The sequence below is a fragment of the Wenjunlia vitaminophila DSM 41686 genome, from assembly GCF_000380165.1.
GTDB lineage: Bacteria > Actinomycetota > Actinomycetes > Streptomycetales > Streptomycetaceae > Wenjunlia > Wenjunlia vitaminophila.
The window spans coordinates 1-56,509 of sequence record NZ_KB904651.1 but is presented as its reverse complement, the minus strand read 5'-3'; the positions used below and the strand labels follow the sequence as shown (position 1 = coordinate 56,509).

Below are 56,509 nucleotides of genomic sequence, written 5' to 3'. Positions count from 1 at the left end.
GGTCCTCGTCGTCGACTTCGGGGCCCAGTACGCCCAGCTCATCGCCCGCCGGGTGCGGGAGGCCCGCGTCTACAGCGAGATCGTTCCGCACTCCATGCCGGTGTCCGAGATGCTGGCCAGGAACCCGAAGGCCATCATCCTGTCCGGCGGACCGGCCTCGGTCTACGCGGACGACGCCCCCGCCATGGGCCCCGAACTGTTCCAGGCCGGCGTCCCCGTCCTCGGGATCTGCTACGGCTTCCAGGCCATGGCGCTGGCCCTCGGCGGCACCGTCGCCAACACCGGTCAGCGCGAGTACGGGCGCACCGCGCTGACCGTGACCCGGGGCGGTTCGACGCTGTTCCAGGGCACCCCCGAGGAGCAGTCGGTGTGGATGTCGCACGGCGACGCCTGCACCGTCGCGCCCGAGGGCTTCGTGGTGACCGCCACCTCCGAGCGCGCGCCGGTGGCGGCGTTCGAGAACGACGAGGCCCGGCTCTACGGCACCCAGCACCACCCCGAGGTGATGCACTCCAGCCACGGACAGCAGCTCCTGGAGCACTTCCTGTACCGGGGCGCCGGCCTCACGCCGTCCTGGACCACGCAGAACGTGGTGGAGGAGTCGGTGCGGGCCGTCCGTGCCCAGGTGGGCGACAAGCGGGTGATCTGCGGACTGTCCGGCGGAGTGGACTCCGCGGTGGCCGCCGCCCTGGTGCAGCGGGCCGTGGGGGACCAACTCACCTGCGTCTTCGTCGACCACGGGCTGCTGCGCGAGGGCGAGCCCCAGCAGGTGGAGAAGGACTTCGTGGCCGCCACCGGCGTCCAGTTGAAGGTCGTGGACGCACAGCAGCGGTTCCTCACCGCGCTGGCCGGCGTCAGCGACCCGGAGCAGAAGCGCAAGATCATCGGCCGGGAGTTCATCCGGGTCTTCGAGCAGGCCGCCGCCGAGGTGGTCGCGGAGGCCGGGGCGCACGGGGCGCAGGTCGAGTACCTGGTCCAGGGCACCCTCTACCCCGACGTGGTGGAGTCCGGGGGCGGCACCGGCACCGCCAACATCAAGTCACACCACAACGTGGGCGGACTCCCCGACGACCTCCAGTTCCAGCTCGTCGAGCCGCTGCGCCGGCTGTTCAAGGACGAGGTGCGCAAGGTCGGCGAGGAGCTCGGCCTGCCCGCGGAGATCGTCTGGCGGCAGCCGTTCCCCGGTCCGGGACTGGGCATCCGGATCGTCGGCGAGGTCACGGCGGAGCGGTTGGAACTGCTGCGCAAGGCCGACGCCATCGCCCGGGAGGAACTGACCCGGGCCGGCCTCGACCGGGACATCTGGCAGTGCCCGGTGGTGCTGCTCGCCGACGTCCGGTCGGTCGGGGTCCAGGGGGACGCCCGCACCTACGGGCACCCGGTGGTGCTGCGCCCGGTCTCCTCCGAGGACGCCATGACCGCCGACTGGTCCCGGCTGCCGTACGACGTGCTGGCCCGGATCTCCACCCGGATCACCAACGAGGTGCCGCAGGTGAACCGCGTGGTGCTGGACGTCACCAGCAAGCCGCCGGGCACCATCGAGTGGGAGTGACCCGCACCGAACACCCCTGACGGACGCGCGCCCCCGGGACCTCCCGGGGGCGCGCGTCCGTCCCCGGGCCGGTCCCGGGGCGCCGGTCAGTCAGCGTCCCGCGCACGGCGCCGCAGCGAGCGGTGCACCGTGCCGGTGACGGCCGCCGCCACCATGCCGAGCAGGAAGACGTTGCCGCCGACCACCGTCGGCACCTGCCAGAGCCCCGAGGCGTCCAACAGGTACGTCACCGCCACCGCGAGGCACACCACCCCGGCCACCAGGTGGGACGGCCGGAACTCGTGGGACTTCACCGGATGACCTCCAGGTAACCGACGTCGATCCTCAACCAGAGCCGCAGGGTGCCGTCCTTCCGCTCCCCGACCGGGGCGGTCGGCACGAGCACCGTGTTCCGCCGGTCGTTGACCACGACGTCCACGTCCTCGTGGGAACCCCGGCCGGCAGGGAGCCGGACCACTCCCACGTCGGTGCGGGTGCTGACCTCCACCCGCACGGTGTCCGGCACCCGGACCCGCAGCCGGCCCGCACTGACCTCGGCGTCCACCCGCACGGTCCTGCCGCCCGGGTCCACCCCGGTCAGGTCCAGGGTGGCGGCACCGGTGCCGAGCTCGTACCTCGGCTGGAGCTGGGCCACCCCGGCGGGACGCCACACCTGGGTGTGCCACTCGGTCCCGATGCTCTTGGGCAGCGCCGACGCGCACACCAGCAGCCCGCCGACGACGAGAGCGAGGACCATGGTGCCCCACCGCACCCTGCCGTACCGGGCGCTCACCACGAGGCCCACACCGATCACCGCGAGGGCGCAGGCCAGCCCGATCTGGAGCGCCGTGCCCAGCGGGCGGGACCAGGACAGGGACGTCGCGACCGTGCCCACCACCAACGCGACCGGCCCGATGAGCCAGGGCAGCGGCGAACGGGGCTCGCGCGGCGGTCGCGGGGGCGACGCCGGGCCGGCGGTGTCGGTTCCGCCGTCGTCGGGCCCCCACAGGTAGCCGCTCTCCTCGGTGCCGCCCCTCCACCACGAGGGGCCGCCGGGTGCCGGCGGGGGGCCGGCGGCGGGCGGGGCGTCGGTCACGGTGGCGGCGCCCCCCGGGTCGGCCGCCATCGCCTGGGCGACCTCCCGCCGGCGCCGCCGGGACCAGTACGTCCCGCCCAGCACCGCGGCGGTGACCAGGAGGGGGAAGGGGTCCTCGCTGTCCCGGCCGATGGTGGTCAGGAAGACCGCGCAGCCGCTCAGCGCGGTGAGCACCGCCGCCATGCCCTGCCCGCCGACCTGGCCGGAGAGCATGCGGTGGCCCTCGTTGTGCTCCTCCCCGTGCTCCGGGGAGAACAACCACACCACGCCGTACACCAGCAGCCCCAGGCCACCGGTCACGGCGAGCACCCCGAGCACGATCCGGAACAGCACCGGGTCCACGTCGAAGTAACGGCCGAGGCCGCCGCACACCCCACCGATCACCCGGTGCTGCCGGCTGCGCCGCAGCGGCCCCGGCCGCCGGGGTGCCTCGTCCTGGCCCCCCGGCCCGCCCTCCGGCGGGGTGGAGTGTTCCGACGCGGCACCGGCGGAGCCGGTGCCCGTCGTGTCGTCCTGGCTCATGGCTCCATGGTGGCGGTCGGCCCTGGCCGGGTCCCACCGGGTCCCACCCTGAACCCTCCCGGTACGCACCCCTAGGGCCTGTCCCCCGGTCGGCCCCCCGGCGCCGGGGGTTCGCCGGCGGGCGGACTGGGGGGAGACCCTGATGTCCGGGCGCGCCCGCACGTGTGAGGATCGACGGTATGCCCACCAGCCCTCCGCCGGCCGACTCCGCGGTCCCGCCGTGGTCCTCCGCGGCCCAGTCGGGTCCCAAGGAGTCGCCGCCGCGCAAGCTGTACCGCAGCGCCGAGGGTCGAATATGCGGCGGGGTCGCCCGTGGGCTCGCCGGACACCTGGGGCTGCCGGTGCTCTGGGTGCGGCTGGCCTTCCTCGTGCTGATGTTCCCCCGGGGGATGGGGGTGCTGCTCTACGCCGTCTTCTGGTTCGTGGTGCCGCTCGGCGTCGGCGGCGTACAGCCGCAGGACGCGACCGACAAGCGCCACCGGCGACGGCTGGACGGCCGGAACGAGCGGATGGGCGTGGTCGCCGCGCTGACCCTGGTGGTCGCCTTCGGCGTGCTGGCCGGCAACCTGGAGTTCGGCCTCTTCAGCCCGTACGTCTGGCCGTTCGCGCTGGTCGGCACGGGCGTCGTCCTGGTGTGGCGGCAGGCCGACGACACCCGCAGGGCCCGCTGGGTGCGGATGGGCAGGTCCAACAAACGGTTGCTGCCGGTCGCCCGCAGTGCCGCGGGCGTGGTCCTGGTCGGTTTCGGGGTCGCCGGGTTCATCGTGATCCAGGGGTCGGTCGAACACCTCGGTGCCGTGTTCCAGGCCGTGGTGGCCGTCCTGGCCGGCATCGCCCTGATCGCCGGCCCCTACCTGGTGCGGATGGCCCAGGACCTGTCCTCGGAGCGGCTGATGCGCATCCGGGCCCAGGAGCGGGCCGAGGTCGCCGCCCACGTCCACGACTCGGTCCTGCACACGCTCACCCTGATCCAGCGCCACGCCGAGGACCCGCGGGAGGTGGCCAGGCTGGCCCGGGCCCAGGAGCGTGAGCTGCGGCGCTGGCTGTACCAGCCGGACGCCGACCGGGAGGACGAGCCCAGCACGCTCGCCGAGGCGGTGCGCCGGGTCGCGGGCGAGGTCGAAGACGCCCACGGGGTGCCGGTCGAGGTCGTCTGCGTCGGCGACTGCCCGCTCGACGAGCGGCTGGCCGCACAACTGCAGGCCGCGCGGGAAGCCATGGTGAACGCCGCCAAGTACGGTGGCGGTGCGCCGGTGCAGGTCTACGCCGAGGTCGAGGAGGCCACGGTGCTCGTCTTCGTCCGGGACCGCGGGCCGGGCTTCGACCCGGAGCAGGTGCCCGCGGACCGGATGGGCGTGCGCGAGTCGATCATCGGCAGGATGCGGCGGAACGGGGGCCGGGCGGTGCTGCGCGGTGTCCCGGGCGGTGGGACCGAGGTGGAGCTGGAGATGGAGAGGGTGCGGTCATGACGGACACGGGGACGAGTACGGAAACCACGCCGGGTCGGCAGGTGCGCGTCGTGTTGGTGGACGACCACCGGATGTTCCGCACCGGGGTGCAGGCGGAGATCGGCGACACCCCGAGCACCGGGGTGGACGTGGTCGGCGAGGCCGCCGACGTGGACCAGGCGGTGTCGGTGGTGTCCGCCACCCGTCCCGACGTGGTGCTGCTGGACGTGCACCTGCCGGGCGGCGGCGGGGTGGAGGTGCTGCGCCGCTGCTCCTCGCTGATGACCGACGAGCGACCGGTGCGGTTCCTGGCGCTGTCGGTGTCGGACGCGGCGGAGGACGTCATCGGGGTCATCCGCGGCGGGGCCCGCGGCTACGTCACCAAGACCATAACCGGGCCCGACCTGGTGGCCGCGGTGTTCCGGGTCGCCGACGGCGACGCGGTCTTCTCGCCCCGGCTCGCCGGTTTCGTGCTGGACGCGTTCGCCGCCACCGACACCCCGCCGGTGGACGAGGACCTGGACCGGCTCACCCAACGGGAACGGGAGGTCCTGCGGCTGATCGCCCGTGGCTACGCCTACAAGGAGATCGCCAGGCAGTTGTTCATCTCGGTGAAGACCGTGGAGAGCCATGTCTCCGCCGTGCTGCGCAAGCTCCAGCTCAGCAACCGCCACGAGCTGACCCGCTGGGCGACCGCGCGCCGCCTGGTCTGAACCGGAGCCGGGCGGCGGCCCGCGGACCGGTGGCCGTCCCGGTCAGGTCCACATCACCGCGATGAAGATGTTGGTCATGGTGAGCAGGCCCACGGCGCCGAACGCCGCCTTGCCCGCCCTGGCCTCGTCCCGCTTGACGTAGACCAGGATCAGCACGGCGGTCAGCACGGCCAGCTTGATCCCGATCTTGACGTTGTTGACGTCGCGGTCGTCGGCCTGGTCGAGACCGACCAGGGTCAGCCCGGTGACCAGCATGGTCAGCGCCCCGTGCAGCATGGCCGGCGTCATCCGGGCCTCGTCCGAGGCCATGGCCTTCGTCTGGGTCAGGAAGCCGCCGAGCAGGGCGGCGATCCCGATGATGTGCAGACCGACGAAGGCGTTGATGGTGGCGTCCATGGCCGGAGCATAACTTCGGGTACCGGACCGGCTCCGGGGTGGGTGGGGGCAGGGCGCCGAAGGCCGGTGGCCGAATCCCGGGGATCGATCACGTTGACGATCGGCAGGACCGGTATAGGGGGAGCATTTGTCCCGCTTCCATCGGATTGCGGGCGATTACGCTCATCTTCGGTCTGAGCCCCCTCCGCTGCCTCGACAGCGGATAACGTCGCTGCCAGGTAGCCGACCCCGCGCCGTCAACCCGACGGTTCCAGGCTACCGGCACGCCGGTGCGGCCCGTTCCCCCGTCGGGCCGCGCCGGCCCGCCGCCACCAGCAGCCGGCCGGAGAGTCCGCACTCGGTCAGGCAGGGCGCACGTTGCCGTAGATCGGCATCTCGGTGATCGGTGCGATCTTCACGACGTCTCCCGGCTTGGGGGCGTGGATCATCTGGCCCTCGCCGATGTACAGCCCCACATGACTGATGTCGTCGTAGAAGAAGACGAGGTCACCGGGGAGCAGGTCGGCGGTCGCCACGCGCTGGCCGGCGTTGACCTGGTCCCAGGTGGTCCGTGGCAGGTCCACCCCGGCGGCCTTCCAGGCGGCCTGGGTCAGTCCGGAGCAGTCGTAGGAGTTGGGGCCGGTCGCTCCCCACACGTACGGCTTGCCGAGCTGTGCCCGGGCGAAGTCCACCGCCTGTTGTGCCCTGGTGGCGTACCCGCCGTCGGTCGAGGTGGAGGTGTCCTCCTGCTCCGCGGTGGAATCCTGCTGCTCCTGCTGCTGTTCCTGTTGTTGTTGCTGCTGTGCCTGCTGTTCCTGCTGTTGCCGCTCGGCCGCCGCGTCCCGCTCCCGCTCCTTGCGCGCCAGCTCCTCGGCCCTGCGCTGGGCCTCCTCCCGGCGCTGGCGTTCCAGCTCCGCCAGGCGCTCGCGTTCCTTCTCGGTGAGGTCCGCGAGCAGGGTCCTGGCCTCCGACAGCTTGCTCTGCACGGCCTTCTTCTCGGTGGCGAGCTGGCGCTGCGACTCGGAGAGGTCGGTCAGGCTCCGGGATGCCTCCTCCCGCTTCTCGGTGGTGCGGGTCCGCTTGGTGCGGAACTCCGAAACCGCCTCGGCCTGGTCGTCGGCGATCCGGTCCAGCAGCCGCTCCTGGTCGAACAGCTCCTGGGGGTCGTCGGTGAGCAGCAGGGTGGCGGTGGTGCTGGCGCCGCCCGCGCGGTACTGGGCGGCGGCGTACCGGCCCAGGGTGCTGCGCGCGTCGTTCAGCTCGTCGGTCTGGGCGGCGACCTGGTCCAGCAGCCGGTCCACCTGGCGGCGCTGCTTGTCCGTCTTCTCCTTGGCCTGGTTGTAGCGCTGGGTGGCGACCTCGGCCTGTCGGTACAGCGCGTCGACCTGTGCCTTGACCTCCGTGATGGAGGGTTCCGGCTCGGCCGGCGCCGCGGCGGCGGTCTCGCTGAGCAGGGTGAGGGTGGCCAACGCGGCGGAGCTGAGTCCGATCGCGGTCCGGGCGCCGGGGGCGGCCAGGGGACCGCGGGCGGGTCCGGGCTTGCGGTGGGAAGCCAAGGCCGGCGGCTCCTTCCATGGGGGGCGCCGTGGGGGACGGCCTGTCTTGGACGGGCACGTTACTCATGTGGTGCGACCACTGGGAAGGCAGATCTGACATGTGAACGAAATATGTTCGAGACCTTTCAGCTCACCAGAGGAGAACCCGGACAGGAATCCGCACACGTCGCTCTGCGTGGTCACCGCCGAAGGTGGTGGCGCGGGATCACGGTCGCGGCGGTGGCGGAGGCTCGGGTGTCGGCGCCACGCCCTAGACTCGGGAGCGATGAGCAGCCTCTTCGACGACATCCCGCTCCCCGGCCTCGATCCGCAGTCGGCAGACGAGCCGTTGCCGCCTCCGGAGGACGACGAGGGGGCCCCCGAGGAGCTCCCCGCCGACTTCTTCGGGGACCCCTTCGCGGTGCCCCCGGGGCGTGACGCGTACCACCGCAACGGGGCCGAGCGGACCGTCACCGATCCCGCGCAGCTCCTCGAGGGACTCAACCCCCAGCAGCGACAGGCCGTGGTGCACACCGGTTCGCCGCTGCTCATCGTCGCCGGGGCCGGTTCGGGCAAGACCCGGGTGCTCACCCACCGCATCGCCCACCTGCTGGCCGCCCGCGGCGCCCACCCCGGGCAGATCCTGGCGATCACCTTCACCAACAAGGCCGCCGGGGAGATGAAGGAACGCGTGGAGCACCTGGTGGGCTCCCGGGCGCGGGCCATGTGGGTGATGACCTTCCACAGCGCCTGCGTGCGGATACTGCGCCGGGAGAGCAAGCTGCTCGGCTTCACCTCCAGCTTCTCCATCTACGACGCCGCCGACGCGCTGCGGCTGATGGGGTTGGTCTGCCGGGACCTCGACCTGGACCCCAAGCGGTTCCCGCCGAAGGCGTACACGGCGAAGATCTCCAACCTCAAGAACGAACTCATCGACGCCGAGGACTACGCCGCGCAGGCGGACAACCCCGCCGAGCGCCAGCTCGCCCAGGTGTACGCGCTCTACCAGCAGCGGTTGCGCGAGGCGAACGCCCTCGACTTCGACGACATCATCATGACCACCGTCCACCTGCTCCAGGCGTTCCCGGACGTGGCCGAGCACTACCGGCGGCGCTTCAGGCACGTGCTGGTGGACGAGTACCAGGACACCAACCACGCCCAGTACACCCTGGTGCGGGAGCTGGTCGGCGGCGCGGCCGGCCAGCAGCCCAGGCGCACCGTGGACGGCGACCTGGTGAACCCCGCCCTCGCGGGGGTGGCCGAGGTGGAGCCCGCGGAGCTGTGCGTGGTGGGCGACGCGGACCAGTCGATCTACGCGTTCCGCGGCGCGACCATCCGCAACATCCTCCAGTTCGAGGAGGACTACCCGAACGCCACCACCATCCTCCTCGAGCAGAACTACCGCTCCACGCAGACCATCCTCAGCGCCGCCAACGCCGTGATCGAGAAGAACGCGAACCGGCGCCCGAAGAACCTGTGGACCGACGCCGGGGCCGGCTCGGTGATCACCGGGTACGTCGCGGACAGCGAGCACGACGAGGCCCAGTTCGTGGCCGAGGAGATCGACCGGCTCACCGACGCCGGGGACGCCCGGCCCGGTGACGTCGCCGTCTTCTACCGCACCAACGCCCAGTCCCGGGTCTTCGAAGAGGTGTTCATCCGGGTCGGGCTGCCCTACAAGGTCGTCGGCGGGGTGCGCTTCTACGAGCGCAGGGAGGTCCGGGACATCCTGGCCTACCTCCGGCTGCTGGCCAACCCCGAGGACATGGTGCCGTTGCGGCGGGTCCTCAACGTGCCCAAGCGGGGCATCGGCGACCGCGCCGAGGCCATGATCGAGGCGCTGGCCCAACGGGAACGGATCACCTTCGCCCAGGCGCTGCGCCGGGTGGACGAGGCCTACGGCATGGCGTCGCGCTCGGCCAACGCGGTCAAACGCTTCAACGAACTGCTCGACAAGCTGCGCACGGTCGTCGAGTCCGGGACCGGACCGGCGGCGGTGCTCGAGGCGGTGCTCGAGGAGACGGGGTACCTCGCCGAACTCCAGGCGTCCACCGACCCCCAGGACGAGACCAGGATCGAGAACCTCCAGGAGCTGGCCGCGGTCGCCCTGGAGTTCGAGCAGGAGAACCCCGGGGGTTCGCTCGCGGACTTCCTCGAGCAGGTGGCGTTGGTCGCCGACTCCGACCAGATCCCCGACGACGAGGGCGGGAACGGCGTCATCACCCTGATGACCCTGCACACCGCCAAGGGTCTGGAGTTCCCCGTGGTCTTCCTCACCGGCATGGAGGACGGGGTGTTCCCGCACATGCGCGCGCTGGGGCAGGCCAAGGAGCTGGAGGAGGAACGGCGGCTGGCCTACGTGGGCATCACCCGGGCCCAGCAGCGGCTGTACCTGTCCCGGGCCACCCTGCGCAGCGCCTGGGGACAGCCCGCCTACAACCCGCCGTCACGGTTCCTCGAGGAGATCCCCAGCACGCTGATCGACTGGAAGCGCACCGGCGGCAAGGTCGGTGCGCCGGTGGCCGGGACGCTGTCCTCGTCACGGGCGAGGACGGGACCGTCCGGATACGCCGCCCGCCGGGTCGCGGAGCGGGAGGTGGTGTCGCTCGCGGTGGGCGACCGGGTCACCCACGACACCTTCGGGCTCGGCACCGTGGTGGCCGTCGAGGGGGCGGGCAAGGACGCGAAGGCGACCATCGACTTCGGTGACGGGCGGCCCAAGCGGCTGGTGCTACTGTACGCGCCGGTGCAGAAGCTCTGACGGCCCGGCCCCATCGTCCCCGGTGACCGGTGTGGCGGGCCGTCGGCTTGTTCGCGCTGGTCAGCGGGGGTCGAGGCCCTTGCTCAGCAGCCACTGGACGGGGTCGATCGGGCTGCCGCCGGCCGGTCGGACCTCGAAGTGCAGGTGCGGCCCGGTGGACTTCCCGGTGTTCCCCGAGTAGGCGATCACGTCGCCGGCCTTGACGCTGCCCGAGCGGATCCGCGTGCTGCTCAGGTGGCAGTACCAGGTCTCCGTCCCGTCGGGCGCGGTGACGATGGCCATGTTGCCGTAGGCGTCGTTCCACTGGGTGCGCACCGTGCCGTCGGTGGCGGCCATCACGGAGGTGCCCATGCCCACCGGGAAGTCGATGCCGGTGTGGAGCGACATCCAGTTGATCCCGGACTGTCCGTAGCTTGCGCTCAGCCCCCTGGCGGCGACCGGGAGGACGAACTTGGGACGCATCGCTTCCTTGCGGGCGGCCTCGGCCTCCTTGCGCTTGCGCTCCAGGGCCTGACGTTCCTTGAGGTCGATGCGCTCCTGGGTCCGGCTGGCGCGTCCGGCGAAGTCCTCGGCGCCGGCGGAGAGGTTGGTGAGCTGGCTGTCCAGCTTGGACGGCGGGGTCTTGGCCATGGGTTTGGCCGCCGTGTCCTGCTGGGTGGAGCTGCCCTTGTCCGAGGAGGTGGTGACGACGGTCGCCGCGGCCACCCCGGCCACGCCCACCACGCAGACTGACGGGACCGCCACGGTCAGCAGGGCGGAGCGCCTGACGCCTCGGCGTCGGCGGCTGCGCGCGGTGGTGCCGTCACGGTCGCGGAGGGCAGCGATCCTCTCCTCGTCACGACCGCCGGCCGGGGGGGCGTCCTCTTCCGGGTGGCCGGATTCGCGCGTCGCCGGCTCGGTGCGGCGGCTCCTGGGCCGGTCGGTGCCGGGGCTTGGCTCCGCGCCGGGCAGGCCGTCCTGCTCCGGGACCGATGAGGACGGATCGCCGGCGCCCGGGTCGGGCCCGAAGTCGGTGTCCAGGTCCGGGGCCCCGCGCCGACCGCTGTCGGGGACCTGGGCGTAGGCGGCGTAGGGCGGCTGGGGGTCGGCGGCGAAGTGATGTGCCGTCACCTCGTTCGACGTGGCGAGGTCGTCGGCACCCCAACCCCCGTGGACCAGGGGATCGGTCGGGAGACCGCCCGGGTACGGGTACTCCGTGGGGAACGCGTCCACCTGGCCCGTCGGGAAGTCCTGCCCGTAACCGTGGCCCACGGCGGTGTACCCGCCGTCGTGTCCCTGGGCTCCGAGTCCATGGGCGTCGGCGGGGTAGCCGCCGGCCCCGTACCCGAAGGCTTCCTGTTCTGACCGGCTGTGTCCCGGCGCGTCCTGGCCGAAGGCGTCGGCGGGAAACGAACCGTGACCCAGGGCGTTCCCACCGAAGGTGCCCTGACCGAACTGGTCCTGGCCGAAGTGGCTCTGCCCCAGGGCGTCGTACCCCAGGGGGTCCTGATCGAACGGGCCTTGGCCGAAGGGGTCCTGACCGAAGGGGTCCTGACCGGGGAGGGCCTGGCCGGTGTGGCCGAAGTCCGCGTACCCCGAGGGGTCGTGGTCGGCGGTGGGGTACCCCAGGTGGGCGCCGGTGTCGTAACCGGGCGTCTGGTCCGGGTGGACCGCGTAGCCGTGGCCGAAGTCCGCGCCCTGATGGAAAGCCGTGCCGAAGGACGAGAGGTCCTGGGCGTAGCCGGTGGTGGTGGACCCATCACCGGGCACGGGCCCGAACAGCGGATCGTCGAAGCCGGCCTGGCCGTCCCACGCGGGAGACGAACCCTCCTCGCCGTATCCGGCAACGTAATAGCCGCTCGAAGCGTCTACTGAGGCAGTGGTCGGGGAGTGCATCCCTGACGAGAGAGGGTCGTTCACCACCACTTCTCTTTCGCCTCGGCAGCAGGAGAATTAGCCGCGACTGTATCCCCCATGAAGTGGCGCGGACAATCTCCGTCTGGAGTTCGGCCCGTGAGGGCGGGGCATTTGGTGGCCTTTGGCGGGCAGATCCTTACGCGCCGTCCATATTCGTTCGATTCAAGTTCGAATTTCTTGGGGTGGAAAACGCGTTTGACGCCGCGGAGTGCAAGTGATTCACCCCGGTATGGTCAAGAATGGCCCGATGCGGGGTGTTCCTGTGTCGGCGGTCAGTGGCGGTCCGCAGGGGAGGGGGTCAGGCGGCCTCGAACGTGCCCGGCGTCCGCTCCGCGGCCAGCAGCGCGCGGCGGACCCCGGCGGTCACGGCGCCGTGCACCGGCATGGTGAGGTGTCCGATCCCGGGGACCAGGACGTTCCGGGCGTCCAGGTCGGGGTGGTGCAGGCGGGCGGCCTCCACCGGGCTGATCACCTGGTCCATGTCACTCCAGATCGCCACGAAGCGGGTGCGGCACCCCGGGGCCGGGGCGGCGAGCTCCCTCATCAGGTCCGAGTCGGGGCGCATCTGGCGCACCATCGGGTGGGCGTCGAGCAGGGGGCCCGCGGTGGTACCGGTGTGCGGAGTGCCCAGGGTGACCAGGGTCCGGACCCGCTGGTCGCCATCGAGCCGCTGGACGTAGTACCGGGCGACCAACCCGCCCAGGCTGTGACCGATGACGTCCACCCGGGAGGTGTCGGACCGCTCGGTCAGCTCCCGGACCCGCTCGCCCAGCACGGCGGCGGCCCGGCGCACGTCGAGGGTGAGCGGCGAGTAGTTCAACGCGCACACCTGTGGCCAGCCGTGCCGGAGCAGTGAGCGCCGCAGCACCGTGAACACCGAACGGTTGTCCACCAGGCCGTGGACCAGCAGCACGGGGGGACGGGGGGAGGGGTCGGTGGACGGGTTCGGGGAGGATCGTTCCGGCTCGCGTGCGGCCTCCGCGGCCATCCCCGTCGGGTACAGCAGCACGTGTCCCGCGATCATCGCCAGTTCCATCCCCACACTGCGGACCCTGGCGACCCGGTGGAGAAACGGGACGGTCATCGAACACACCTCCCGACCAGCACGCGTCGGGGAACGCTCCGGACCCCGCACGCCCGTCGCCCGGCGGCCATGCTGCCTTTCGGGCTGGACCCGTCCGGTGTCGCGGCTGCCCCTCACGGGGAACCGGGCGACGCCGGCGCCGGGTGACGTTGCCGCACATCACCGGCTCCTTCGCGGTACCCCGCCGGAGGCCGCGGGAAACGCGCAGGTGGGCCCGGGTGCACCCGGTGCGCCGAGGTCCGCGGGGTCCGGCGTCCGACCGTCCCCCCGGCACCGTCGCCCCGCCGCCGCGGAACCGCCGCCGAACGTTCCCCGGCGACCGGCCGGGGACCCACCGGTGGATCGCTGCTGGTTTCCCGGTGGTTCCGGTGTGTGATTTCCCCCTCCCTTGCCTCACGGGGAGGGCGCCATGCGCGATGCTGTGCAGATAACGTTCGTTCACGCCGGCGAGTTGGGCGGCGATCATTCTCCATGGAGGCAGTGATGGGAGTGTCCGGTCCGATCCGTGTGGTGGTGGCCAAGCCCGGCCTGGACGGGCACGACCGCGGGGCGAAGGTCATCGCGAGGGCGCTGCGGGACGCCGGGATGGAGGTCATCTACACCGGCCTCCACCAGACCCCGGAGCAGATCGTGGACACCGCCATCCAGGAGGACGCCGACGCGGTCGGCCTCTCCGTCCTGTCCGGTGCCCACATGACGTTGTTCGCGAAGGTGCTCGAGCTGCTGCGGGAGCGGGACGCCTCCGACATCAAGGTCTTCGGCGGCGGCATCATCCCGGACGCCGACATCCCCCCGCTCAAGGAGCTCGGTGTGGCCGAGATCTTCACCCCCGGCACCACCACCAACGCCGTGGTGACCTGGGTGCGCGACAACGTCGGCGCCCCCGCCGACGTCTGATCCCACCACCTGCTGCCCACCCGCCGCGACGGCCCCCGCGGGTCCCCTCCACACCCGCTCGGACCGCCGCGGCGTTCTGCACGGCCCCCGCTCGGTGGGCGTCCCCTCAGCCCCCGCTCCCGCCGTCGGCGTCCGGCGGCGCTCCGTCCGCGGCCAGCTCCGCCAGCATGGTGGCGCGCAGCCGCAGCGTGTTGATCAGCCGTTGGAACGCCTCCGACCAGTGGCTCCGCGCCCCGGCGGCATGTGCCGCCTTCGCAGGGGTGGCCAGCGCGTCCACCCAGGGGGCCAACTCCGGGTCGAGACAGCGCTCGGCCAGACCGATCACCGTGCTGTAACTCCACGGGTAGTGGCCGCCGTCCCGCGCGGCGGCCAGGGCGTTGACCACCGCCCGGCCCAGCGGCTCCGCCCAGGGCACCGCACACACCCCGAGCATCTGGAACGCCTCCGGGAGGCCGTACCTCCTGATGAAGCCAGCCACCCAGCGTGCCCGCTCAGCGGCCGGCAACACCGACAGCAGCTTCGCCGGGTCGCCGGCCATGCCCGCCGTACCGGCCCGGTACGCGTTCGGTCCGTTCCCGCGGGCGCCCCTCCCGATCCAGTGCCGGTCGGGCGGGCGGCGAATCGTGCGGGTCTTCTTCGGGGCCTCCGCCGGGACCTCCTCCGAGGCGAGGTCGCCGAACGGCGCGCCCAACAGCGCCCGGGCCCAGGTGGCGTCCCGCTGCCGGACCGCGGCCCGACTCCACGCCGCGTGCAGGTCGTTCCGCCAGTCGTCGGCGACCGGCAGTGCCACGATCTTCTCCGGGGGCAACCCGAACAGCTCCGTCCACAGCGAAAGCGGCGCCGACTCGACCAACTGCCCGAGCCACCAGGCGCGCTTCCCCCGGTTGGTGGGCGGCTTGGGCGAGATCCCGTCCCGTTGCATCGCCGCGTCGCACTCCTGGGGCGCCCGCACCAGGACGCGGACGGCTCCGTCCACCGTCTCCGGACCCACACAGACCCGGGCCCGCTCGGCCATCCTGGCGGCGAGCGCGGACCCCGGCAGGCTGGACAACAGCTCGGCGGCGGTGACCCGCACGTTCTTGCTGCGGTCGGCCAGCGCGCCCTCGAGGAACGGTTCGTCGTCCAGACAGAGCCCCGTCCGCAACGCGTCCAGGAACAGCAGCCGGTCCTCGGCCCGCTCGGTGCTCCAGGTGGAGCGCAGCAGGGAGAGCGCGGCGCCCGCGTCCCGGGCGCGGAGCTGGCTGAGCATCGCCATCCGCTCCGCGAAGAGCCCTTCCTCCCACAGCTTCTGGTCCGCCTCGTCCTCACCGGAGGCCACCGGGGCGATGCCCGCCCGCAGCGCGTACTTCCAGGAGGGGTTGGCCGCGGCCAGCCACAGCCCTCGGGGGCCGGCCAGGGCCAGGGCGTCCCGGCGCAGGTCGCTGCGGGTGCGGGCGATCTCGAGCAGATCGGGCAGCAACGCCTCGGGGGCCCGGTACCCGTGCTCGCGGGCCGCGAACAGCCACTGCGGCAGGAGCTCCGACAGGTTCGGGGCGACACCGCCCCCGGGAGAGGAACGGTCGGCGAGCAGCGTGGCCAGCCGGTGCCGCGCGGCGCGGGGCAACGGCGGCCGGGGATCGACAGGCGCCGGCTCGGGCCGGGGGCGGGCCGCGGCCGGACGCAGCCCGGCGCGCTGGTGGACGGTGTGCAGGGCCGCCAGGTCCAGCACGGCGAGCGCCGGATCGGCGTCGTCCAGCAGGGCGGCGGTCTCGGCCAGCGCCGTACCGGCCGCTGAGGGGCGCCGCGGCGCCCCCCTGCGGTCCAGGCCCAGCAGCGCCGTGGTGACCAGCTCCTCCCAGTCGGAGTCGGTCCCCGTCCCCCCGGTCGCCAGGGCTGCTCCGCCGGCCTGCCCCATCTCCTGGTCGTTCACAGCGCCACTCCCCTCGTGTCCTGTGCCTCGCCCCACACCGTGTGCGGGGTGAAGCCGCGGTGACCGCACTCGCCGAAGACGGTGACCGGGCGCCCGCCGGAGACGGCGGCCAGCCGCCACAGCCCCTGCGCACCACCGAAGCGGGCGGTCACGGGAAGCGCCTCGTCGCCGCTGGCGTCGGCCAACTGCCAACCCTCCGGGCCGGGTATCGGGACCACGTCCGCGAGAACGGTCGGCCAGGAGTCCAGCCAGGGATCTTCGACGAGCGCCTCCGCGTAACGGTCCAGTGCCTGCCCCACCGGCACCCCGTGGGGCACGGGCGAGGCCACTGGCGGACCGTGCCGCTCGCCGATCGCGGCCCGCAGCGGGCGCGCCCCCGGGAAGTAGGTGAGGTCCGCGTCGATCGAGAGACCGGTGGGCAGCGTCAACTCGGGGGCCCTGCCAGCGGCGCCGAACGACAACACCATCGCCGCCCGCCCCGTCGTCGTGCCCTGGAGCCACAGCCGGCGGGTGGTCAGCTTGCTGTCCTGGGCGTCCTCCTGGCCCAGCACCACCCACAGGTCCCGCACCGACTCGCCGACCCGCAGCACGTCGGCGGTGTCCATCGGGACACCCGCGCGGCTGCGCACCGTCGCCGCGAGCGGCTCGGGGAGCCCGTCCACCGCGAGGAGCCCCTTGACCAGCAGGTGCAGCAGGCCGAACTCCTGGAGCGTGCGGGACGGCCAGCCGGCACCGGTGGACGGGACGACGGCGAGGTTCCTGGCCCGCGACGCGAGCCCTGGTGCCTTGGCGTCCACCATCCGGGCGGCGACCTCGTCCCAGACCCCGTACCCCTCCCGGTCAGCCCCGGCCAGCCCGGCCCTGAGCTGGTCGGCGAGGCGCCGCTCGAGTTCGCCGGCCCCCTCGGCCATCTGCCGTGCCCGCCGCTCGGCCCTACGTCGCGCACCGGCCTCGTCCGCCGGGCCGGTGGCGGCCCGCACTGCCTTCTGCTCGGCCCGGCTCCGCCGGCCGTCCGCCCACTGGGCCACCCACTCCGGCGGCTCGGCCGGGGCCACCCCCGCGTCGGCCCCCGCCGACCAGAGCACCAGCAGCCCCAGGGCGTGCTTGCACGGGAACTTCCGGCTCGGGCAACTGCACTTGTACGCGGGGGCGTCGAGATCGACCACCGTCTGGTAGGGCTTGCTCCCGCTCCCCCTGCACAGCCCCCACACCGCCGTCCCCGCGCCGTCGGCCAGCACCGCGGTCCCCGTCCCGGACCACGGGCCCGGCGCCGAGAGTTTCCCCGCGGCCTTGCGTGATGCGGCATCAGGAGCAAGCGCCAACACCTGCTCCGCCGTCCAGCGTTCCTCCATGCCCACGACGCTAGGCGCCGACACTGACACTGACGCCCGGCCGCGGCGGGCGCGGCTCAGTTGAGGATCGGTGACCAGCCGTGGTCCTCGAGGAACTGGACGAACGTCCACATGGAGGTCCAGGGGTTCCGCTTCTGGTGGTCCAGGTGCTCGGGGTACCACCTGTCCAGCCGCCGGGCCCGTTCCTTAGCCGTTCACGTACAGGCGTTCGGTGACCTTCCCCTCGTAGCACACCAGGACCTTCTTCTTCGGGTCCCGAGCGGTCGTGCGGGGGCGACGGCACAGGCTTCTGTCCTTGATACGCATGGGTTCTCAGCAGCTCACTTCCACGGCGATGGCGCTCAGTAACTCCTCGTCGAAGAACGGGACAGCGCCATAGCGTCCCGACAGGTACCTCTTCTCGACGTTCTCGACGGAGCGCACCTTGTAGTCAGTCAGGGGGAAGCAGCGGGTGGCTCCGTCTTCCTTCTCGGTGAACCACACCTGGTCACGGCGCAAGCGCGCCGTGTCGTGCCCCAGCAGGGAGTGGTCGTGGGAGTTGAAGACGAGCTGGGCACCGTTCGGATTGGTCTCGGGCTCCTGGAAGAGACGGACCAACTGACTGGCCAGGTGGTGGTGGAGCCGGGCGTCCAGTTCATCCACGACCAGCACGTCCCCCGTGGCCAGCGCGTTGATGACCGGACCCGCGAGGGCCAGCCAGGTCTGGGTTCCGCTGGACTCGAGTTCCATGGGCAACTCGAACTCCCGGTCCCCCACCAGGTGGGTCACCTCCACGTCCACGCCCATGGAGATCTCGCTTGGGGAGATCTTCTCCCCCTCTATGACGCTGAGCAGATCGGCGAGTTTCGCGGCGTGCTCCGGCTGGAGCTTCCGGTCGGAGAACCGGACGTTCCCCACTCCCAGGTCCGCATACCGCAACAGGTGCAGTACCGCCTGCGCGTCGTGTTCTTCCAGGAGGTGGCGGGTTTCCTGGAGTCGGCTGTGTGCGTTCCCCTCGACCGCCACCCTCAGGTGCTTGGCGAACCAGTCGTACACCGGGAGGAGCTGGGCATGGCCATTGGCCGCGGCGGCGGAGAGGTAGAGGCTGTTGGGGCGCAGCAACCGTTCGATGAGCTTGCGTTCACCCTGGAGTCCCTGACCGAAGCGGATCGAGGTACCGCGCTTCCGCTCGAAAAGGCGGCGCTGCCGGCCTTCGGGGTAGCCGTAGAGCCATTCCTCGTGGAACTCCACGGAGTCGCACACGAAGCCGTACTGGTACCTGATCCCCTCGGCGACGAACTCGATGCCGAACTCGCTCGGCTCCTTCTCCCGGACCGGATCGAGCTGGAACGGTCGGCGGGGGATGGGGTCGTTCGGCCGCCACCGCTGGTGGGAGTTGACCACCGCCGACCTGGCGAACGCCAGCGCGTCCACGATGTTGCTCTTCCCCGAGGCGTTGGGTCCGAAGATCCCCAGGGCGGGCAGCACGTGGTGCTGGGTTCGTGGGACCGCGCGGACGGCGATGTCGTCGTGGCGGTCGGCGGCGATCGCGCTGAGCTCCTGCTCGTCACGGACCGACGCGAAGTTGGCGACGGTGAACCGGAGTAGCATTTCGTCTCCTGCCACAGTCATGGTGCGTGTCTACTGCCGCTCTGGGGCAAATTTTGCCCTGAGGCGGCCTCAGATGTGATGGCAATCAGTGAATACCCGGGCACCGGAAAGTTCGAACCACACGGACTTCCCGGGCGTGCCGGACCCGGGCCGCCAGGCGGTGACCACTCCCCATCGGTCGGCGCAGGCGTCCAGCAGGGTCAGGCCCCGTCCGTCGGTGCTGTCCGGAAGGGCCGCCGTGCGACGGGGGAGCCCGGGGCCGCGGTCCCAGACGCTGATCCGCACGGTGTCGCCGTGTCCGCGCATCCTTACGAGGGACCGCCCGTTGGAGTGGCGCAGGACGTTCCCGACCAGCTCGGAGGCGAGCAGGGTGGCGGTGTCCACCAGGTGCGGCTGCTCGTTGACGGTGAGCGCGCTGCGCAGGGTGTCGCGCACCACGCGCGCCGCGCGGGGGTCATGGGGGAGGGAAAGGGCATAGGACCAGAACGTCATGGGTTCTCCCAACGGGTAAACGTCTGGTTGCTGAGAGTAGGCTCAGTGAGGAGCACTTTGCTACCTAAAGTCGCAAACAGTGCTCCTACGATCCCTGTGTGAGTGACGCATGCGCACGGACTGTCGAAGAGAGGACGGATGGCACCAAGAAGTACGCCCACGGCTCGTCAACGGCGACTCGGCGCCGAATTGCGCACTCTGCGCGAAGACGCGGGACTCTCCCTGCTCCAGGCCGCAACGCTCCTGGGGACTGATCGGACGATGATTTCCAACATCGAGGCGGGGCGGGTCGGCGTCAGTGAGGACAGGTTCCGTCGGCTCGTGTCTCACTACCGGGTGCGAGACGCCGCCCTCGTCGAGGTGTTGGCCAGGATGGCGCGTGAACGCAAAGGGCAGTGGTGGGAGGACTATCGTGCCGCACTGCCGTCGGGTTTCGCTGATCTCGCCGAGATGGAGCACCATGCTGTTCGGCTGCGGACCGCCCAGATGGTGCACATGCCCGGACTTCTCCAGACGGAGGACCATGCCAGGGCGGTTTTCGAACTGGCGGTGCCGCCGCTTTCCCGTCTGGAGGTCGAACTGCGGGTGGCCCATCGGATGCGGCGGCAGGCGATCCTTCAGCGTGAGGCCCCGCCCCAGTACCTGGCGATCGTCCACGAGGCCGTGTTGCGCATCGGGTTCGGCGGTAGACGGATCGCGCGGGCGCAACTCAGCCACATCCTCGAGGCAACTGAGCAGGAGCACGTCACCATATTGGTCATTCCGTTCGGCCCTGATGGCTTTCCTGGGGACGGGCACACAATCGGCTACGCCGAGGGGCCGGTTCCGCAGCTCGACGTGGTGCAGGTCGATACCGAGCACGGAATGGTGTTCCTCGGCTCACCGGGTCAACTGGCGAACTACCGGGACTTGTTGGACCGGATGGAGGGCGTTGCTCTCGGTCCGGCTGAGTCACGAGAGCTGATCCACAAGGTGAAGGAGGACTGGTAATGACTCAGATCGTGTGGCAGAAATCGTCGTTCTCCGCCCAGGGCAGCAACTGCATCGAGCTGGGCCGGCCCGCCGACGGCATCGTCATGCTTCGGGAGAGTGCGGAGCCCGACACTGTGATAGCGACCTCCGCAGCCAGGGTCGGTGCGCTGGTGCGCGCGGTCAAGGCGGGGAAGCTGGCTGTCTGAAGTCGGCTTGGCCGTTATGCGGGACAGGCCGTCCACGTCATTGACCACATCCAATGGCCTGGAAGTTGAGGGGATGGCTAGTGTCGCGGCCCATGCCGCGGCGCAAGGTCATCCCGTACCTCGAAAGCGTGAAGGTGGTGGGGAGCATGGCGCCGAGGAGCACGCCGACAGCGCGACATCGGCGACTGGGCGCGGAGCTGCGGAAGCTCAGGGAGCACGCGGGGATGAGCGTCCTGGAGGCCGCCGGAGTGTTGGGCGGTGAGCGACCGTTGATCTCCAACATCGAGTCGGGTCGAGTCGGTGTCAGCGAGGAACGACTGCGCAGACTGACGACTGCCTACGGCTGCTCGGACGAGGCGCTGGTGGGGGCCCTGGCCCAGATGACGGGGTTGCGGCGGCGCCACTGGTGGGAGGAGTACCGGGGGAAGCTCCCTGCGGGGTTGTTGGACATGGCGGAGCTGGAGCACCACGCCGCCCGCATGCGTGCTGCTCAGACGGTGCACATCCCCGGCTTGTTGCAGACCGAGGACCATGCGCGGGCTGTCTTCTCCCTCGCCGTACCGCCGCTGTCCCGGCTGGAGGTGGAACTGCGGGTGGCGCATCGGATGGAGCGGAAGAGGGTTCTTGCCCAACCGGGGGCCGAGTTCTCGGCGGTACTCCATGAGGCGGCTCTGCATATGGGGTTCGGCGGTGCGGAAGTGGCGCGCGCACAGTGCCAGCACCTGCTTGACATGGGCGAACGCGAAGGGATCGACATCCAGGTCATTCCCTTCGGGACGGAGGGTTTTCCGGGAGCCGGGCAGTCGATCCTCTATGCCTGTGGCCCGGTCCCCGAGCTCGACACCGTGCAGCTCGATACGGCACACGGCGTCGTCTTCATCGACTCACCGGCGGAACTGGCCAACTACCGGAGTCTGCTCGATCTCATGGAACAGCGGTCCCTCGATCCCGAAGCATCGAGAGCAGTCATCCACAAGGCGAAGGAGCAGTGGAAATGACCGAGGTCCAGTGGCAGAAGTCGTCGTACTGCGCTCAGGGCAACAGTTGTGTGGAGCTGGCCCGTCCCTCCGACGGCACCGTCCTCCTCCGGGAGAGCGCGGAGCCCGGCACCGTGATAGCGACCTCCCCCGCCCGGGTCGGTGCGCTGGTGCGCGCGGTGAAGGCGGGGGAGGTCAGGGTCTGACGGCCGGGGAGGTCACGGCAGGGCGTGGACGTGCGGCCCCACGGTGTTGGAGAAGGCGTTGCCGTTGGTCTGGTCCCAGTTGGTGGACCAGGTCATGGCGCCGCGGATGCCGGGATAGGTGCGGCTGGGCTTGAAGGTGCCGCAGTTGGTGCCGCGGGCCAGGCAGTCCAGGGCGTTGTTGACCACGCTCGGGGCGACCTGGCCACCACCGGCCGCCCGGCTGGAGGCGGGGACGCCGAGGCCGACCTGGGACGGGTCGAGGCCGCCCTCGAGCTGGATGCAGGCCAGCGCGGTCAGGAAGTCCAGGGTGCCCTGTGAGTAGACCTTGCCGTCGCAGCCCAGCATGGAACCCGAGTTGTAGTACTGCATGTTGACGACGGTGAGGATGTCCTTGGTCTTCAGCGCGAGCTGGAAGTAGCCGCCCTGGGTGGACTGCATGTCGATGGTCTGCGGGGCCATGGTCAGCACGAAGCCGGCGCCCATCTTGCTCGCCAGGGAGTGCAGGGCCTGGCTCATGTAGGTGGGGTTGACGCCGTTCTCGAGGTCGATGTCCACGCCGTCGAAGCCGTACTCCTGGGCCAGCGCGTACGCGCTGTTGGCGAAGTTGGTGGCGGCCTCCGTGCTGCCCACGCTGATCGTGCCCTTCTCCCCGCCGACGGACAGGATGACCTTCTTCCCCTGGGCCTGCTTGGCCTGGATGTCGGCGATGAAGTCGGCCTTGGTGTAGCCGCCGAGCTTGCTGGCCAGGGTCGGGTCCAGGTTGAACGTGATGGCGCCGGGCTGGGTGGTGGCGTCGGCGAACGCGACGGCGATGATGTCGTACTGGCTCTGCACGTCGCCAAGGCGCTGGAGCGCGGCGCCGTTGTCGAAGTTCTGCCAGTAGCCGGTGAGGGCGTGCTTGGGCACGTCGCCGCCGCCGCTCGACTCCTTGGTGGTGACGGTGACCGCGGCGGACCGGGCCGACTCGCCTGCCGCGTTGACGGCGCTGACCTGGAACGAGTACGCGGTCGAGGCGGAGAGTCCGGTGACCGTGGTGGAGGTCGAGGTGGCGGTGCTGACGCGGTTGCCGTCCCGGTAGACCTGGTAGGACGTCGCGCCGGAGACCGGGTTCCAGGACAGCGGGACGGAGGACGAGGTGGGGGTGCCCGCGGTGAGCCCGGTGGGTGCGGTCGGGAGTTGTGGCGGCTCCGGGTCCTCGCCGGGGCCGGACAACACGAGGTCGTCGGCGAAGTAGGCGGCCTGGCCGTACCAGCCGTGGACGTAGACCGTCACTTTTGTTGTGTTCGCGCCAGTAGTGAAGGAGGTGTTGAGTTGGGTCCAGGTTGAGGAGCTGGTCCAGGTGCTGGGATCGGTTCCTCCGGTGCCGGTCGCGCCGAGGTAGACGTAGGGGCCCTGGACCCATCCGGAGAGCTTGTACTCGGAGTTGGGCTGGACGGTCACCTGCTGGGAGCACTGTGCGTAGTCCAGGCCGGCGGGGGCTCCAGTCAGCGCGTGGCTGCCCGTGTGTACGGTGCTGGACTGGGCGTTCGTGCCCTCCGTGCAGGTCCAGCTCCCGGTGCTGCCGGCCTCGAAGCCCGCGTTGAGTAGCAGGTTGTCGGCGGCGGCCGCGGTTCCCGTGGAGATGGCGCCGAGGCCGAACACGGTGAGGGCGGCGGTCAGGGCTCCGGTGATCAGCCGGCTGGCCCGGCGGCGACGTCTGGGTTGGGCGTGGGTCACAACGGCCTCCAACGCTGGGGGTATTGGTCCAGACCTGTCGCCAAGATGGGCTAGACCAATGAACATGTCAAGTCATTGGAAGGTCGAGTCACCGAGGATTCGCGGCTCGCTGGGTGAGCGGTTGTCAGTGCCGTGCGGCATCGTTGGTTCTGCAGTCGAGAAGACCGCGCAGACGGCCCGCGGAGTATGCGCCATCGGGGGCCGATCGGGCCGTCTGCGCCCCAACCGGTCCCGCCCGTCCCTCGGGCGCCGGCCACGCACCCACACACGCCACCGGTGCGGTTCGTCACGCCCGGAGGCTGACCGATCGCCGATCATGGGGGGTTACCCAACGATGACCACCGCGACGACCACCCGGCCGGGCGAGACGCTCCGGCCGCACGCCGAGGACGCGTTCGCCGAGGAGCTGAAGGCGCTGGCCGCCGCGGACGACCGGCCCCGCCCCGCCCGGTGGAACCTGTCGCCGTGGGCGGTCGCCACCTACCTGCTCGGCGGGACGCTGGGCGACGGCACGGTGATCACGCCCAAGTACGTCGGCCCGCGCCGGATCGTTGAGGTGGCGGTCACCACCCTGGCCACCGACCGGGCGTTGCTGCTGCTCGGAGTACCCGGTACCGCGAAGACCTGGGTCTCCGAGCACCTCGCCGCCGCGGTCAGCGGCGACTCCACGCTGCTGGTCCAGGGCACCGCGGGCACCGCGGAGGAGGCCATTCGGTACGGCTGGAACTACGCCCAACTGCTGGCGCACGGCCCCAGCCGCGACGCCCTGGTCCCCAGCCCGGTGATGCGGGCCATGCAGGACGGCAAGATCGCCCGTCTCGAGGAGCTCACCCGCATCCCCGCCGACGTCCAGGACACGCTGATCACCATCCTGTCCGAGAAGACGCTGCCGGTGCCCGAGCTCGGCGAGGAGACCCAGGCGGTGCGCGGGTTCAACCTGATCGCCACCGCCAACGACCGCGACCGCGGCGTCAACGACCTGTCCAGCGCGCTGCGCCGCCGGTTCAACACCGTGGTGCTGCCCCTGCCGGCCACGGTCGAGGACGAGGTGGACATCGTCTCCCGTCGGGTGGAGCAGATCGGCCGCTCCCTTGAGCTGCCCGAGGCGCCGGCCGGAGCGGACGAGATACGGCGGGTGGTCACCGTCTTCCGCGAGCTGCGCAACGGCCTGACCAACGACGGCCGCACCAAGGTCAAGTCACCGTCCGGGACGCTGTCCACCGCGGAGGCCATCTCCGTGGTGACCAACGGCCTCGCGCTCGCCGCCCACTTCGGCGACGGCGTCCTGCGCGCCAGTGACGTCGCCGCCGGCATCCAGGGCGCGGTGGTCCGCGACCCGTCGTCCGACAAGGTCGTCTGGCGGGAGTACCTGGAGACCGTGGTGCGCGAGCGGGACGGCTGGAAGGACTTCTACCGTGCCTGCCGGGAGATCTCCTGATGGCGGGCACCCGCGCGTCCGACCGCGGCGAGCTGGCGCTGCTCGGCGTCCGCCACCACGGGCCCGGGTCGGCGAGGGCGGTGCGGGCCGCCCTCGAGCAGTTCGAGCCGGACGTGGTTCTCGTGGAGGGCCCGCCGGAGGCGGACGGGGTGCTCCACCTCGCCGCGGACGAGCAGATGCGTCCACCGGTGGCGCTCCTCGCCCACGTGGTGGACGACCCCGCCAAGATGGCCTTCTGGCCGGTGGCGGAGTTCTCCCCGGAGTGGGTGGCCATCCGGCACGCGCAGCACCGCGGCGTTCCGGTCCGCTTCATCGACCTGCCGGCCTCGCACGGCCTCGCCATGGCCGCGGCCCGGGCGGAGCGTGAGCTCGCCGAGCGCCTCGCCGCCGAGGAGGAGGCCGCACGGGGGGAGACCGCGGAGGGGCAGGCCACGCCGGGCTCCGAGCAGGGCGGCTCCACCGACCGTGCGGGCGCGTCGGCGGACGAGGGCGCGGCGGGGGACGGGGGCTCGGAGAGGGACGGCTCGGGGGAGGACGAGGTGCGGGTCGACCCCATTCGCACCCTCGCCGAGGCGGCCGGGTACGACGACGCCGAACGCTGGTGGGAGGACGCCGTCGAACACCGCGTCGAGCAGTGCGACGGCGACGCGCTGGCCCCGTTCGAGGCACTGGCCGAGGCGATGGCGGCACTGCGTGAGGAGTACGGGGACGGCGGCCACCGGAACGACCCGGTGCGCGAGGCCCACATGCGGCTGCGGATACGGGAGGCCAGGCGCGAGTTCGACCGCGTCGCCGTGGTGTGCGGCGCCTGGCACGTGCCGGCGCTGACCGCCAGGACGACCGTGACCGCCGACCGCCAGGAGCTCAAGGGGCTGCCCAAGGCCAAGGTGGAGGTCACCTGGGTGCCGTGGACCCACCGCCGGCTAGGGCTGAGCAGCGGCTACGGCGCCGGGATCACCTCGCCCGGCTGGTACCACCACCTGTTCACCGCGCCCGACCGTCCGGTCACCCGGTGGATGACCAGGGTGGCCGGGCTGCTGCGGGAGGAGGACTTCCCGGTGTCCTCAGCCCACGTCATCGAGTCGGTGCGGCTCGCCGAGAGCCTGGCGGTCATGCGCGGCCGTCCGCTCGCCGGGCTCACCGAGGCCACCGACGCGGTGCGGGCGGTGATGTGCGACGGATCGGACGTCCCGCTGGCCCTGGTCGCCGAACGGCTCGTCATCGGCGACGACCTCGGGGAGGTGCCCGACGCCGCACCGGCCGTTCCCCTGCAACGGGACCTGACCCGCACCCAGCGCACCCTGCGGCTGAAGCCGGAGGCGCTGGAGAAGGAGTACGAGCTGGACCTGCGCGAGCCGACCGGGCTCGCCCGGAGCCAGTTGCTGCACCGGCTGAGCCTGCTGCGCATCGGGTGGGGCGAGCCGGTCAGGGGCCGGAACAACACCGGCACGTTCCGGGAGACCTGGCGGCTGCGCTGGGAGCCCGAGCTCGCCGTCTCGGTGGCCGAGGCAGGGGCCTGGGGCACCACGGTGGTCGCCGCGGCCACCGCCAAGGCGGAGGACCAGGCGGTCAAGGCCACGGCGCTCGCCGAGGTCACCGCGCTCGCCGAACGCTGTCTGCGCGCCCAGCTCCCCGACGCGCTGCCGACCGTGATGCGGGCGCTGTCCGACCTGGCCGCACTCGACGCCGACGTCGGCCACCTGGCGCAGGCACTGCCCGCCCTGGTGCGGTCCGCCAGGTACGGGGACGTGCGCGGTACCGACGCGGCGGCGCTGCGGGAGGTCGCCGACGGCCTGGCCTTCCGGATCTGTGTGGGGCTGCCCCCGGCGTGCCTCGGGCTCGACCAGGACGGCGCGCAGGAGATGCGCCAGCACCTGGACGGCGCCCACCAGGCCATCGGGCTGCTGGACAACGCCGACCTGCGCCGCCAGTGGCTGGGCATGCTCGGCTCGCTGGCCCGCCGGGAGGCCGGGACGGACACGGTCCCGGGCGTCTCCGGGCTGCTGCGCGGCCGGGCCGCCCGGCTGCTCATGGACGACGGCGAACTGGAGGCGACCGAGGCCGCTCGGCTGATGGGGCTCGCCCTGTCGCCGGGGACCGCGCCGGCCGACGCCGCGGCCTGGGTCGAGGGCTTCCTGTCCGGCGGCGGGATGCTGCTGGTGCACGACGAGCGGCTGCTCGGCCTCATCGACACCTGGCTGACCGGGGTGTCCCCCGAGGCGTTCCACGACGTGTTGCCGCTGCTGCGGCGCACCTTCGCGGAGTTCGAGCCCGGGGTGCGGCGGACCGTTGGGGAGTTGGTGCGCCGCGGCGGCGCCGGGAGGTCGGCGACCACCGCCGTGGTGGTGGGGTACAGCGGGTTCGGGGAGGTTCCGGACACGGCGCGGGCGGACAGGGTCCTGCCGGTGGTCGGTCTGCTGCTCGGGGCGTCCCCGCGGGACAGGGATCGGCAGGCAGTGCGGGGAGGCACACGGTGACCAGCGGTACGGCAGAGCGGGACGAGCGGCTGCGCCGCTGGCGGATGGTCCTCGGCGGCGGGGAGGCCGACGGCACCGGCTGCTCGCTGAGCGGCCGGGACGTCGGGATGGACCGCACCCTGGCCGCGCTGTACGGCGGCGGGGACACCGGCCGGAACGGGCAGCGTGGCGCCGGCCTCGGGGGTTCCGCCCCCCAGGTCGCCCGCTGGCTGGGGGACATCAGGGAGTACTTCCCCAGCAGCGTGGTGCAGCTCATGCAGCGGGACGCGATCGACCGGCTGGGGCTGTCCTCGTTGCTGCTCGAGCCGGAGATGCTGGAGTCCGTCGAGGCCGACGTGCACCTGGTGGGCACCCTGCTCTCGCTGAACAAGGCGATGCCGGAGACCACCAAGGAGTCGGCGCGGGTGGTGGTCCGCAAGGTGGTCGAGGACCTGGAGAAGCGGCTGGCCACCAAGACCCGCGCCACCCTCACCGGGGCGCTGGACCGCTCGGCGAGGATCAACCGGCCCCGGCACCGGGACATCGACTGGGACCGGACCATCCGGGCCAACCTCAAGAACTACCTCCCCGAGTACGGCACGGTGGTCCCCGAGCGGCTGATCGGGTACGGCCGGGCGTCGCAGGCGGTGAAGAAGGACGTGGTCCTCTGCATCGACCAGTCCGGTTCGATGGCCGCATCCGTGGTCTACGCCTCGGTGTTCGGGGCGGTGCTCGCCTCGATGCGCAGCATCAACACCAAGCTGGTGGTCTTCGACACCGCGGTGGTGGACCTCACCGAGGAGCTCGACGACCCGGTGGACGTCCTGTTCGGCACCCAGCTCGGCGGGGGTACCGACATCAACCGGGCGCTGGCCTACTGCCAGTCCCTGATCACCCGTCCGGCGGAGACCGTCGTGGTGCTGATCAGTGACCTGTACGAGGGCGGGATACGCAACGAGATGCTCAAACGGGTGGCCGCGATGAAGGGCGCGGGCGTGCAGTTCGTCGCCCTGCTCGCGCTCTCCGACGAGGGCGCCCCGGCGTACGACCGGGAGCACGCCGCGGCGCTGGCCGCACTGGGCGCGCCGGCGTTCGCCTGCACCCCGGACCTGTTCCCCGAGGTGATGGCGGCGGCCCTGGAGAAGCGTCCGGTTCCGGTGCCGGAGGGCTGACCCCACCACGGGTCCGGGGGCGGTGGCCCCCGGACCGCCGTCCGGGCAGATCGACTCCACCCACCGACTCGCCAAGCCGCGGGCCGCCGGGAAACGCCCCGGACCGCCGCCGGGCGACCCCCGGCGCGGGCGCCGCTCCTCGGCTTCGCGCCGTCGTGCGGGGCCGGGCGGGTTCCGCGCGTCCGGGCGGTTGTGACCGTTCTCACCGCCGTGGGTGTGACCCGTAATTTAGGCAGGCCCGAGGGGCGGGGATAACCTGCGAGGCGGACATGCCGCGTGCTCGGCCGACGTGTGCGCCCTGAAGACGTCTCGATTCGTCACGTACGACCGTGGCGGCACGCCCACGCAAGCAACGGATCGCGATTCACCACACAAGGGGACGGACGCGCGTGGACCTGTTCGAGTACCAGGCGAGGGATCTCTTCGCCAAGCATGGCGTACCAGTACTGGCCGGTGAAGTCGTCGACACGCCGGAGGCCGCACGCGGGGCCGCCGAGCGGCTGGGCGGCCGGGCCGTGGTCAAGGCCCAGGTCAAGATCGGCGGTCGGGGCAAGGCCGGCGGCGTGAAGCTGGCCGCCGACCCCGACGACGCCGTGGCCAAGGCGGGGCAGATCCTGGGCATGGACATCAAGGGGCACGAGGTCCGCAAGGTGATGCTGGCGCAGACCGCCGACATCGCCGAGGAGTACTACGTCTCCTACCTGCTGGACCGTGCCAACCGCACCTTCCTCGCCATGGCCTCGGTCGAGGGCGGCATGGACATCGAGCAGGTGGCGGCCACCAAGCCGGAGGCACTGGCCAAGATCCCGGTGGACGCCATCCAGGGCGTGGACAAGGACAAGGCGCGGGAGATCGTGGCCGCGGCCGAGTTCCCGCAGGACGTGGCCGACCAGATCGCCGACGTGCTGGTGACGCTCTGGAAGGCCTTCGTGGCCGAGGACGCGCTGCTGGTCGAGGTGAACCCGCTGATCAAGTCCGGCGACGGCAGGGTCATCGCGCTGGACGCCAAGGTGTCCCTGGACGCCAACGCCGATTTCCGCCAGCCGGACCACGCGGCGCTCGAGGACAAGGCCGCGGCAGACCCGCTGGAGGCGGCGGCCAAGGCCAAGGGGCTGAACTACGTCAAGCTCGACGGCGAGGTCGGCATCATCGGCAACGGCGCCGGCCTGGTGATGAGCACCCTGGACGTCGTCGCCTACGCCGGGGAGCGGCACGGGTCGGTCAAGCCCGCCAACTTCCTGGACATCGGTGGCGGCGCGTCCGCCGAGGTGATGGCCAACGGCCTGGAGATCATCCTCGGCGACCCCTCGGTGAAGTCGGTCTTCGTCAACGTCTTCGGCGGGATCACCGCCTGCGACGCCGTCGCCAACGGCATCGTCAAGGCCCTGGAGCTGCTGAAGTCCAAGGGCGAGGACGTGACCAAGCCGCTGGTCGTGCGGCTGGACGGGAACAACGCCGAGGAGGGCCGGCGAATCCTCACCGAGGCGAACCACCCGCTGGTGGAGCAGGTGGACACGATGGACGGCGCGGCCGAGCGGGCCGCCGAGCTCGCGGCTGCGAAGTAGGGACGGGCGTCACAACATGGCTATCTTCCTCACCAAGGAGAGCAAGGTCATCGTCCAGGGGATGACCGGCTCCGAGGGGACCAAGCACACCCGCCGGATGCTCGCCTCCGGCACCAACGTCGTCGGCGGTGTGAACCCGCGCAAGGCCGGCACCACCGTGGACTTCGACGGCACCGAGGTACCGGTGTTCGGCTCCGTCAAGGAGGCCATGGAGGCCACCGGCGCCGACACCACCGTGATCTTCGTTCCGCCGAAGTTCGCCAGGGACGCGGTGATCGAGGCCATCGACGCCGAGATCGGCCTCGCGGTGGTGATCACCGAGGGCATCGCGGTGCACGACACCGCGGCGTTCTGGGCGCACGCCGGCGCCAAGGGCAACCGGACGCGGATCATCGGTCCCAACTGCCCGGGCCTGATCAGCCCCGGCCAGTCCAACGCCGGCATCATCCCCGCCGACATCACCAGCTCCGGCCGGATCGGCCTGGTCTCCAAGTCGGGCACCCTCACCTACCAGCTCATGTACGAGCTGCGGGACCTCGGCTTCTCCACCGCCGTGGGCATCGGTGGCGACCCGGTGATCGGGACGACCCACATCGACTGCCTGAAGGCGTTCGAGGAGGACCCGGATACCGACCTCATCGTGATGATCGGTGAGATCGGTGGCGACGCCGAGGAGCGGGCCGCGGCCTTCATCAAGGAGAACGTGACCAAGCCGGTCGTCGGCTACGTCGCGGGCTTCACCGCCCCGGAGGGCAAGACGATGGGCCACGCCGGCGCGATCGTGTCCGGTTCCTCCGGCACCGCGCAGGCGAAGAAGGAGGCCCTGGAGGCGGCCGGCGTGCAGGTCGGCAAGACGCCTTCGGAGACCGCGCGGCTGGCGCGGGCCAAGCTCGCTGGGGGAGCGGGGGCGTAACCCGCGTCCCGGGACAGCAGCAGCCGAGGGGGCGCCGAGCCGACGGGCACGGCGCCCCCTCGGCGTTCGCGTAAGTGACGTGTGGCCCACGTCAGGCAGCGGTCGGAGGGGTGCGGTCAGCCACCGGCGGGTTGAGGCGGGCGAAGCCCTCCTGGCGCTGGTAGGGGAAGTACGGGTAGGGCGCTGGCCTGTTGCTCGCCGCGTTGAGCTTGGCCATCTGGTCGGGCGTGAGCGCCCAGCCGACGGCACCGAGGTTCTGGCGGAGCTGCTCCTCGTTGCGGGCGCCGATGATGACCGAGGAGACGGTGGGCCGTTGCAGGAGCCAGTTGATGGCGATCTGCGGAATGGTCCTGCCGGTCTCCTGCGCGACCTCGTCGAGGGCGTCCACCACGCGGTAGAGGTGCTCGTCCTCGACCGGTGGACCGTAGTCGGCGGTGCGGTGCAGCCGGCTGCCGGCGGGTAGCGGTTGGCCGCGGCGGACTCCGCCGGTGAGCCGTCCCCAGCCGAGCGGGCTCCAGACGAGTGCCCCGAGGCCCTGGTCGAGCCCGAGGGGCATCAGTTCCCACTCGTAGTCGCGGCCGATGAGGGAGTAGTAGACCTGGTGGGCGACGTAGCGGGGGTGGCCGTGCCCGTCCGCGATCGCGAGGGACTTCATCGCCTGCCAGCCGGAGAAGTTGGAGACCCCCAGGTAGCGGACCTTTCCCGCGCGGACGAGGTCGTCGAGGGCGGACAGGACCTCCTCGATCGGCGTGCCGGCGTCGAAGGCGTGCAACTGGAACAGGTCGATGTGGTCAACGCCCAGCCGGCGCAGCGCGTCCTCGCACGCGGTGATCAGGCGTGACCGGGAGGAGCCCGCGTCACCCGGGCCGTCACCCATCGGCAGGCTGGTCTTGGTGGACACGAGAACCCGGTCCCTGCGGCCCTTGATGGCCTCGCCCAGCACCTCCTCGGACGCGCCGCCGGAGTAGACGTCGGCGGTGTCGAACATCGTGACCCCGGCGTCCAGGCAGATGTCCACGAGGCGGCGTGCCTCTCGAGCACCCGTGTTGCCCCAGGCGCCGAAGAGCGGTCCCCGGCCTCCGAAGGTGCCGGCGCCGAAACTCAACGCGGGGACCCTGAGCCCGGATGCACCCAGCCGTCGGTATTCCATGGTCACTCCTCGATCCCCTCAGCTACCGCGACTAACGGTGCTGTAGTTCCGTTAATATGGTCCTCAAGGTAGCAGATGTCGACGGTTAACGAAACTGGAGTCCCGTTATGGCTGCTGAGGGTGCGGAAGGCGCGGAGCCGGGAACCGTCCGGCCGGGGGGGCGCACGGCGCGGGTTCGGGCGGCGGTGCTCCGGGCGGCCGGGGACACCCTGGCCGAGCGGGGGTTCGCCCACTTGGACCTCGCCGACATCGCGCGCCGCGCCGAGGTGGGCAAGACGACCGTCTACCGTCGCTGGGGGACGGTGACCGGCCTGGTGGCCGACCTGCTGACGGACATGGCCGAGCAGTCGCTGCCGCGCACCGAGACCGGCTCGTTGCTCGGCGACCTCAGGGCCAACGCCCGGCTCGTGCAGCGCACCCTGGCCGACCCGCGGCAGGGGGCGCTGTTCAAGGCGGTGATCGCGGCCGCCACCTGTGAGACCAAGACCGCCGAGGCCCTGCGGCACTTCTACGACGTCCGCGTCGAGGAGTGGGCCCCCTGCGTTCAGCAGGCCGTCGACCGGGGCGAGGTGCCCGGGGGCACCGACACCCACGAGGTGGTCCGCGCCGTCTCCGCCCCCCTCTACTACCGCCTGCTCACCAGCGGCGAACACCCTGACGAAGCCGCCGCGGACCGGGCCGCAGAAGCCGCCGCGGCCGCGGCACGCGCGGGGGCGTACCTGCGGAACGAGGGGCGCGTGTGATCGACCCGCCCGCGGGGGCGGCCTCGGCGTGGCCGGGGAACGGGCCGACCGTGCCGCGGCCCGCGGCGGCGTCGCCCGTGGCTCCGGCGTCCGCCGGGGCAGGGCGTGAACGGCGTGAAACGATGCGGAACGCCGGGTCCGGCCGGTCCCCGGTGGGGCGGCGCAGCCGCGCCGCGACACCCGGCCGGGGCCCACCACTTCCGAGGAGCGATCCATGCAGGCCGAACAGGACGGAGAGGCGCGGACACGGGGGATCTGGGAGCGGGCGGCGCCGCACTACGACCGGCGGATCCGCCTCTACGACCGGTACCTGGTCCGCGACGGCCGCGCCTGGGTCTGTGGCCAGGCGCGGGGACGCGTGCTCGAGGTGGCCGTCGGCACCGGGCTGAACTTCCCCTGCTACGCGCGGGACACGGAGCTGACCGGCGTGGACCTGTCCCCGGCGATGCTCGGGCGCGCCCGCCGACGGGCCGGCGAACTCGGGGTGCGCGTCACGCTCACCGAGGCGTCCGCCACCGAACTCCCCTTCCCCGACGGCGCCTTCGACACGGTGGTGTGCACCCTGGCCCTGTGCTGCATCCCCGACGACCGCACGGCGGTGGCGGAGATGCGCCGGGTGCTGCGAACGGGCGGCACCCTGCTGCTCATCGACCACGTCGTCAGTCACCACCCCGTGGTCCGGGCGGTACAGCGCCTGATCGACCCGCTGTCGGTGCGGGTGGCCGGCGACCACCAGCTACGTCGGCCGTTGCACCTGGTCCGGGAGGCCGGGCTGGTGGTCGTCCACCGGGACCGGTACTCCCTCGGCACGGTCGAGCGGCTCGCCGCCGTCAAGCCCGCCACACCCACACCCGCGCCCGCTTCCGGGCCGGTCACGGCCACGGGGAACCCCTGACGGCGGCCCGGCGCCCGGGCGCGACCGGGCGCGGGGCCGTCGCGGCACGCCCGGGTCACCGCGGCGGGGAGGGCGGGGGGTTCGCCGGCACCGGCACGGGTGGTGACTGCTGCGCGGGGGCGTGGACGGGGGTGGGGGAGTGGGTGAGGTGGTTCACCACCGAGACGACGGCCACCACCAGGGCCACGACGGCGAGCAGGGCGAGCACGGCCAGCACCGTCCGCCGGGCCTGCTGTTCCTCCGCGGCGCGCACCTGGGCGGGGGGCCGGGGGGAGACGTCCATCGCCGAGGCCGCCTCGGCCAGCAGCCGACCCACCCGGGCCGGGAACTCGGGGTGTTCGGGGTCGGCTCCCGCGAGGGCGGGCACGGTGGAGCACAGCGCGTGGTGGGCGTGGACGAGGCGCCACCCGGCGGCCGCGGTGCTGGCCTCCAGTTCGGCGGCGGCCTCCGGAAGGTCGAGGCCAAGGCCGTCGTAGAGCAGGACCGCCCGCCGCTGGGCCGGGGGGAGGGCGAGCAGGGCGGCGGCGACCTCGGGACCGCCCGGCGGGTCACCCGGCTCGGGGGCGGTGCTCTCCGCCGGGGCAGTCGAGGGGGGAGCATCCGGCGCGGCGGCTGGGGCGGCGGCGGGGGCGGCGGGGGCGGCTGGGGCGGTGGCGCCGGTTCGTGGGGGGTCCGCCACGGCGGCCTCCGAGGTGCCCGGGGGTCCCGACGGGGCGGCTGACGGTGCCTCCACGGCGACGGCGGGCGGCCCGTCTCCGACGTGGTCCGGCCGGGGCCGCGGCCTGGCACGCCGGCGCGGCTTCCTCCGGCCGGTGCGCCGCGCCCCGGCCCCGCCGCCGGGTGACATCTCGTCAGGGGGAGGCGTCCCCGGGGCGGCCGTGGTGCCGACCGGGGAGTCGGGGGCGGGGGAGTCGGGGGCCGGGGGGTCCGTGTCGGCGGGGCGGTCCGCGGCGTGGCCCGCGGCGGTTCCGTTGTCCTCGGCGGGGTCGCCCGTGGTTCCGCCGTCCGCCGCGGCGAGGGTCTGCGCCGTGGCGGGGAAGGCCGCGGAGACGGGAGCGTTCCCCGACACCGCGGAGGGGCCGGAGCCGGTGGCGGCGGGTGTTCCGTCGGGGGGCGGCGCGGTGCGGGGTGCGCCGGCAGGGGGCGTGGCCGTCGTGGGGGCGGCTGCGGGCGGGTTGCCGGCGTCCGGATCGGGAGGGGGTGGGGGCCGCCCCGTCCCGGCGTCCTGGTGCGGCCGGTTGGCCGTGGCCCGTCGCCCGCACCGGACGCCCCGCCAGGGGTCGAGGAGGACACGGCGCTGCCACGGGGAGAGGGCGTAGTCGTACCCGGCCGTCCGCAGCCAGCCCTCCGGCTGTGGGTCAACGGCGATCTCGGACCAGTGCCGCCACGCCCGGCCGTAGGCGTGGTCCACGGCCTGCTCGGTCAGCTCCCGGTCCCCGGTGAGCAGGAGCAACTGCCGGGTGAGCGGCTCCACCGTTCGCGCGTAGAGGTCATCGAACGCGCGGGCGATGGGATCGGCCTGGTTCACGACGCTGGCCCGACGAGCCGGTCGGCGTGCCCGACCATCGCGGCATATCGGATGAAAATGCACATAGCCCTATCTTCTGCGACACGACTGTCATGTGCCTACTAACCAGGCGGATAGGGTGCCGTGTCCGGCAGCATGGGGCGACGTGAGCCAACTGATCGGTCCTCCGACGCCCCGGTCCCCGACCCGTCGGCCGGGGACCACCCGGCCTCCGGCCGACCACCCCCTCCCGGCGGCTCTCTCCGGGCTGCTCGGCGGGGTCCTCGCGGCCGGACTCGGTCTGGGCGTCATCGCCGTGGTGGTGCTGTTCCTGTGGGTCACCTCCCCGTCCTCCGGGGGCGATCCCGGCGCGGCCCTGCGCGTCGCCGCGAACCTGTGGCTGCTCGCCCACGGCGCGGACCTCCTGCGCACGGTCACGGTCAGCGGCGATCCCGCCCCGGTGGGCCTGACGCCGCTCCTGCTGTCCGCCCTGCCGCTCTGGCTGCTCTACCGTTTCGGTGGCCTCGCCGTGGAGGGGCACCTCCCCGCCCCGGCCGCCCGCGGGGCCGTTGACGACCCGGACGCGCGTGAGCCCCGACAGCCTCCCGCCGAGCCCCAGCCCCAGCCCCAGCCCGAGCCCCAGCCCCAGCCCGAGTCCGAGTCCGAGCCCGAGCCAGGGGCCGAGCCAGGGGCCGAGCCAGAGCCAGAGCCCCAGCCCCCGCTCCCGGGCCGTTCCGGACCCGCCGGCGCGGTGGCCTGGCTGGTTGCCGGCTACTGCCTGGTCGGCCTGGCGGCAGTGCTCTACACCTCGACCGGCCCCCTGCGCAGCCGTCCACTGAGCGCACTGGTCGTGATGCCGCTGGTCGCCGGGTTCTGGGCCGGTGCCGGTGCCTGGTCGGTGCTGGGCTGTCCCCCGGTGTCCCCGTCCGCCGTGCGCCCGTTGCTGGTCCGCCTGGCCGGGACACGCCGGTCCGTCGTCGGCTCCGGGGTTCCGACGCCCACCTCCGTGGCGCGCCGGGCGGTGCTACGGCTGCCCACGGGCCGCCTCCCGCGGACGCCCCGGAAGGACGGGGACCGCGGCGGAGCGGCCGGTCGGGTGGGGGCGTGCGCCGGCGGGGCGCTCCCCGGCGACGGGCTCGTCCCCGGCGCCCGGCTGACCGTGGCCCTCCGGGCGGCGGCAGCCGGGACGTTGACGCTGGTCGCGGGGGGAGCGCTGCTCACCGCGGGCTCCCTGGCCGGGCACGCGTCGGCGGCCAGCGCGGCGTTCTCCGACCTGAGCGGGTCGTTCTCCGACCGGCTCGGGGTACTGGCGCTCGCCCTCGTCCTGCTGCCCAACGCGGCGGTCTGGGCCGCCTGCTACGCACTGACCCCGGGGTTCGCCGTGGGAACGGACACGGTGGTGGCGCCGGCCGGGGCGCGGTACTCCGAGCTCCCCCGGTTCCCGCTGTTCGCCGCTCTCCCGGGGCAGGGGGACGGCGGCACCGCCGGCTGGCTGACGCTGATGGTGCCGATCACCGCGGCCGTGGTGGTCGTCGCCGTGGTCGCCCGGGGGATGCGCGCGTTGCCGCCGGCGCGGTGCGGCGTTCCCGGGGCGGCGGCGGTGGCGGGTCTGTCGTCGGTGGGCGTCGGAGTCGCCACCGCCCTCCTCGCCGCCTGGGCGTCCGGGCCGCTGGGGGAGCACCGCCTGGCCGAGTTGGGACCCCTGTGGTGGGCCACGGGCACCGCGGCGTGCTGCTGGACCCTCGCGCTCAGCGTCCCGCTGGTCCCGGTGGTCCGCTGGTGGCAACTGCGCGGTGCCCCGGCCCCGGCCGCGGCGGAACCGACCGCGTCGCCTCCCGTCCGCGGCGCTCCGCCCCCGACGGGACCGCTGCCCACCCCACCGGCCGCCGCCGGGCCGGCGGCGGCGGCCGGCCCGCCTGGTGGGGAGGAGGTCGGGGTGGCGACCGGTGCGGTCGAGCGGCGCGCGCACCCGTTGCTGGTGCGGTTCACCAAGGCGCTGCCGGGCCCGTGGGGCAGCCCCCACGGGCGCGCACCGGTCCCGCCCCGACGCGGGAGCGCCCCGCCGGAGCGGCCCGACCGGGCGGCCCGCTGGGAGCGGCTGCGGGTGGCCTCCGGAGGACTGGTGCCGCCGTTCCCGGCCGCCCACCCCGAGGACGGCCCGCGGGAGGACGCCCCGCGGGAGGACGGCCCGCGAACGGAGCGGGACGACACCGGCGGGGCGGCCGGCTCGGACCGCGACCCGCCGTTGGGTCAGCCGTTCTCGCCGGCCACGCGCTCCACCCAGGACGGGATCTTGTCGTCGCAGGAGGCGCGGGCCGCGGAGGTCAGCGAGTCAGAGACGCACTCGTAGTAGTCGCGGTAGACGATCTGCAGGCCGAACAGGCCGAACACCATGGCCAGGGCCACGCCACCGGAGACCAGGCCGCTGATCGCGGTGGCGAACTGCGGCCTCGAGGTGGTCCGTCCGCTCCGCCCGGCTCCGGCGGGGCCGGCGTCGGGCTGGCTGCGGTTGAACGCGGAAGCCGGAGCCGTCTGGTTGTTCCTGGACGGACCCCGACCGCGCAGCGAGCTGATGCCCCAGTGGACGGCGAGCGCTCCGAGCAGCAGCGCCAGGTACGGGATGCTGAAGATGACGAAGAAGAACGCCCACATGCCGCTGAGCAGCGCGTAGCGGGCGCGGCGCTGGGTGGGGTCGGTGACGTCGAACCGGGTCCCGCCGGAGCCGCCGTTGCGGGAGCCGTCACCGCTGTCCCGCTGCTCCGGCCGGCGGGCGCCCCAGGGCACGGGCCGCCGCTGGTCCGGCTGGTCCCCGCCGGCGGGGGGCCGCTGGCGCTGGTCCGGAGGGGTGCGGGGCTCCCAGGGGCGGTCCGGGGCCCCCTCGGGAGGCGGGGCGAACGGGTTGTCCTGGTCGCCGTGGTCGGTGGTCGTGCCACCGGTCTGGCCCTGCTGGTCGTTCGACGCCAGGGGCTGGTCGTTCGACGCCAGGGGCGGACGGGAGCCGTGCGCCATCACCACCACGCGGACGCCCCCGGGGCCACCGGCCGCCGCGGGCCGGAACCCCACCGGGCTCCCCGGTCGGCTGGTGGACCGTGCCGGGGAGGCAGCCACGACGGACGCGGCGGTCGCGGTGGGCGCGGCGGTCGCCGGACCGCCGGAAGGCCCCGCGGCCCAGGGGCCGCTGAGGCAGAAAGTGCGGCCGTTGCTCATGGTGGTGGCGCCAACCCCTCGTTGCTGCATCGGTGAATACGTCCTCTTTCGTTCCGCCCTCGCCTCAGACGCTACCCCGGCGAGCCGGTCACCACCGGAGGGGGGCGGCACGGTGTGCCAGTATCGTTGCTGACGGCCGCGCGGCGCCTGAGGTTCCCCGATCCCGTCCGCCCCGGCCCAGGCCGTCAGCAGTCCGTGAGAGAAGAGCCCAGCCGTGGGTGCGTCCAGCCCGTCCATCTCGCCCCCCGCCCGTCTCGTCGTCCTGGTGTCCGGCTCGGGCACCAACCTGCAGGCCCTGCTCGACGCGACCGCCGACCCCGAGTACGGGGCGGTGGTCGTCGCCGTCGGCGCGGACCGGGACGGCACCGTCGGGCTCGACCGGGCCGCGAAGGCCGGCCTGCCGACGTTCGTCCGCCGGGTCGGTGACTTCGCCGACCGGGCCGACTGGGACCTGGCCCTGGCCGAAGCGATCAGTGAACACCGCCCCGACCTGGTGGTCTGTGCCGGGTTCATGAAGATCCTGGGGACCGGGACGCTGGCCAGGTTCGGCGGCCGGCTGATCAACACCCACCCGGCCCTGCTGCCCAGTTTCCCCGGCGCGCACGGCGTGCGCGACGCGCTCGCCTACGGCGCGAAGGTCACCGGATGTACCGTCCACCTCGTGGACCACGGGGTGGACACCGGTCCGATCATCGCCCAGCGGGCGGTGGAGATCCACCAGGACGACACCGAGGAAACGCTCCACGAGCGTATCAAGACCGTCGAGCGCACCGCGCTCGTCGAGGTCGTGGGCCGCATGGCCCGCGAAGGCTACCGCATCGAAGGAAGAAAGGTCCTGGTCCCGTGAGTACCGGAACGACGAAGCGGCCGATCCGCCGTGCGCTGGTCAGCGTCTATGACAAGACCGGCCTGGAGGAACTGGCCCAGGGCCTGCACGAGGCCGGGGTGGAGTTGGTCTCCACCGGCTCCACCGCCGCACGGATCGCCGCGGCCGGGGTCCCGGTGACCCCGGTGGAGGAGCTGACCGGGTTCCCCGAGTGCCTGGACGGCCGGGTGAAGACCCTGCACCCCCGGGTGCACGCGGGCATCCTCGCCGACCAGCGCCTGGAGTCCCACCGGGCGCAGCTCGCCGAGCTGGGCGTGGAACCGTTCGAACTGGTGGTGGTGAACCTCTACCCGTTCCGGGAGACGGTGGCGTCCGGCGCCGGCGCCGACGAGTGCGTGGAGCAGATCGACATCGGCGGCCCCTCGATGGTGCGGGCCGCGGCGAAGAACCACCCGTCGGTGGCGGTCGTGGTCAACCCGGCCCGCTACCCGGACGTCCTGGCCGCCGTCGGCATGGGGGGCTTCGACCTGGACGCGCGGCGGAGGTTGGCCGCCGAGGCGTTCCAGCACACCGCCGCCTACGACGTGGCCGTGGCCTCGTGGTTCTCCGACGGCTACCGCACGCAGCGCCCCGAGCGGGAGGACGGCGGGCAGCACAGCGAGCTGCCCGGGTTCCTCGGCGCCACCTGGCAGCGCAGGAGCGTGCTGCGGTACGGGGAGAACCCGCACCAGGCGGCGGCGCTCTACGTGGACACGTCGGTGGCCAGCGGCCCCGGCCTGGCCGGCGCCGAGCAGTTGCACGGCAAGGAGATGTCGTTCAACAACTACGTGGACACCGAGGCGGCGCAGCGCGCGGCCTACGACCACGACGAGCCGTGCGTGGCCATCGTCAAGCACACCAACCCGTGCGGCATCGCGATCGGCGCCGACGTCGCGGAGGCCCACCGCAAGGCGCACGCCTGCGACTCGGTCTCGGCGTACGGCGGCGTCATCGCGGTGAACCGTCCGGTCTCGGTGGCCATGGCCGAGCAGGTCGCTGAGATCTTCACCGAGGTCATCGTCGCCCCGGGCTACGAGGAGGGCGCGCTGGAGGTGCTGTCCCGCCGCAAGAACCTGCGGGTGCTGCGGTGCCCGGAGGGCCCGGGCAGGGCGGCGGACGTGCAGCAGATCTCCGGCGGGGCGCTGTTGCAGCAGGTGGACGCGTTCCAGGCGGAGGGGGACGACCCGCGGAACTGGACGTTGGTCTCCGGTGAGCCGCTGGACGGGACCGGGCTGCGGGAACTGGCGTTCGCCTGGCGGGCCTGCCGGGCGGTGAAGTCCAACGCCATCCTGCTGGCCCGCGGCGGTGCCACCGTCGGTGTGGGGATGGGGCAGGTCAACCGGGTGGACTCGGCGCGGCTCGCGGTGCAGCGCGCGGAGCAGCGGGCGAACGGTTCGTTCGCCGCGTCGGACGCGTTCTTCCCGTTCGCCGACGGTCTCCAGGTGCTGATCGACGCCGGGGTGGCGGCGGTGGTGCAGCCGGGCGGCTCGGTGCGGGACGAGGAGGTCGTGGCCGCGGCGCAGGCAGCGGGCGTGACCATGTACCTCACCGGGAGCCGGCACTTCTACCACTGACCCACCCGTTCGGGGCATCCACCCGGAGTCGTACGAAGGGGGCCGCGGGCGCGACGCGCCCGCGGCCCCCTTCCCGGTGCCGTCTCCGGCTACTGGGTCTTGACCACCACGGTGCCGATGATCTTGTCGGCGAAGGTCTGCTTCTTGGCGTCCCACAGCGGCCACAGGTACCCCAGGTAGCAGGGGAGGCCGTCGATGAAGTGGCACAGGTACCGGACGAAGGTCATGCCGAAGCCGAGGTACTGGCCGTCGGACTCCCGGAGCATCTGGATGTTGACGGTCTTCATGCCGATGGACTGGCCGGTGGTGCCCTTCTGGTGCAGCAGCCACAGCATGATGCAGAAGGCGATGGCGTAGCCGAGCACCGACACCCCGACTCCGGCGCCACCGCCGATGGCGATGCCGACGCCGACGCAGATGCCCGCCGGGATACCGACGACCAGGGCGTCCACGAGGGAGGCGGCCACCCGTGATCCCCACCCGGCGTAGAACTGCTGCACCTGCCCGGCGTGCGGGTAGCCGCCCTGCGGGTAGCCGTAGGCGGCGTTCGGGTCGGGACCACCCTGGGGGTAGTTGTAGCCCGGCTGCGGCTGCTGCTGCGGGTAGCCGTAGGCGGCGTTCGGGTCGGCGCCGCCCTGCTGGGGGTAGCCGTAGCCCGGCTGCTGCTGCGGGTAGCCGTAGCCGGGCTGCTGCGGGGGCTGGCCGTAGCCGGGCTGGGCCGGCTGCCCGTACGGGTCCTGGGGGCCAGGCGGGTAGCTCACGTGAGTTCCTCCGTGTGTTGCGGTGGGGACGGTGAGGTGGCGGACCGGGTCCGCTGGATGTCGTCGGGCGTGCGTCCGCGCCGGGGCCGGGCGCGTGGTGGCCCTGGTCGCCGCGCCGGCGGCCTGGTGCCCGGAAGACTCCGGGGCGGGCGCGGCAAGCCGCGCTCACTACTCACGGTTTCCCCCCGAGTGAATCCTTGGTGCGCCGAGCGGATGGTCCGCTTATCGACGGCTTGCCCGGCCCATGGTGGTGGCGCGCCGACGCGACTGTCCAGCGGAGTTCGAGGGCTGTGCCGAATCTGCAACACCATCCGAACAGATATGTTCCAGTTGTCGAATATCGTCCGGGTATAAGAGGAGGAATCGGCGTCCGGCTCACGAGATGATTGGGACGTTCCCGGCCCGGTCCGAGAGGATGGACCCCATGACCGCCCAGATTCTCGATGGCAAGGCCACCGCCGCAGCGATCAAGTCCGAACTCTCCGTCCGTGTCCACGCGCTCAAGGCCAGGGGCATCACCCCGGGCCTCGGCACCCTGCTGGTCGGGGACGACCCGGCGAGCCACTCCTACGTCGCCGGCAAGCACCGTGACTGTGCCCAGGTCGGGATCGCCAGCATCCAGCGCCAGCTCCCCGCCACGGCCTCGCAGGCGGACGTCGAGGCGGTCGTGCGCGAGCTCAACGAGGACCCGGCGTGCACCGGGTACATCGTCCAGCTCCCCCTCCCCAAGGGCCTGGACACCAACCGGGTGCTGGAGGCGATCGACCCGGCCAAGGACGCGGACGGGCTCCACCCGACCAACCTCGGGCGACTGGTGCTCAACCAGGAGGCCCCCCTGCCCTGCACCCCGCACGGCATCGTGGAACTGCTGCGCCGCCACGGGGTGGAGACCGACGGCGCGCACGTGTGCGTGGTCGGCCGCGGCATCACCGTCGGCCGCTCCATCGGGCTGCTGCTCACCCGGCGCAGCGAGAACGCCACGGTCACGCTCTGCCACACCGGCACCCGCGACCTGGCCGCCCAGCTCCGCCAGGCGGACATCGTGGTGGCGGCGGCCGGCTCCCCGCACCTGGTCACCGCCGACCACGTCAAGCCGGGCGCGGCGGTCCTCGACGTGGGGGTCAGCCGCGACCGGGACGGCAAACTGGTGGGCGACGTGGACCCGGCGGTGCGTGCCGTGGCCGGCTGGGTCGCCCCCAACCCGGGCGGGGTGGGGCCGATGACCCGGGCGCTGCTGCTGACGAACGTGGTCGAGGCGGCGGAGCGGGCCGCGAAGGAAAGCTGAGAGCCGGATGGCAGGCGTGCAGAGCATGGGCGGGTCCCGCAGGCCCCCGCGGAAGACGGAGACCACCGCACGGCCCGAGGGGGGGCACCGGGCGGCGGGCGGTGACGCCCCGGCCCCGGTGCGCCAGTGGCCGATCCTGCTGGTCCTCGCCGGGGTGGCGCTCGGGCTGTTGGTCAGTCAGGTGAACTTCCGCACCGGCGTGGTGGTGGTCGGCGGCTCCGTGCTGTTCGGGGGGGTGCTGCGGGCGGTGGTGCGCAACGTCGGGATGCTGGCCGTGCGCAGCCGGTTCACCGACGTCGTCACCTACGGGGTGCTGGGAGCGGGCATCGTGCTGTTGGCGCTGACGGCGATGCCGGACCCGGTGCTGGACATCCCCTGGATGCAGGACGTGATGCGGTTCGCCGTGCGGTGAGCGACCGGCGGGCCCCGGGGACGCCGGGGGCGGCTCGACCCCCGCCCTCGCGCCCCGCCGCGCAGGGAATCGGTAGCTTGAGGACGAACACTCCCAGGGGAGGGCTTAGCCGACAAACAGCGCGAGAGGGACGGATCGCTCCAATGGCCAAGATCAAGGTCGCCAACCCGGTCGTGGAACTCGACGGCGACGAGATGACCCGCATCATCTGGCACGCCATCAAGAACACACTGATCCTGCCGCACCTCGACATCGACCTGCGGTACTTCGACCTGGGGATCGAGCACCGGGACGCCACCAGTGACCGGGTGACCCGGGAGGCCGCGCACGCCATCTGGACCTACGGCATCGGGGTGAAGTGCGCGACCATCACCCCGGACGAGGGCCGGGTTGAGGAGTTCGGCCTGCGGAGGATGTACCCGTCGCCGAACGCCACCATCCGGAACTTCCTCGGTGGGGTCCTCTTCCGCGAGCCGATCATCATGCGCAACGTGCCCCGGCCGGTGCCCCACTGGCACAAGCCGATCCTGATCGGCCGCCACGCCTTCGCCGACCAGTACCGGGCCACCGACCTCAAGGTTCCCGGGCCGGGCACCCTCACCCTGACCTTCACCCCGGAGGGCGGCTCGGACCAGACCGAGCTGGAGGTCTTCACGTTCCCCGGGCCCGGAGTGGCGCTGGCCATGTACAACCTGGACGACTCGATCCGCGACTTCGCCCGTGCCTGCCTGCGCTACGGGCTGGACCGGGGCCTGCCCGTCTACCTGTCCACCAAGAACACGGTCCTGAAGGCGTACGACGGCCGGTTCAAGGACATCTTCCAGGAGGTCTTCGACGCCGAGTTCAAGGCGGACTACGACCGGGCCGGACTCGGCTACCAGCACCGCCTGATCGACGACATGGTCGCCCACGCGCTGCGGGAGGAGGGCGGCTTCCTCTGGGCCTGCAAGAACTACGACGGTGACGTGCAGTCCGACTTCGTGGCCCAGGGCTTCGGCTCCCTCGGCCTGATGACCTCGGTGCTGATGTCCCCCGACGGCCGGACCCTGGAGGCCGAGGCGGCCCACGGCACCGTCACCCGGCACTACCGCCAGCACCAGCAGGGCAAGGCGACCTCGACCAACCCGATCGCCTCCGTGTACGCCTGGACCCGCGCCCTCGCCCACCGCGGCGTCCTCGACGGCACCCCGCGGGTGACCGAGTTCGCGCACACCCTGGAGCAGGTCTGCGTGGAGACCGTCGAGGGCGGACAGATGACCAAGGACCTCGCGCTGTTGATCTCCCCGGACCAGCCGTGGCTGACCACCGAGGAGTTCCTGGGCGCGCTCGACGACAACCTGCGGGCGAAGCTGGCCGCGTAGCCACCCGTCGCGACCTCCGGGCCGCCCCCGTTCCCCTCCCCACCCACCGACCCCGGTGTGGCGGGATTCGTTCGCTCTCGTTGGCGGCAGTACCTCTCGGGCCGTTCGCGGGGTTACCTGGTGGACAAGAGGTCACACAAGCCCTGGGCGCACGGCGCGGTGCGACCCCGTCCGGTGTCCGCGTCAACGGCCCCGACCAGGGACAGGGATGCGATATGGCTCGAGGGACACCACGGCCCTGGCGTCGGCCCCGGCAGGACCGGCGCCCGCCGGGACGACCCCACCGACACCGGTGGCCACGGGACCCCCGGCGCCGTGCCGCCCTGCTGCTCACGGCCGTGTCCCTGGTGGGCGCGGCAGGGGTCAGCGCGATGCTCGCCCTGGTGGACGACGGGACCGGGGAGTCAACGGCGGGGGGCTCGACCGCGGGCGGCAAGGAGGCCATCAGCGCCGGCAGGTCCGTCCACCCGGTTCCCGTGCGCTGCCGCAACACCGGCTGCACCGGCCAGGACCCCAAGGCCATGGGGTGCGACCAGGACACCTGGACGGCCGCCGCGACCTGGCTCTACGGCACCTACGTCGAACTGCGGTACAGCACCGACTGCCAGGCCGCGTGGGGGCGGATCTCCTCCGCGAGCGTGGGCGACGGCGTCCGGGTGCACGGACCCGGCGGCGCCACGGAGGAGAACGAGATCAGCTACGAGAGCGACGTGTACACCCCCATGGTCGGCGCGGCCAGCCCGTCACTCGCCCGCGCCTGCGGGGAACTGCGCACCAGCAAGCGCGGCTGCACCACGCCGGGCGGGTCCACCCCGGTGAGCGTCCCCCAACCCGCCCCCAGTGGCTGACCGGGGCCGTTCGACGCCCACAGGGGACGGTCAGCGACGGTGCCTCACCCGCCCCCCGGCCGACGGCAGGGGCCCTCCGTGCGGTCCCCCGTGGGGTGGTGGGTGGGGCGACGGGTGGGCCGGCGGGCCAGATAGCCTGACGGATGTCTCTCGACACCAAGAGATTTCCGCTGCCGGGGCGAGGGATGCCTCCGGGGCATGGCATGGGAACCGACAGGAGAAGGCAATGACTCGCACTCCCGTGAACGTCACCGTCACCGGTGCGGCAGGGCAGATCGGCTACGCGCTGCTGTTCCGGATCGCCTCCGGCCAGCTTCTTGGGCCGGACACTCCGATCAGGCTCCGTCTGCTGGAGATCCCCCAGGCGGTCAAGGCCGCCGAGGGCACCGCCATGGAACTGGACGACTGCGCCTTCCCGCTGCTCAGCGGCATCGACATCAGTGACGACGCCTCGGTGGCGTTCGACGGCTGCAACGTGGCGCTGCTGGTCGGGGCGCGCCCGCGCACCAAGGGCATGGAGCGCGGGGACCTGCTGGAGGCCAACGGAGGCATCTTCGGCCCGCAGGGCAAGGCGATCAACGACCACGCCGCCGACGACGTGCGGGTCCTGGTGGTCGGGAACCCGGCGAACACCAACGCGCTGATCGCCCAGCGGCACGCCCCCGACGTCCCGGCCGAGCGCTTCACCGCGATGACCCGCCTGGACCACAACCGGGCGCTGTCGCAGCTCGCGAAGAAGACCGGCGTGGCGGTCTCCGAGATCCGCCGGCTCACCATCTGGGGGAACCACTCGGCCACCCAGTACCCGGACGTCTTCCACGCCGAGGTGGCCGGCAAGAACGCCGCGGAGGCCGTCAACGACGAGCAGTGGCTGGCCGACACGTTCATCCCGACCGTCGCCAAGCGGGGCGCGGCCATCATCGAGGCGCGCGGCGCCTCCTCCGCCGCGTCCGCGGCGAACGCGGCGGTGGACCACGTCCACACCTGGGTGCACGGCACCGCCGAGGGTGACTGGACCTCGGCGGGCGTGGTCTCCGACGGGTCCTACGGGGTGCCCGAGGGCCTGATCTCGTCCTTCCCGGTGACCGCGAAGGACGGGAGGTTCGAGATCGTGCAGGGGCTCGAGATCAACGAGTTCTCCCGCGGCCGCATCGACGCCTCGGTGCAGGAGCTGGTGGACGAGCGCACGGCCGTCACCGAACTCGGCCTGATCTGACCCTCACCGGTCCACCCGTCTGGACCGGACCCCGCGGTCCGGTCCAGACGGGGACTCCCGGGTCGGCGGTCGGCTAACCGCCCAGGACGCCCCGCAGCCTGTCCAGCGCCCAGTCCAGGTCCTCCCGGCTGATCACCAGCGGCGGGGCGATCCGGATGGTCTGCCCGTGGGTGTCCTTGACCAGCACCCCCTGGTCCATCAGCGCCTGGGAGACCTCCCGCGCGGTGCCGTGCTCGGGGGCGATGTCCACACCCGCCCACAGCCCGCGACCCCGGACCTCGGTGACCACCTCGGCGCCGACGAGCGCGCGCAGCTCGCGGTGCAGGTGCTCGCCGAGCTCCGCCGCCCGGCGCTGGTACTCCCCAGTGCGTAGCATCGCGATGACCTCCAGGCCCACGGCGCAGGCCAACGGGTTGCCGCCGAAGGTGGAGCCGTGCTCGCCCGGCCGGAAGACGCCGAGCACCTCCCGGGACGACACCACCGCGGAGACCGGGACCACGCCACCGCCCAGCGCCTTGCCCAGCACGTACATGTCCGGGACCACGTCCTCGTGCTCGCAGGCGAAGGTGCGCCCGGTGCGGCCGAGGCCGGACTGGATCTCGTCGGCGATGAACAGCGCCCCGCGCTCACGGGTGATCCGCCGCACCGCGGCGAGGTAGCCGGGCGGGGGCACCAGCACCCCGGCCTCACCCTGGATCGGCTCGAGCAGCACCGCGACCGTGTCGTCGTCCACCGCCGCTTCCAGGGCGTCCACGTCGCCGTAGGGAACGATCTCGAAGCCGGGGGTGTAGGGACCGTAGTCGGCCCTGGCCTCCTCGTCGGTGGAGAAGCTGATCACCGTGGTGGTCCGGCCGTGGAAGTTGCCGCTCGCGGCGACGATCTTCGCCCGGCCCTCGCCCACCCCCTTGACCCGGTACCCCCACTTCCGGGCGGTCTTCACGGCCGTCTCCACGGCCTCCGCGCCGGTGTTCATCGGGAGCACCATCTCCATGCCGCACAACGCCGCCAGCTCCGAGCAGAACGGCGCGAAGCGGTCGTGGTGGAACGCCCTCGAGGTGAGGGTCAACCGGTCGAGCTGTGCCCGGGCGGCGTGCAGCAGCCGGGGGTTGCCGTGGCCGAAGTTCAGGGCCGAGTAGCCGGCGAGCATGTCCAGGTAGCGCCGGCCGGCCACATCGGTCATCCAGGCGCCCTCCGCGCTGGACACCACGACCGGCAGCGGGTGGTAGTTGTGCGCGCTGTACTGCTCCGCGGTGCTGATCAGCTCGGCGGCAGTCGCGCTCGCAGGGGTGCCGGCGGAGGGCGATCCGGCGGACGGCTGGCTGGGTGGCAGGGAGCTGGTGGGTGCGGTCGTCATCGTGGCACTCCTTGAAATCTGCGCGTGGATCGCCGGGGACAGGTCATTTCTATCCGCCCCCGCCAGTTTTGCGCATCGTTCTTCTTGTCCGCTGGAGCGTTGCGGTAGGGCCGCTAGGAGAGGTGCCGGCCGCGGGTGCGGCCCGGCGCCGCGAACCGCGGGTCGAGAACCGTTAGGGTGGAGGCGTCGCGACTGGCGAACGTGGAAGCGACCACGGGGAAGCGGCATGGCGGAGCACGACTCCGTGACCTCTCCGCGGTGCCGTCCGCCTGGGCCCCGGGTACGTGAAACGCGCGCGCCGCGGGGCGCGCCGACCGACCCGGGAGGACGTCAGACCCGTGTACCCCCATGTGACCACCCAGTCCTCGATCACCAGGACCGATCCCGAGCTCGCCGCCCTGCTCCGGGCCGAGGAACGGCTCCAGGCGGACACCCTGCGGCTGATCCCCAGCGAGAACTACGCCTCGGCCGCGGTGCTCGAGGCCGGTGCCAGCGTCCTGCAGAACAAGTACAGCGAGGGCTACCCCGGCCGTCGCTACTACGAGGGCCAGCAGAACGTGGACCCGGTGGAGAACCTGGCCATCAACCGGGCCAAGTCCCTGTTCGGGGCCGAGCACGCCAACGTCCAGCCGTACTCCGGCTCACCCGCGAACCTGGCCGTGTACCTTGCGTTCGCCCGGCCCGGCGACACCGTCCTCGGGATGTCGCTGCCGATGGGCGGACACCTCACCCACGGCTGGGGCGTCTCCGCGACCGGCCGCTGGTTCCACGGCGTCCAGTACGGGGTCAACGCCAAGACCGGCGTGGTGGACCTGGACGAGGTCCGCGACCTGGCCGTCAGGGAACGCCCCAGGCTGATCTTCTGCGGTGGGACGGCGGTGCCGCGCACCATCGACTTCGCCGCCTTCGCCGAGATCGCCGAGGAGGTGGACGCGGTCCTGGTGGCCGACATCGCCCACATCGCGGGTCTGGTGGCCGGCGGCGCGCACCCCTCGCCGCTGCCGTACGCCGACGTGGTCACCACCACCACCCACAAGACCCTGCGGGGCCCGCGCGGGGCGATGATCCTGACCCGTGAGGAGCACGCCCGGGAGGTGGACCGGGCGGTCTTCCCCGGCCTGCAGGGCGGGCCGCACAACCAGACGACGGCCGGCATCGCGGTGGCCCTGCACGAGGCGGCGCAGCCGGCCTTCCGGCAGTACGCCCACCAGGTGGTGGCCAACGCCGCGGCCCTGGCCAGGGAGCTGCTCGACCGGGGCTACGACCTGGTCTCCGGAGGCACCGACAACCACCTGGTGCTGATCGACCTGACCAACAAGGACGTCCCGGGCAAGGTGGCGGCCAAGGCGCTGGACCAGGCGGGCGTGGTCCTCAACCACAACACGGTGCCGTTCGACCCCCGCAAGCCGTTCGACCCGTCCGGGATCAGGCTCGGCACCCCGGCGCTGACGTCCCGCGGCCTGACCGTGGACCACATGCCCGCGGTGGCGGACTGGATCGACCGGGGGGTGACCGCGGCCCACAAGGGCGACGAGGACGCGCTGCGCCGCATCCGCGCCGAGGTCCGCGAGCTGATGGCGGCCTTCCCGGCCCCCGGCCTGCCCACCGCCTGAGACGCGGGGTCGGCGGACGGGGGCGGGCCCGTCCCCGTCCCCCGTCCGCGTCCGCCGGCCCGGTGCGGTCTACGGGCCGCGGGCCGCGGGCCGCGGGCCGGGCGGCATCCCGGGGAATCCGGATGAACGGGGGGTCCGGGGCCTGAGACAATGGACGCATGGCCAACCTCGACCGCCCTCGCGTCCTGTCCGGGATCCAGCCCACCGCCGGCTCGTTCCACCTCGGCAACTACCTGGGTGCCGTGCGACAGTGGGTGGCCCTCCAGGACACTCACGACGCGTTCTACTCGGTGGTTGACCTGCACGCGATCACCGTGGCGCAGGACCCCGAGGAGCTGCGGGCCAACTGCCGCCTGGCCGCCGCCCAGCTCCTCGGCGCGGGGCTCGACCCGGACCGGTGCACCCTGTTCGTGCAGAGCCACGTCCCCGAGCACGCCCAGCTCGGCTGGGTCATGGGCTGCATCACCGGGTTCGGCGAGGCCGCCCGGATGACCCAGTTCAAGGACAAGTCCGCGCGGCACGGTACCGAGGGGACCACCGTCGGCCTGTTCACCTACCCGGTCCTCCAGGCCGCGGACATCCTGCTCTACCAGGCGGACGCCGTGCCCGTCGGCGAGGACCAGCGCCAGCACCTGGAGCTGACCAGGGACCTGGCCAACCGCTTCAACTCCAGGTACGCGCCGACGTTCACCCTGCCCGACGCGTACATCGTCAAGGAGACCGCCAAGATCTACGACCTCCAGGACCCGACGATCAAGATGAGCAAGTCGGCGTCGTCGCCGAAGGGCATCGTCAGCCTGATGGACGAGCCCCGGGTCTCGGCGAAGAAGATCAAGAGCGCCGTGACGGACACCGGGACGGAGATCCGTTACGACCCCGAGGCCAAGCCGGGGGTGAGCAACCTGCTCAGCATCTACTCGGCGATCACCGGCACCGCCATTGGGGAACTCGAGCTTTCTTACGAGGGCAAGGGCTACGGTGCGCTGAAAACGGACCTCGCCGAGGTGCTGGTGGACTGGGTGACCCCGTTCCGGCAGCGGACACAGGAGTACCTGGGTGATCCTGAGACGCTGGACGCCGTGCTGGCCAAGGGAGCGGAGAAGGCCAGGGCGGTCGCCGCCGAGACGCTGGCGACGGTGTACGAGAACATCGGCTTCCTGTCCGCGAAGCACTGAGCACGCCCGGGAGGAGGGACACGCGTGGGGACCTGCACCATCGGGGTGTCGATCGCGGTCCCGGAGCCCTACGGCAGCCTGCTCCAGCGGCGCCGGGCGGGGTTCGGCGATCCGCAGGCCTGGCGCATCCCCACGCACGTCACCCTGCTGCCGCCGACCGAGGTCGGCACCGAGGCGCTGTCGGGGATCGAGGCGCACCTCGCCGGTGTGGCGGCGATCGGCAGGGTGTTCGAGATATGGCTGGACGGCACCGACACCTTCCGGCCGCTGTCCCCGGTGGTCTTCGTCCGGCTGGTGCGGGGGGCGGAGGAGTGCCGCAGGCTCCAGGAACGGGTGCGGTCCGGGCCGCTGCGGCGTGACCTGGCCTTCCCGTACCACCCGCACGTCACCATCGCCCATGGGGTCCCGGACGACGCCCTGGACCAGGCGCACGCGGAACTCGCCCGGTTCCGCGCCGCCTGGGCCACCCCCGGCTTCGCCCTGTACCAGCAGGGTGCGGACGGGGTCTGGCGGCAGATCCGGGAGTACCGCTTCCCGGCCCCGGCCCTGCCCCACCAGCCCGAGGCCGGACAGTTGCCGACCAGCGCCCGCGGGTGAGAGCCGGGCACACCGCCCGCTGCCCGCCGCCGGTCCAGGAGGCCAGGAGGCCGGGAGGCCGGACGAACCGGCCGTCCCCCGCCGCGGCCCGGCGCCCTCAGCGGCGGGGCAGGCGCGGCTTCCTCCGGAACCACTGACGGCGGCCGGCGGAACCGGCGCCTGACTGGTGCCGCGCCCAGCCGCCGGGTCCGAGCACCCCGGGCAGTGGCCGGCGCCGGATCAGGAAGACCACCCCGCCCAGGAGCACCGCGGCGACCGCGGCCAGAACCAGACCGGTCGTCGGGACCCCGGCGGGGTCGTCGTCCCCCGAGGCCAGGTCGGACTGGGAACCGCCGGCCCTGTTGCCGGGCGGCTCCTGGTCGTCCGGCCCGGTGGGCTCAGCGGAGGCGACGGCCTCCGACTTCGGGGGCACCAGCGTGCCCACCGGTTGCACGGTGTCGCCCGCCGCGAAACCCCAGTCCAGCAGCTTGGCCGACTCCTCGTAGACGGTGTTGCCGCCGGAGTCCGGGTGCATCAGGGTGACCAGCAGGGTCCGGCCGTTGCGCTCGGCCGCCACGGTCAGGGTGTTGCCGGCGTGGGAGGTGTAGCCGTTCTTTACCCCGGTCAGCCCCGGGTAGCGGGTCAGTCCGTAGGTGCCGGTGAGGAGCCGGTTGGTGTTCTGGATCTCGAACGTCTCCCGCCTGCCGTTCTTCCCCGTCAGTCCGGGGAACCGCGCCCGCTGGGTGGAGCTGTAGCCGCGGAAGTCCGGGTTCCGCAGCCCGTGGCGGGCGAACAGGGTCAGGTCGTAGGCCGAGGACACCTGGCCGGGGGCGTCGAAGCCGTCCGGGGTGACCACGCGGGTGTCGTTGGCCTGGAGTTCCTCGGCCTGCTCCTGCATCTGGCGGACGGTGGTGTCCACCCCCCCGTTCATCGCGCACAGCACGTGCACCGCGTCGTTGCCCGAGCGGAGGAAGACCCCGAGCCACAGGTCGTGCACGGTGTAGGTCTGGTTCTCCTTGACCCCCACCAGGCTGCTGCCGGGCTGGACCCCGCTGAGCTCGGCGAGCGAGACCCGGTGCTTGGTGCCCTTGTCGAACCGGGGGAGCAGGGTGTCGGCGAAGAGCATCTTCAGGGTGCTGGCCGGGGCGAGCCTCCAGTGCGCGTTGTGCGCAGCGAGCACCTCGCCGCTGTCGGCGTCCGCCACGATCCAGGAACGGGCGGTCAGCTTCGCCGGCAGCGCCGGGGTCCCGGTCGCCGGCCGCACCTGCGTGCCGGGCTTCCCCAGCAGCGGCCCGCCCACGGCGGACATGCGTGAGGGCGGGGCGGGGTCGGCGGTGGCGTCGGACGGGTCGGCGGTGGCCGGTGCCGCCGAGGCGAACAGGACGAGCGCGGTCAGCGCGGCGGAGGTGACATGGCGAAAGGTGCGCACGCGGAGACCGTACCTGGAGTAAACCGATAAGCCAGTCTTATTATCACATGCATTTGAGTGAATATCAGACATTCTCAAGGGTGCTCCAACTCCATCGGTGTCGAGCATGACCAGAAAACCCGTTCGCCCGGCCGTCAGGCGTCCGGGGAGGCCAGGGTGACCACGGTGATGTCCGGCGGCGCGCCCACGCGAACGGGCGGACCCCAGAACCCCGCCCCCCGGGTGACGTAGAGCTGGGTGTTCCCGTGGCGCTCCAACCCGGCGAGGGTCGGGTTGGCGAGGTCGGCGACCAGGTTGACCGGCCACATCTGCCCGCCGTGGGTGTGTCCGGACAACTGGAGGTCCACGCCGTGCCTGACCGCCTCGTGCACCTGGACCGGCTGGTGGGCCAGGAGCACCGAGGCCCGCGACGGGTCGCGGTCGCCCAGGGCGCGGTCGAAGTCCGGGCCCTGCCCCTCGTCCTCACCCGCGACGTCGTTGACCCCGGCCAGGTCGAACCCGGCGATCTCCACCCGCTCGTTCTCGAGGGGGTGGACCCCGAGGGTACGGACCTGCGCCACCCACTCCTCGGCCCCCGAGAAGTACTCGTGGTTCCCGGTGACGAAGAAGCTGCCGTGCCGGGACCGCAGCCCGGCGAGCGGCTCGGCGGCCGAACCGAGCTGCTCCACGCTGCCGTCCACCAGGTCGCCGACGATGGCGACCAGGTCGGGCTCGGTGCGGTTGATGGTGTCCACGATGCGCTGGGTGTGCGCCCGGCCGGATATGGGGCCCAGGTGGATGTCGCTGACCACGGCGATCCGGAAACCGTGTGCCCTGGGGTCGAGCTTGCCCAGGGGGACGGTGACCCGCTTCAGCCGCGGGGGCCCCAGGGCGGTGTGCATTCCGTAGCCGACGGTGCCCACGGCCGTGGCACCGGCCACCAGGGCGACACCACGGGCCACGAACAGCCGACGGCTGGTCTCCCGCGGGCCCGGGCCGTCGGGTGGGGCGGCGGCCCCGGGGGAGGTGGTGTCCGCCGGGGCCACCGCGGAGCTCGGACCCGTGGCGGCGGGGTCGGCGGCCGGCCCTTCCCCGTTCACGGGGGCGGTCGTCTCCGTCGGGCCGGCGGCCCCCGGGGTGCCGGCCCCGGCCAGGGTCACCGCGGGTGACGGCGACCCCACCGTGAGCCGCGCGTCGTGCGCCGCCGGCCGGCCCGCCGGCTCGCCGCGGCGCCGTAGCACCCGCAGCCACACCGGGCGGATCAGTTCGCCGACCAGCAGCCCGAGCAGCAGGTAAAGCACCACGGCCAGCCACAGGTAGCCGGGCCAGGCGAAGACCCGGGCCACGGCGATGGGCAGCGTCCGCCCGGCCACCAGGGCGGCGACGGCGATCACGGCGAGCACGGGCACCGCCACGGTGCCCACCAACCGCCCCCGGCTGCCCGGCGCGGTGGTGTCCCGCACCAGCCTCCGCCACAGGTAGTAGTGCACGCCCGCGACCAGGAGCAGCGCGGCGACCAACAGAACAGCGATGGCAAGCACGTTCGGACTGTATCCCGCCCCGCGACGTTCCCGTTCCGGGTGCCCCGCCCGGGGCCGGGCCGCCGGGGGCGGTAGGTCCGCGGCTCGCCGATCGCCGACCTCCCACTAGTCGGTGGTACCGTATAGCAGTACTCTGTATCACGTAGTACTGAGAGGGCTGAGAGGGCTGGCCTTGGACGACCTGACGGAGATGCTGAAGGGCACGCTGGAAGGGTGCGTGCTCGAGATCATCGGCAGCGAGGAGACCTACGGGTACGCCATCACCCGTCGCCTGAACGAGCTCGGCTTCACCGACGTCATCGAGGGGACGGTGTACACCATCCTGCTGCGGCTGGAGAGGAACGGGCTCGTCCAGGTGACGAAGCGACCCTCCGGGGTCGGTCCGCCCCGCAAGTTCTACGCGCTCAACGACGCCGGCCGCGGAGAACTCGCGAAGTTCTGGGCGAAATGGCAGTACGTCTCAACACGCATCGACAGGCTCAAGGAGGGCGGGAAATGAACTTCTGGGAGACCATCACAGGCAGCGATCTCACCAGGGAGTGGAAGGCGTTCGAAGCCCGGGCCGAGGCCCTGCCGGACGACCACCGGGCGGCCTGGGAACAGATCAAGGGCCACCTCTTCCCCCGTGCGGACTTCACCGGCCGCAACCTGATGCCGATCCTCGACGCCGCCCTGGGGCTGCTCGAGGAAACGGCGGCGGACGGGCAGAGCGTCCATGAGGTGCTCGGCGACGACATCCGGGGCTTCTGCGCGGCGCTGGCCGGTGGAGCAGGGGCTCGCACCCATCGTGACCGGTGGCGCGAGCAGTTGAACAGGAACGTCGCCAGGAAACTGAGTCGGCTGGAGGGCTGACGTGAGCATCCACGACATCATCGAGGGCAAGAAGCAGTGGCGGGCGCACACGGCCCGCGTCAAGTCGCTCCCGCAGGACTACCAGATCGTCTACAAGGAGATTCAGAGGTACCTGTTCAAGGTCGGACCGACCGACCTCGCTGACGGGCCCCTGCTCCCCGGGGTCGTCGACTTCTTCGAGGAGGGCGCCGCCGCGGGAAAGGGGGTCCTGGAACTCGTCGGCAACGACGTCGCCGCTTTCTGCGACGACCTGGTCAAGGACTCACGCACCTATGCGGACGTCTATCAGGAGTCCATCAGTGAGGAACCCGGCACGGCCGGGAAGTAGCACCCGTCGCCTCATTCCCGTGGGTGCGGCCCGTGTCGGCGGGGGCGGACCCCTCGACGTTGCGGGGGGTCTGGGTGCGGTAGGAGCGGCCGAGTTCCGGGCCGAGTCCGAAGTAGTGGCGGAAGTTGTAGATGAGAGGGCTCCAGGCGGCGGGGTCGATGTGGTCGGTGCCCGGGACGACGATGCGGGAGTCGGCGTGCACCTTGCGCACGACGGCCTCGACGATGACGAACTCCCCGGAGACGTCCGGCCGCACCCGCTCGGCGAGGGCCTCCAGTTGGATCGGACAACCGGCGACGCGGGGCGGTCGGACCAGACGGGAGGGCTCGCCGGTCAGACCCGCCGCGGCGAACTTGTCCGGCTCGAAGCGGCAGCCCTCGGGCTTGCCGGAGGGCACCGGATTGCGGCCGGTCAGTGGCGCCAGCCGCTCCACGGCCGGCCACTGGGCGGGGGCCGGCAGGTTGATGACCAGGTCGGGGCGGCTGCCGAGGTTGTACGCGGTCTGTCCCTCACGGCCCAGTCCGATCACGACCGTCTGCCCCAGGGCCCATGCGGACGAGATCGGGGCGAGGTTGAACGAGCCGTCCTGATTCTCTGTGGACAGGAGTACCACTGGCGTCCCGAAGTACAGGATGCTCGGCTCGATCTCCAGGTGGTCGGCGACTCTCTGTGCGGGCGGTTTGCTAGGGGATGCCGTGTTCATACCGAGCAGCGTAGGGTCGGGTCGCTTCGGCGGGGACCGAAGTGTCACCAGATCGCTGCGAGGATGCCCCGGCCTTCAGGCCGGGGAGGAATCGGACTCCTGCGGAGCAGGGCAAGGAAAGAGTAGTCGCCGTCAGGGCGATTGGTCGTCTTCAACCGCGGGACCGAGTGCGACCTCAAGCAGGTGGACAATCTCAGAGTTGAGTGACCGCCGGTCGGTACGGGCCGCTTCAACCAGGCGTGTGTGCAGGTGGGTTGGTAGGCGGAGAGAGATCCGCTTCTCGTCTTCCATGCTAGAAACGTGCCATGACGAC

50 protein-coding genes and 1 riboswitch (1 of these 51 cut by a window edge) are annotated in these 56,509 nt (G+C 72.3%); of the genes, 30 read left to right on the top strand and 20 right to left on the bottom strand.

Features of this window, described 5'->3' with window-relative positions:
- Positions 1–1,552: the 3' portion of a glutamine-hydrolyzing GMP synthase gene (gene guaA / locus A3IG_RS0105195; protein ID WP_018382483.1), read on the top strand. It extends 32 nt beyond the left edge of the window; the window shows 1,552 of its 1,584 coding nt (coding positions 33–1,584); its start codon lies off the left edge, out of view; it ends in the stop codon at positions 1,550–1,552.
- Positions 1,553–1,638: 86 nt separating this feature from the next.
- Here guaA and A3IG_RS0105190 read toward each other — a convergent pair whose 3' ends face one another.
- Positions 1,639–1,845 (bottom strand): hypothetical protein, encoded by a 207-nt coding sequence (locus A3IG_RS0105190; RefSeq protein WP_018382482.1) that lies wholly within the window; start codon positions 1,843–1,845, stop codon positions 1,639–1,641.
- Positions 1,842–3,149, bottom strand: coding sequence for a PspC domain-containing protein (locus tag A3IG_RS28665; RefSeq protein ID WP_018382481.1), 1,308 nt, complete (start codon positions 3,147–3,149; stop codon positions 1,842–1,844). The genes A3IG_RS0105190 and A3IG_RS28665 overlap by 4 nt, the downstream gene beginning before the upstream one ends.
- A 179-nt stretch (positions 3,150–3,328) precedes the next feature.
- Between A3IG_RS28665 and A3IG_RS0105180 the strand changes: the two genes are divergently transcribed.
- Positions 3,329–4,618 (top strand): PspC domain-containing protein, encoded by a 1,290-nt coding sequence (locus A3IG_RS0105180; protein WP_018382480.1) that lies wholly within the window; start codon positions 3,329–3,331, stop codon positions 4,616–4,618.
- On the top strand, positions 4,615–5,310 hold the full coding sequence (locus A3IG_RS0105175; protein ID WP_051087391.1) for a LuxR C-terminal-related transcriptional regulator: 696 nt from the start codon (positions 4,615–4,617) through the stop codon (positions 5,308–5,310). Before A3IG_RS0105180 ends, A3IG_RS0105175 begins: the two co-directional genes overlap by 4 nt.
- 42 nt (positions 5,311–5,352) lie before the next feature.
- Here A3IG_RS0105175 and A3IG_RS0105170 read toward each other — a convergent pair whose 3' ends face one another.
- Both A3IG_RS0105170 and A3IG_RS0105165 read right to left on the bottom strand, forming a co-directional pair.
- Positions 5,353–5,706 carry a hypothetical protein gene (locus A3IG_RS0105170; RefSeq protein ID WP_018382478.1) on the bottom strand — a complete coding sequence of 118 codons (354 nt, stop codon included), beginning with the start codon at positions 5,704–5,706 and terminating at the stop codon, positions 5,353–5,355.
- A gap of 341 nt (positions 5,707–6,047) precedes the next feature.
- Complete coding sequence (locus A3IG_RS0105165; protein WP_018382477.1) at positions 6,048–7,241, bottom strand: C40 family peptidase; 1,194 nt, start codon at positions 7,239–7,241, stop codon at positions 6,048–6,050.
- Positions 7,242–7,506: 265 nt separating this feature from the next.
- Here A3IG_RS0105165 and pcrA point away from each other — a divergent pair, with 265 nt between their 5' ends.
- Positions 7,507–9,981 (top strand): DNA helicase PcrA, encoded by a 2,475-nt coding sequence (pcrA, locus tag A3IG_RS0105160; protein WP_018382476.1) that lies wholly within the window; start codon positions 7,507–7,509, stop codon positions 9,979–9,981.
- A gap of 60 nt (positions 9,982–10,041) precedes the next feature.
- On the opposite strand, the gene A3IG_RS0105155 is transcribed toward pcrA, so the two are convergent.
- Both A3IG_RS0105155 and A3IG_RS0105150 read right to left on the bottom strand, forming a co-directional pair.
- A complete protein-coding gene (locus A3IG_RS0105155) occupies positions 10,042–11,730 on the bottom strand; it encodes a peptidoglycan DD-metalloendopeptidase family protein (RefSeq protein WP_018382475.1) in 1,689 nt (562 codons plus the stop codon).
- Between the two features lie 445 nt (positions 11,731–12,175).
- Positions 12,176–12,961 (bottom strand): esterase/lipase family protein, encoded by a 786-nt coding sequence (locus A3IG_RS0105150; protein ID WP_018382474.1) that lies wholly within the window; start codon positions 12,959–12,961, stop codon positions 12,176–12,178.
- 483 nt (positions 12,962–13,444) lie between these two features.
- Here A3IG_RS0105150 and A3IG_RS0105145 point away from each other — a divergent pair, with 483 nt between their 5' ends.
- Entirely contained in the window at positions 13,445–13,858 is a 414-nt protein-coding gene (locus tag A3IG_RS0105145) for a cobalamin B12-binding domain-containing protein (protein WP_018382473.1), read from the top strand.
- A 106-nt stretch (positions 13,859–13,964) separates the two neighbouring features.
- On the opposite strand, the gene A3IG_RS0105140 is transcribed toward A3IG_RS0105145, so the two are convergent.
- From A3IG_RS0105140 to A3IG_RS28655, 4 genes are all read right to left on the bottom strand, one after another.
- Positions 13,965–15,752 (bottom strand): DUF5691 domain-containing protein, encoded by a 1,788-nt coding sequence (locus A3IG_RS0105140; RefSeq protein ID WP_026219910.1) that lies wholly within the window; start codon positions 15,750–15,752, stop codon positions 13,965–13,967.
- Positions 15,753–15,763: 11 nt separating this feature from the next.
- Positions 15,764–17,119 carry an SWIM zinc finger family protein gene (locus tag A3IG_RS0105135; RefSeq protein ID WP_078500062.1) on the bottom strand — a complete coding sequence of 452 codons (1,356 nt, stop codon included), beginning with the start codon at positions 17,117–17,119 and terminating at the stop codon, positions 15,764–15,766.
- A 312-nt stretch (positions 17,120–17,431) separates the two neighbouring features.
- Complete coding sequence (locus A3IG_RS28660; RefSeq protein WP_018382469.1) at positions 17,432–18,709, bottom strand: AAA family ATPase; 1,278 nt, start codon at positions 18,707–18,709, stop codon at positions 17,432–17,434.
- Between the two features lie 69 nt (positions 18,710–18,778).
- The gene (locus tag A3IG_RS28655) at positions 18,779–19,201 is read right to left on the bottom strand and encodes an ATP-binding protein (protein WP_040910838.1); all 423 of its coding nucleotides are present in this window, start codon (positions 19,199–19,201) and stop codon (positions 18,779–18,781) included.
- Between the two features lie 138 nt (positions 19,202–19,339).
- Here A3IG_RS28655 and A3IG_RS0105115 point away from each other — a divergent pair, with 138 nt between their 5' ends.
- From A3IG_RS0105115 to A3IG_RS0105100, 4 genes are all read left to right on the top strand, one after another.
- Positions 19,340–20,191, top strand: a complete 852-nt coding sequence (locus A3IG_RS0105115) for a helix-turn-helix domain-containing protein (RefSeq protein WP_026219908.1) — start codon at positions 19,340–19,342, stop codon at positions 20,189–20,191.
- On the top strand, positions 20,191–20,379 hold the full coding sequence (locus A3IG_RS0105110) for a DUF397 domain-containing protein (RefSeq protein WP_018382466.1): 189 nt from the start codon (positions 20,191–20,193) through the stop codon (positions 20,377–20,379). The genes A3IG_RS0105115 and A3IG_RS0105110 overlap by 1 nt, the downstream gene beginning before the upstream one ends.
- Positions 20,380–20,471: 92 nt before the next feature.
- On the top strand, positions 20,472–21,377 hold the full coding sequence (locus A3IG_RS0105105) for a helix-turn-helix domain-containing protein (protein ID WP_018382465.1): 906 nt from the start codon (positions 20,472–20,474) through the stop codon (positions 21,375–21,377).
- Positions 21,374–21,562, top strand: a complete 189-nt coding sequence (locus A3IG_RS0105100) for a DUF397 domain-containing protein (RefSeq protein WP_018382464.1) — start codon at positions 21,374–21,376, stop codon at positions 21,560–21,562. Before A3IG_RS0105105 ends, A3IG_RS0105100 begins: the two co-directional genes overlap by 4 nt.
- A gap of 12 nt (positions 21,563–21,574) precedes the next feature.
- On the opposite strand, the gene A3IG_RS0105095 is transcribed toward A3IG_RS0105100, so the two are convergent.
- Positions 21,575–23,278: a chitinase gene (locus tag A3IG_RS0105095; RefSeq protein WP_018382463.1), complete on the bottom strand. Its 1,704-nt coding sequence runs from the start codon at positions 23,276–23,278 to the stop codon at positions 21,575–21,577.
- 334 nt (positions 23,279–23,612) lie between these two features.
- Here A3IG_RS0105095 and A3IG_RS0105090 point away from each other — a divergent pair, with 334 nt between their 5' ends.
- The 5 genes from A3IG_RS0105090 (at position 23,613) to sucD (ending at position 30,822) form a co-directional block, all read left to right on the top strand.
- Positions 23,613–24,716, top strand: coding sequence for an ATP-binding protein (locus A3IG_RS0105090; RefSeq protein ID WP_018382462.1), 1,104 nt, complete (start codon positions 23,613–23,615; stop codon positions 24,714–24,716).
- Positions 24,716–27,193, top strand: a complete 2,478-nt coding sequence (locus A3IG_RS34090; protein ID WP_018382461.1) for a DUF5682 family protein — start codon at positions 24,716–24,718, stop codon at positions 27,191–27,193. The genes A3IG_RS0105090 and A3IG_RS34090 overlap by 1 nt, the downstream gene beginning before the upstream one ends.
- A 44-nt stretch (positions 27,194–27,237) precedes the next feature.
- Complete coding sequence (locus tag A3IG_RS0105080; protein ID WP_201787544.1) at positions 27,238–28,344, top strand: VWA domain-containing protein; 1,107 nt, start codon at positions 27,238–27,240, stop codon at positions 28,342–28,344.
- Between the two features lie 389 nt (positions 28,345–28,733).
- Positions 28,734–29,909, top strand: coding sequence for an ADP-forming succinate--CoA ligase subunit beta (gene sucC, locus A3IG_RS0105075; protein WP_018382459.1), 1,176 nt, complete (start codon positions 28,734–28,736; stop codon positions 29,907–29,909).
- Between the two features lie 16 nt (positions 29,910–29,925).
- Positions 29,926–30,822 carry a succinate--CoA ligase subunit alpha gene (gene sucD, locus A3IG_RS0105070; RefSeq protein WP_018382458.1) on the top strand — a complete coding sequence of 299 codons (897 nt, stop codon included), beginning with the start codon at positions 29,926–29,928 and terminating at the stop codon, positions 30,820–30,822.
- Positions 30,823–30,913: 91 nt separating this feature from the next.
- Here the strand turns inward: sucD and A3IG_RS0105065 are convergent, their stop codons facing one another.
- On the bottom strand, positions 30,914–31,972 hold the full coding sequence (locus tag A3IG_RS0105065; RefSeq protein ID WP_018382457.1) for an aldo/keto reductase: 1,059 nt from the start codon (positions 31,970–31,972) through the stop codon (positions 30,914–30,916).
- A 107-nt stretch (positions 31,973–32,079) separates the two neighbouring features.
- On the opposite strand from A3IG_RS0105065, the gene A3IG_RS0105060 reads away from it, so the two are divergent.
- Both A3IG_RS0105060 and A3IG_RS0105055 read left to right on the top strand, forming a co-directional pair.
- Positions 32,080–32,715 (top strand): TetR/AcrR family transcriptional regulator, encoded by a 636-nt coding sequence (locus A3IG_RS0105060; RefSeq protein WP_018382456.1) that lies wholly within the window; start codon positions 32,080–32,082, stop codon positions 32,713–32,715.
- Positions 32,716–32,929: 214 nt separating this feature from the next.
- Entirely contained in the window at positions 32,930–33,610 is a 681-nt protein-coding gene (locus A3IG_RS0105055) for a class I SAM-dependent methyltransferase (protein ID WP_018382455.1), read from the top strand.
- Between the two features lie 55 nt (positions 33,611–33,665).
- On the opposite strand, the gene A3IG_RS33565 is transcribed toward A3IG_RS0105055, so the two are convergent.
- The gene (locus tag A3IG_RS33565; RefSeq protein ID WP_026219907.1) at positions 33,666–35,138 is read right to left on the bottom strand and encodes a hypothetical protein; all 1,473 of its coding nucleotides are present in this window, start codon (positions 35,136–35,138) and stop codon (positions 33,666–33,668) included.
- Positions 35,139–35,283: 145 nt separating this feature from the next.
- On the opposite strand from A3IG_RS33565, the gene A3IG_RS33555 reads away from it, so the two are divergent.
- Positions 35,284–37,467: a cell division protein PerM gene (locus A3IG_RS33555; protein ID WP_026219906.1), complete on the top strand. Its 2,184-nt coding sequence runs from the start codon at positions 35,284–35,286 to the stop codon at positions 37,465–37,467.
- Here A3IG_RS33555 and A3IG_RS28645 read toward each other — a convergent pair.
- Positions 37,368–38,354 carry a hypothetical protein gene (locus tag A3IG_RS28645; protein WP_018382454.1) on the bottom strand — a complete coding sequence of 329 codons (987 nt, stop codon included), beginning with the start codon at positions 38,352–38,354 and terminating at the stop codon, positions 37,368–37,370. The two genes, A3IG_RS33555 and A3IG_RS28645, sit on opposite strands and share 100 nt — an antisense overlap.
- A gap of 184 nt (positions 38,355–38,538) precedes the next feature.
- On the opposite strand from A3IG_RS28645, the gene purN reads away from it, so the two are divergent.
- On the top strand, positions 38,539–39,171 hold the full coding sequence (gene purN, locus A3IG_RS0105035; protein WP_018382453.1) for a phosphoribosylglycinamide formyltransferase: 633 nt from the start codon (positions 38,539–38,541) through the stop codon (positions 39,169–39,171).
- Positions 39,168–40,763, top strand: coding sequence for a bifunctional phosphoribosylaminoimidazolecarboxamide formyltransferase/IMP cyclohydrolase (gene purH, locus A3IG_RS0105030; protein WP_018382452.1), 1,596 nt, complete (start codon positions 39,168–39,170; stop codon positions 40,761–40,763). The genes purN and purH overlap by 4 nt, the downstream gene beginning before the upstream one ends.
- A gap of 89 nt (positions 40,764–40,852) precedes the next feature.
- Here the strand turns inward: purH and A3IG_RS0105025 are convergent, their stop codons facing one another.
- Complete coding sequence (locus A3IG_RS0105025; RefSeq protein ID WP_018382451.1) at positions 40,853–41,524, bottom strand: RDD family protein; 672 nt, start codon at positions 41,522–41,524, stop codon at positions 40,853–40,855.
- A 424-nt stretch (positions 41,525–41,948) separates the two neighbouring features.
- Between A3IG_RS0105025 and A3IG_RS0105020 the strand changes: the two genes are divergently transcribed.
- The 5 genes from A3IG_RS0105020 (at position 41,949) to A3IG_RS0105000 (ending at position 46,646) form a co-directional block, all read left to right on the top strand.
- Positions 41,949–42,809, top strand: coding sequence for a bifunctional methylenetetrahydrofolate dehydrogenase/methenyltetrahydrofolate cyclohydrolase (locus A3IG_RS0105020; protein WP_026219905.1), 861 nt, complete (start codon positions 41,949–41,951; stop codon positions 42,807–42,809).
- A gap of 7 nt (positions 42,810–42,816) precedes the next feature.
- Positions 42,817–43,221, top strand: a complete 405-nt coding sequence (locus A3IG_RS0105015) for a DUF3017 domain-containing protein (RefSeq protein ID WP_026219904.1) — start codon at positions 42,817–42,819, stop codon at positions 43,219–43,221.
- Between the two features lie 143 nt (positions 43,222–43,364).
- Positions 43,365–44,582, top strand: a complete 1,218-nt coding sequence (locus tag A3IG_RS0105010; protein ID WP_018382448.1) for an NADP-dependent isocitrate dehydrogenase — start codon at positions 43,365–43,367, stop codon at positions 44,580–44,582.
- A gap of 338 nt (positions 44,583–44,920) precedes the next feature.
- Complete coding sequence (locus tag A3IG_RS28640) at positions 44,921–45,430, top strand: DUF2690 domain-containing protein (protein WP_018382447.1); 510 nt, start codon at positions 44,921–44,923, stop codon at positions 45,428–45,430.
- Between the two features lie 226 nt (positions 45,431–45,656).
- Complete coding sequence (locus A3IG_RS0105000) at positions 45,657–46,646, top strand: malate dehydrogenase (protein WP_026219903.1); 990 nt, start codon at positions 45,657–45,659, stop codon at positions 46,644–46,646.
- 73 nt (positions 46,647–46,719) lie between these two features.
- On the opposite strand, the gene rocD is transcribed toward A3IG_RS0105000, so the two are convergent.
- Positions 46,720–48,000 carry an ornithine--oxo-acid transaminase gene (gene rocD / locus A3IG_RS0104995; RefSeq protein ID WP_018382445.1) on the bottom strand — a complete coding sequence of 427 codons (1,281 nt, stop codon included), beginning with the start codon at positions 47,998–48,000 and terminating at the stop codon, positions 46,720–46,722.
- 178 nt (positions 48,001–48,178) lie between these two features.
- Positions 48,179–48,282, top strand: a riboswitch (ZMP/ZTP riboswitch).
- 56 nt (positions 48,283–48,338) lie between these two features.
- On the opposite strand from rocD, the gene A3IG_RS0104990 reads away from it, so the two are divergent.
- The 3 genes from A3IG_RS0104990 to A3IG_RS0104980 all read left to right on the top strand — a co-directional run bounded on the left by A3IG_RS0104990 (position 48,339) and on the right by A3IG_RS0104980 (position 51,385).
- On the top strand, positions 48,339–49,613 hold the full coding sequence (locus A3IG_RS0104990; protein WP_236719267.1) for a serine hydroxymethyltransferase: 1,275 nt from the start codon (positions 48,339–48,341) through the stop codon (positions 49,611–49,613).
- Positions 49,614–49,771: 158 nt separating this feature from the next.
- Complete coding sequence (gene trpS, locus A3IG_RS0104985) at positions 49,772–50,788, top strand: tryptophan--tRNA ligase (protein WP_018382443.1); 1,017 nt, start codon at positions 49,772–49,774, stop codon at positions 50,786–50,788.
- Positions 50,789–50,812: 24 nt separating this feature from the next.
- Entirely contained in the window at positions 50,813–51,385 is a 573-nt protein-coding gene (locus tag A3IG_RS0104980; protein ID WP_018382442.1) for a 2'-5' RNA ligase family protein, read from the top strand.
- Positions 51,386–51,482: 97 nt separating this feature from the next.
- Here the strand turns inward: A3IG_RS0104980 and A3IG_RS28635 are convergent, their stop codons facing one another.
- Together A3IG_RS28635 and A3IG_RS0104970 are read right to left on the bottom strand one after the other, a co-directional pair.
- Positions 51,483–52,793 carry a D-alanyl-D-alanine carboxypeptidase family protein gene (locus A3IG_RS28635; RefSeq protein ID WP_018382441.1) on the bottom strand — a complete coding sequence of 437 codons (1,311 nt, stop codon included), beginning with the start codon at positions 52,791–52,793 and terminating at the stop codon, positions 51,483–51,485.
- A 134-nt stretch (positions 52,794–52,927) separates the two neighbouring features.
- Positions 52,928–54,304, bottom strand: coding sequence for a metallophosphoesterase (locus A3IG_RS0104970; protein WP_407701009.1), 1,377 nt, complete (start codon positions 54,302–54,304; stop codon positions 52,928–52,930).
- Positions 54,305–54,485: 181 nt separating this feature from the next.
- Here A3IG_RS0104970 and A3IG_RS0104965 point away from each other — a divergent pair, with 181 nt between their 5' ends.
- From A3IG_RS0104965 to A3IG_RS0104955, 3 genes are read left to right on the top strand one after another with little or no spacing between them, the layout of a single operon-like run.
- Complete coding sequence (locus A3IG_RS0104965; RefSeq protein WP_018382439.1) at positions 54,486–54,812, top strand: PadR family transcriptional regulator; 327 nt, start codon at positions 54,486–54,488, stop codon at positions 54,810–54,812.
- Complete coding sequence (locus tag A3IG_RS0104960) at positions 54,809–55,165, top strand: DUF1048 domain-containing protein (RefSeq protein WP_018382438.1); 357 nt, start codon at positions 54,809–54,811, stop codon at positions 55,163–55,165. Before A3IG_RS0104965 ends, A3IG_RS0104960 begins: the two co-directional genes overlap by 4 nt.
- Before the next feature lies 1 nt (position 55,166).
- Positions 55,167–55,493, top strand: a complete 327-nt coding sequence (locus A3IG_RS0104955; protein ID WP_018382437.1) for a DUF1048 domain-containing protein — start codon at positions 55,167–55,169, stop codon at positions 55,491–55,493.
- Here A3IG_RS0104955 and A3IG_RS28630 read toward each other — a convergent pair.
- Positions 55,462–56,196 (bottom strand): flavin reductase family protein, encoded by a 735-nt coding sequence (locus tag A3IG_RS28630; RefSeq protein WP_236719268.1) that lies wholly within the window; start codon positions 56,194–56,196, stop codon positions 55,462–55,464. The two genes, A3IG_RS0104955 and A3IG_RS28630, sit on opposite strands and share 32 nt — an antisense overlap.
- A gap of 132 nt (positions 56,197–56,328) precedes the next feature.
- Positions 56,329–56,487: an Arc family DNA-binding protein gene (locus A3IG_RS32320; protein ID WP_078500072.1), complete on the bottom strand. Its 159-nt coding sequence runs from the start codon at positions 56,485–56,487 to the stop codon at positions 56,329–56,331.
- Positions 56,488–56,509: the final 22 nt, after the last annotated feature.

Excerpts from the sequence above, each read along its gene's own strand:
- A3IG_RS28665 (WP_018382481.1), bottom strand. The coding sequence starts at position 3,149 with ATGAGCCAGGACGACACGACGGGCACCGGCTCCGCCGGTGCCGCGTCG.
- A3IG_RS0105180 (WP_018382480.1), top strand. The coding sequence starts at position 3,329 with ATGCCCACCAGCCCTCCGCCGGCCGACTCCGCGGTCCCGCCGTGGTCC.
- A3IG_RS0105175 (WP_051087391.1), top strand. The coding sequence starts at position 4,615 with ATGACGGACACGGGGACGAGTACGGAAACCACGCCGGGTCGGCAGGTG.
- A3IG_RS0105170 (WP_018382478.1), bottom strand. The coding sequence starts at position 5,706 with ATGGACGCCACCATCAACGCCTTCGTCGGTCTGCACATCATCGGGATC.
- pcrA (WP_018382476.1), top strand. The coding sequence starts at position 7,507 with ATGAGCAGCCTCTTCGACGACATCCCGCTCCCCGGCCTCGATCCGCAG.
- A3IG_RS0105150 (WP_018382474.1), bottom strand. The coding sequence starts at position 12,961 with ATGACCGTCCCGTTTCTCCACCGGGTCGCCAGGGTCCGCAGTGTGGGG.
- A3IG_RS0105145 (WP_018382473.1), top strand. The coding sequence starts at position 13,445 with ATGGGAGTGTCCGGTCCGATCCGTGTGGTGGTGGCCAAGCCCGGCCTG.
- A3IG_RS0105140 (WP_026219910.1), bottom strand. The coding sequence starts at position 15,752 with ATGGGGCAGGCCGGCGGAGCAGCCCTGGCGACCGGGGGGACGGGGACC.
- A3IG_RS0105135 (WP_078500062.1), bottom strand. The coding sequence starts at position 17,119 with ATGGAGGAACGCTGGACGGCGGAGCAGGTGTTGGCGCTTGCTCCTGAT.
- A3IG_RS28660 (WP_018382469.1), bottom strand. The coding sequence starts at position 18,709 with ATGCTACTCCGGTTCACCGTCGCCAACTTCGCGTCGGTCCGTGACGAG.
- A3IG_RS28655 (WP_040910838.1), bottom strand. The coding sequence starts at position 19,201 with ATGACGTTCTGGTCCTATGCCCTTTCCCTCCCCCATGACCCCCGCGCG.
- A3IG_RS0105115 (WP_026219908.1), top strand. The coding sequence starts at position 19,340 with ATGGCACCAAGAAGTACGCCCACGGCTCGTCAACGGCGACTCGGCGCC.
- A3IG_RS0105110 (WP_018382466.1), top strand. The coding sequence starts at position 20,191 with ATGACTCAGATCGTGTGGCAGAAATCGTCGTTCTCCGCCCAGGGCAGC.
- A3IG_RS0105105 (WP_018382465.1), top strand. The coding sequence starts at position 20,472 with ATGCCGCGGCGCAAGGTCATCCCGTACCTCGAAAGCGTGAAGGTGGTG.
- A3IG_RS0105100 (WP_018382464.1), top strand. The coding sequence starts at position 21,374 with ATGACCGAGGTCCAGTGGCAGAAGTCGTCGTACTGCGCTCAGGGCAAC.
- A3IG_RS0105090 (WP_018382462.1), top strand. The coding sequence starts at position 23,613 with ATGACCACCGCGACGACCACCCGGCCGGGCGAGACGCTCCGGCCGCAC.
- A3IG_RS34090 (WP_018382461.1), top strand. The coding sequence starts at position 24,716 with ATGGCGGGCACCCGCGCGTCCGACCGCGGCGAGCTGGCGCTGCTCGGC.
- A3IG_RS0105080 (WP_201787544.1), top strand. The coding sequence starts at position 27,238 with ATGGTCCTCGGCGGCGGGGAGGCCGACGGCACCGGCTGCTCGCTGAGC.
- sucD (WP_018382458.1), top strand. The coding sequence starts at position 29,926 with ATGGCTATCTTCCTCACCAAGGAGAGCAAGGTCATCGTCCAGGGGATG.
- A3IG_RS0105065 (WP_018382457.1), bottom strand. The coding sequence starts at position 31,972 with ATGGAATACCGACGGCTGGGTGCATCCGGGCTCAGGGTCCCCGCGTTG.
- A3IG_RS0105060 (WP_018382456.1), top strand. The coding sequence starts at position 32,080 with ATGGCTGCTGAGGGTGCGGAAGGCGCGGAGCCGGGAACCGTCCGGCCG.
- A3IG_RS0105055 (WP_018382455.1), top strand. The coding sequence starts at position 32,930 with ATGCAGGCCGAACAGGACGGAGAGGCGCGGACACGGGGGATCTGGGAG.
- A3IG_RS28645 (WP_018382454.1), bottom strand. The coding sequence starts at position 38,354 with ATGCAGCAACGAGGGGTTGGCGCCACCACCATGAGCAACGGCCGCACT.
- A3IG_RS0105020 (WP_026219905.1), top strand. The coding sequence starts at position 41,949 with ATGACCGCCCAGATTCTCGATGGCAAGGCCACCGCCGCAGCGATCAAG.
- A3IG_RS0105015 (WP_026219904.1), top strand. The coding sequence starts at position 42,817 with ATGGCAGGCGTGCAGAGCATGGGCGGGTCCCGCAGGCCCCCGCGGAAG.
- A3IG_RS0105010 (WP_018382448.1), top strand. The coding sequence starts at position 43,365 with ATGGCCAAGATCAAGGTCGCCAACCCGGTCGTGGAACTCGACGGCGAC.
- A3IG_RS0105000 (WP_026219903.1), top strand. The coding sequence starts at position 45,657 with ATGACTCGCACTCCCGTGAACGTCACCGTCACCGGTGCGGCAGGGCAG.
- rocD (WP_018382445.1), bottom strand. The coding sequence starts at position 48,000 with ATGACGACCGCACCCACCAGCTCCCTGCCACCCAGCCAGCCGTCCGCC.
- trpS (WP_018382443.1), top strand. The coding sequence starts at position 49,772 with ATGGCCAACCTCGACCGCCCTCGCGTCCTGTCCGGGATCCAGCCCACC.
- A3IG_RS0104960 (WP_018382438.1), top strand. The coding sequence starts at position 54,809 with ATGAACTTCTGGGAGACCATCACAGGCAGCGATCTCACCAGGGAGTGG.
- A3IG_RS28630 (WP_236719268.1), bottom strand. The coding sequence starts at position 56,196 with ATGAACACGGCATCCCCTAGCAAACCGCCCGCACAGAGAGTCGCCGAC.
- A3IG_RS32320 (WP_078500072.1), bottom strand. The coding sequence starts at position 56,487 with ATGGAAGACGAGAAGCGGATCTCTCTCCGCCTACCAACCCACCTGCAC.